We start from the raw sequence: 56,715 nt of genomic DNA on the forward strand, positions 1-56,715 counted from the left end.
CCTCGCGCCGGTCTTGCTCCCGGGAGGACGCGCTGCAGGCCCCATCCATGGGGCCTCAGCGCTTGACGGGCATCCATGCCCGTCACCTCCCTCCGCAAGCCCTCTGCTCGGCCTCCTGAAGTCGCGAAGATCAAGATCAAGATCAAGATCAAGATCAAGATCAAGATCAAGAGCAAGAGCAAGAGCAAGAGCAAGATCAAGATCAAGATCAAGATCAAGATCAAGAGCAAGATCAAGATCAAGATCAAGAGCAAGAGCAAGATCAAGATCAAGATCAAGATCAAGATCAAGATCAAGATCAAGATCAAGATCAAGAGCAAGAGCAAGAGCAAGAGCAAGAGCAAGAGCAAGAGCCGGGGACTTGTCTGGGTTTCAGGTTACTTCACTTTGCATGCACAGTAATCGCCACCAACCGCATAACCACCGGGCTGACCATCAATACACAAACGAACGCCACAGGCATCGCCAACTGGTAAGCCTTCAGTACGTTGCCAAGGTATTCAGGGTTAATCCCCCCATTCGCTGCCGTGATCACGAAACACATCAATAGCGCCATGATCGACGACATGTAGAAGGCAAAAACGTAGGGCGTGGCGCCCGGGTGCAATTTGCGTCGGCTGCGTGCCTGGGACAGGTTGCTCATGCGAACTCCTGAAAAGTAAGTAGAGGCGCAGGTTAGCAACGCATCCGGCAGCAGCTGTAGACCAGCCGTATTGAGTTCTTTATAAAGAGTTTCTTACGAATCCAGGGGCTCAGCATGGACCTGCTCAACGCCATTCGCAGCTTCATCAAGGTGGTCGAAGCCGGCAGCATCGCCGCCGGTGCCCGCAACCTGGGCCTGAGCCCGGCCGCGGTCAGCCAGAACCTGGCACGCCTGGAGGGCCACTTGCAGGTTCGCCTGCTCAGCCGCACCACTCGCAGTATGGCGCTGACACCCGCCGGCACCCAGTATTACGAACGCGTCAGGCACATCGAGCGCGATCTGGCCTTGGCCGAACAGGCCGTCACCACCCCCGACAGTGAGCCCCAAGGGCGGTTATGCATTGCCTCGACGTCCGCCTTCGGTCGCCACGTGCTGGCGCCATTGATACCCGCGTTCAGTGCCCGCTACCCACTGCTTTCGATAGAGTTGGTAACGACTGATCGCCGGGTCAACCACGCGCGGGAAGATGTGGACGTGAGCCTGCGCATTGCCCCGCAACTCGAAGACCAGTTGCTGGCCCGGCATATCGCCCGTATACCGTTCATTTGCTGTGCCTCGCCCGGTTACCTGCAAAGCGCCGGCGTGCCGGCCACGCCAGAGGCCTTGCGTGACCACCGCTGCCTGGTGTTCCGCTACCCGGTGGATGGGCGCTTCCTGCGTTGGGGGTTCATGCGCGACGGGCTGCGGTTCGAGGCAGAGTTCGGCAGTGTCCTGATCAGCGACGACATCGATGCCCTGACCCAGATGGCACTGCACGATGGCGGCATCACCCGCTTGGCCGAGTTCATCGTACGGCCGCATCTGGCCGCCGGGGCGCTGGTACCGTTGTTCGAATACAGTGATAACGGTCAGGCCTATGCCCAGACCGAACCGATGGATATCTACCTGTGCCTGGCCGACCGCTTCGCCATGACCGCAAAAGTGCGTGTGTTCATGGACTACTTGCGCGAATGCCTGGGTGACAGCTGGCAGGTGCAGGCCTGAAAAGATATTGGGGCTGCTTGCAGCTCATCGCGACACAAGGCCGCTCCTGCAGCGTCCGCATGAACCCGTAGAATCGGTTTTGTGCGGTCGTTGCAGGAGCGGCCTTGTGTCGCGATGGGCCGCAAAGCGGCCCCGACTTACTTGAAGCTATCAGAAGCGGTAGGTAAGGGACGCACCGATACCGTGAGCGCTGTTCTCGTACTTGGCCTGGTAGCTGCCTTTCAACAAGCCTTCTGTCTGCGAGCTCGGCAGATTGTTGACCTTGGTGTCCTCTTCCCACAGGTAGGAGTAGGCAACATCGATGGTCATGTCATCGTTCGGGCTCCAGCCGGCACCAAAGCTGACCGCTTTACGGTCGCCGGTAGGAATGCGCGGCGAGCGATCGTGGTTGTTGGTGGGCGACTGGTCGACGGAGAAGCCTGCACGCAGGGTCCACTCCTTGTTGACCTTGTAGGCAGCACCAATGGCGTGTGCCCAGGTGTCATGCCAGTTCTGCTCTTCGGTGATGGTCTGCAGTGGGTAGCCCGCCGGTGCTTCGTTCTTGACAACGATGCTCTCCAGGCGGCTCCAGCGAGTCCACGTGCTGCCCGCATACAGGGTCCAGTGGTCATCCAGTTCATGGGTGACCGAGAAGTCCACCGACTCTGGCGTCTTGATTTTCAGGCTGGCGTCGAACTTGCCGTTCAGGCCGAGGGCCGCAATCGGGTAGGAAACACGGGTATCGCCTTCAAGCTTGTAGTCGACCATCGAGTGATAGGTCAGGCCCAGACGGGTACGGTCTGTGGCTTGTACGAGAACGCCGATGTTGTAACCGATCGCGGTGTCGTCGCCCTTGATCTTGACTTCGCCATCCGGGCCGTTGAGGCCCAGCAGGGCCTTGCTGCCCAGGTTCGAGCCCAGCTCACCCTTGATACGGTTGATGGTCGGGCCAAAACCGATCGACACCTTGTCGTTGAAGGCATAGCTGATGGTTGGCTGGAAGGTGACAACCTCGACCTTGCTCTTCTTGCCCCAGTAGCGTGCCGCGTCATCGCTACCGTAGTCGGTGATCAGGCCGTATGGCACGTAAACACCGAAACCGACGCTCCAATGATCATCGATCGGCTTGACGTAGTAACCCATGGGCACGCCCACGACCGGGACCATGTCGCCATCGGTTTCCCCCCCGAAATTGCTACCACGACCCGAAATATCAGACTTGGCAATGACGGCTGCGCCACCCACGGTGACCTGTTCGCGCTTCAGGCGCGACATGCCTGCAGGGTTGCCATACACAGTGCTGGCATCTTCGGCAGAAGACGAACGTCCCGCAAAACCGGTTCCCATGCCGCTGATGCTTTGCTCGTTCAGCGCGAAACCTGCAGCAAGCAGTTGGCTGGAAGCAAGAGCAACGGCAATGCCGAGGGAGGTTTTGAGCATTACTTTTTTCATTATTAGAAAACTCCTTGGGATCTCCGGGGCGAAAAGCTACCAACAAATCACGCGCCGCGCTATAGCCTCAATCGCAGGAGATAGAGCGGTTTTGTAGGACAATCCGACCAAAATTCCCTTTTTTCCGGGTGCGTTGTAGGACGCGTCTTAAGATGCCTGCGGCAATCTCTGATCTATGCAGGTATGCCAGGCGTGGGTGAAGTCGCGCAGGCGACCTTGTGGGTTGAAAATCTGTCGCCAGATCCGCGCCAGCGCGAGAAGGTCATCGGCGGCAGGCAGTGGCGTGGCCTGCTCTTCGACGAGCATCCAGGCAATGGCGGTGGAATAGCGCAGGTTGACGGTGAGTTCCAGGTGCGGGCCACCGAGGAAGGCGTGCTGGCTGGCCAGGCCGCGGACCAGGCTGGCCAGGTCGGGGTCACGGGCAAGGTAGTCGTCCCAGATCGCCTGGTGACGGTGTTCGCCGATACGGTAAAGGCCATGCCCACGACGGTCGTGCAAGGCCGACCCCAGGGCCGACTGGCTGGCGGCGATGCCCAGCAACAAGGCTTCGGCGCTGGCGCAGTGACGGTTCAGGTAGACCAGGGTGGGTCGGATCACATACTGACACAATTCATTCGCCGCGATACCCATGATGCCCTCGAGCAGTTAAGGGCCGGACGGGCACTGGAGCTTGGCAGCTGGTGAGTGATCAGGCCCGCCGGAAGCGGCAAGCACCGCTCGAGTTGAAGTGTAGTGTGATAATCGTGGTGTAAAGGGCTGTTTTTAAATCGATTGCTGCCTGACGTACCGGGCTATATGCCTTAAGGCAATTACGCCGCGAACGTTCAGGCAGGCTTGCGATGGGGTGATTCAGCGCTTGAATACCGCAGTATTCGCCGCTCACGCGGTGAGCGACTGGCGGGTTCGGGCGATGACCGCCTGCAGCGGTTCACTGCGGCTGTACTGTTCGGGGTACAGGCGCTCGGTGTGGCAGGCGACGCCGTGTTCGTCTACCAGGGTAAAGCTGAAGCTGCCCTTGCGAGGGGCAACGATGAGGCACTTCAACGGCGAGAAGGCCTGGGAGAGGGTGCCAATGGCAGCCTGAATCTGATGATGAGTTTGCATATTGTTGGAGGTTCCTGCTTTAAACACGGGGTTATGATCCGTGCATGATAGAAACGTTCCAGTGACGCCTTTATTAAGGGACGAACGAACCTGACTGGAACAGGGCAGCCAGAGGGAGCGCAATCAAAGGTGGGCGCATGGGCTGACTGGTAGGTACTTCAGAAGGCAGGCAGCACGCCGGGGCCAAGGTTCTAGGCCGTCGGTGTGGAATCCTGATCAATCTGTCACGTGATTCGTGCTTGAACAGCGCGTGGCTGGCGAGTGAATCATCGAATGGGCCGGTCCTGGTTTCAGCAGCGCCACCCTTGGGAGGAGCGGGTCTGCAAGGACGCTAGAGGCCAGAATTGACTTTCAGCTTGGTACTAACGAGGCGCACCTTAGCGGAAATACAGGCGCTTGGCAAGCATTTCATGTTTGTTCAGGTGAGCCGCGCAGTATGGCGCGTATTTGCCCTGCTGGGAAGAGGGGGCAAAAGGCCCGCATCCGGGCTGATGTACCGATTTCGTGCACTCAAATGAAGGTTTATGGTGCACTTGTTCACATTCGGAGCAGCGCTTGCAACTGCCTGGCAACACGCCACGACAGCCTCGCCAATGCCTTGACTGGGCGGTTAAGTCAATGAAAAAAAACACTATTTTTAGCTGGTGAAAAAATCGTCAGTTTGAGCGAAAGCCCCAATTCATGGGGGTTTGCGGGGGATGGGAGGGGGTTGTCCACCGAGTTATCCACAGGAACTGTGGATTGTCCCTAGCGCTTGCTCTAGGACGGGCGTGCCAGCAATACATTGAACTGTCCGACAATCGACATGCTCCGGAAGACCTGTTGGTCATCCACTTGAAAACGTCAAGAAAAGATCATTGAAAATTTTTTTCAATCCTCCGGAAATCGAAAGGCCAAGGCGCAAGAAAAAGGGTAGAGTGGCGCGCCTTTCGAGTTGCCAAACCTGTTGCTCATGAAGTTTCGCGGTAAACCCCTCGCCAGCCCCGCTGCATCGACGCCTGCGCCTCCTCCCAAACGTTTCTCTCTCAAAGTGGCCTTGTGGCTGCTCGACAACCCGCGCCTGGGTGACAAGCCGCAGGTCAAGCACCTGGCCGGGCGCCTGTTGAAGCAGCCGGCGCGCCAAGGCGTGGTCGTGGCGCAAAGCCGCCTGGGGCAGATGTTGTGCCGCGATTGCGGCAATGCCCGTGACCGGCGTATTGGCCATGAACTGCTGCGCCAGGCAGCCCGCGCCGGTGATCGGCGGGCGCAGCTGGAATATGCGCGGCTGTGCCAGCACAGCGAGCCGGAGCAGGCGCGGTACTGGCTGGAGCTGGCGGCGGGGCAGGGGTCGCAGGAAGCGCTGCGGCTTTTGAGGCAGTGGTTCCATGCCTGAGGTGTGTTGCCAGCACTGGCCTCTTCGCGGGTAAACCCGCTCCCACAGGAATAGCTATACCTCGGATACTGTGCAATCCCTGTGGGAGCGGGTTTACCCGCGAAGAGGCCGGAACAGGCAACACACCGCTCAGGCTGATAAGCTGCGATGCATTCATCCAGGATCATTCGGGGTAAGCATGACAGTGGATCTGGCCAGCATTCTGCTGGGCTTGGTGGCAGGTGCATTACCTTGCCTGGGTTGGGTCATGCAGGTGCAGCGCCGCCAGGGTGCGCGGCAAGGCGAGCAGGCCTTGCTCGAAGAGCGCCTCAATGCTGCCCAGCTGGCCCTGGCCGGCCTGCAGGCGCAACTGGACGCCAGTCGCGACGAGGTCAGCGACCTCAGCGAAGCCAACACCGTCAAGCAGACCCAGCTGGCCGCCCAGGGCCGTGAGCTGGAACTGCTGCAGATCGACCGCGACAACGCCCGTGACGCCGCCCACGCCTGGAACCTCGAGCGTGCCAACCGAGAAGCCGAACTGCGCCGCCTGGAGGCACAGACCGCACGCCTGGACGCCGAACTGCGCGAGCAGCAGGAAAGCCACCAGCAGCGCCTGGAAGACCTGCAGGAAGCCCGCGACACCCTGCGCGCCCAGTTCGCCGACATGGCTACCAAGATCTTCGACGAGCGCGAGCAGCGCTTCGCCCAGACCAGCCAGCAGCATCTCGGCCAGTTGCTCGACCCGCTCAAGGAGCGCATCCAGGCTTTCGAAAAACGCGTGGAGGAGAGCTACCAGCAGGAAGCCCGCGAGCGCTTCTCGCTGGGCAAGGAGCTGGAGCGCCTGCAGCAACTGAACCTGCGCCTGTCCGACGAAGCCACCAACCTGACCCAGGCGCTGAAGGGCCAGAAAACCCAGGGCAACTGGGGTGAGCTGATCCTCGAACGGGTACTGGAGCATGCCGGCCTGGAAAAGGGCCGTGAATACCAGACCCAGGTTAGCCTCAAGAGCTCCGATGGCGAGCGCTTCCAGCCTGATGTGCTGATCATGCTGCCCGGCGACAAGCAGGTAGTGGTGGATGCCAAGGTCAGCCTCACCGCCTACCAGCAGTTCGTCGCCGGCAACGACGAGGCTGCGCTCAAGCAGCATGTGCAGTCGCTGCGCAGCCACATCAAAGGCCTGTCGAGCAAGGACTACAACCGCCTCGAAGGCCTGCACAGCCTGGATTTCGTGCTGCTGTTCGTGCCGATCGAGGCCGCCTTCTCGGCAGCCCTGCAGGCGGAGCCGAACCTGTTCCAGGAAGCCTTCGACCGGCAGATCGTGATCGTCAGCCCGACCACCTTGCTGGCCACCTTGCGGGTGATCGACAGCCTGTGGAAGCAGGAACGCCAGGGCCAGAACGCCCGCGAGATCGCCGAGCGCGCCGGCTGGCTGTACGACAAGTTCGTGCTGTTCATCCAGGACCTGGACGAGCTGGGCAGCCGCCTGCAGCAGGTGGACAAGGCCTATGCTGCCGCGCGCAACAAGCTGTGCGAAGGGCGCGGCAACCTGGTCAGCCGCAGCGAACAGCTGAAGCTGCTGGGCGCCCGCGCCAGCAAGAGCCTGCCGGCCGACCTGCTGGAGCGGGCGCTGTCCGACGAGGCGTTGCCGGACGAAGCGCTTACTGAACCAGGCTCAGATGGCGATTGAGCATGGCGCGCAGGGCCGCCGGCTTGACCGGCTTGGCCAGGTAGTCCAGGCCAGAGGCATGCACCATGGCGATGGTTTCCTTGCTGCCGTCGGCACTGATCACCACGCCCGGCACCGGCTCACCCAGGCGCGCACGTAGCCAGCCCATCAGCCCGGTACCAGTCTCGCCGTCGTCCAGGTGGTAGTCCACCAGTGCCAGGTGCGGGCGCATGCCCTTGGCCAGCAGGGCTTCGCATTCGGCGCGGTTGCGCGCGGTCCACACCTGGCAACCCCAGCGGCTGAGCAGGCTGTTCATGCCGATCAGGATGCTGTCTTCGTTGTCCACGCACAGTACCTGCAGCCCGGCCAGTGGCTGGCCGCCCTGTTCCACCGGGGCGGTGGGCGCCGGGGCGGCCTGGCGGGCAATCGGTACGCTGACGCGGAACACCGTGCCCTTGCCCGGCCACGAGCGCACCTCCAGCTTGTGCCCCAGCACCCGGCACAGGCCGTCGGCGATCGCCAGGCCCAGGCCCAGGCCCTTCTCGGCGCGGGTCTGGTGGCTGTCCAGGCGCTTGAACTCCTGGAAAATCACCTGCAGCTTGTCGTCGGCGATGCCCGGGCCGCGGTCCCACACCTCAAGCCACAACTGTTCACCCTGGCGCCGTGCGCCCAGCAGGATCGGGCTCTTGCCATAGCGCAGGGCATTGGTCAGGAAGTTCTGCAGCACCCGGCGCAGCAGCTTCATGTCGCTGTCCACCCGCAGGCGGCTGCCGCGCAGGCGGAACTCCAGGCCCTTCTCGGCGGCCAGCACCTTGAATTCGGCGCCCAGGGTGTCGAACAGCTCGTTGAGGGCAAAGGGCTTGGCATCCGGGGTGATCTTGCCGTTTTCCAGGCGCGAGATGTCCAGCAGGTCGCTGATCAGCTCTTCGGCCGAGCGCAGCGAGCTGTCCATATGCTGCACCAGTTGCCGGGCCTCTTCATTCATGCCCTCGGCCTGCTGCGACAAGGCGGCGGAGAACAGCCGGGCGGCGTTCAGCGGCTGCATCAGGTCATGGCTGACCGCAGCCAGGAAACGGGTCTTGGACTGGCTCACCGCTTCGGCACGGCTCTTGGCTTCGGACAACGCCTGGTTCAGTTGCGACAGCTCTTGGGTGCGTTCCGCCACCCGTTGCTCCAGGCCTTCGTTGGCATCGCGCAGGGCCTGCTCGGCCTCGCGGAACGGGGTGATGTCGGTGAAGCTCATGACGAAACCGCCACCCGGCATCGGGTTGCCGATCAGTTCGATCACCCGGCCATTGGGGAACAAGCGCTCGGAGGAGTGCGCACGGCCCTGGCGCATCCAGTGCAGGCGCCGCGCCACATGCACCTGCGCCTCGCCCGGGCCGCACAGGCCACGCTCGGCGTTGTAGCGGATGATGTCGGCAATCGGCCGGCCCACGCTGATCAACCCGTCGGGGTAGTTGAACAGTTCCAGGTAACGGCGGTTCCAGGCCACCAGGTGCAGGTTCTGGTCGACCACGCTGATGCCCTGGTTGATGTTCTCGATGGCCCCTTGCAGCAGGGCGCGGTTGAACTGCAGCACCTCGCTGGCTTCGTCGGCGATACGCACCACGTCTTCCAGCTGCATGTCGCGGCCTTCGATGGCGGCCTTGACCACGGCGCGGGTCGACGAGGTGCCGAGCACGCCGGCCAGCAGACGTTCGGTGTGTTCGATCCAGTCGCCGTCGGCGTTCTGGTTGGGGTTGAAGCCCTTGCCCTGGCGGTAGGCGAAGCGGATGAAGCTCTGCCGGGCGCGTTCTTCGCCGACAAAGCGCGAGGCCAGGGTCAGCAGGTCGTCGATCTGCACCGCCAGCAGCGGCTTGCTGCTGGGCCTGGCGCTGGTCTGCTGGCCGATGAAGCGGCCGGCCTGCCAATGCTCGGAAACCCGCGTGCGCGACAGCACCGAGACCCAGGCGAAGAGGGTGAAGTTGCCCGCCAGCGACAGCACCACGCCCTGGGTCAGCGGGCTGATCGGCAGGTTAAGCGGGTTGCCGTGCAGCCACGCCAACCCTGGGAACAGCTGCAGCGACCAGCCCACGCTGTGCGCGGCAATCGGCAGCACCAGGGTGTAGAACCACAGGAAAATACCTGCGGCCAGGCCAGCGAACACGCCGCGGCGGTTGGCCTGCTTCCAGTACAGCGCACCGAGCATGGCCGGGGTCAGCTGGGTCACGGCGGCGAAGGCGATCTGGCCGATGGTCGCCAGGCTGGCGGTGGAGCCCAGCAGGCGGTAGCTGACATACGCCAGCAGCAGGATCACCACGATGGTCACCCGGCGTACCGAGAGCATCCAGTGGCGGAACGCCTCGAACGGCCGCTCGGCGTTGGTACGGCGCAGCAGCCAGGGCAGCAGCATGTCGTTGGAGACCATGGTCGACAGCGCCACGGCCTCGACGATGACCATGCCGGTGGCCGCCGAGGCACCGCCGATGAATGCCAGCAGGGCCAGGCTCGGGTGTGCCTCGGCCAGCGGCAGGCTGATGACGAACGAATCGGAGATCACCGTGCCCGGCAGCAGCATCTGCCCGGCCAGGGCGATCGGCACCACGAACAGCGCGGCCAGCGCCAGGTACATCGGGAATACCCAGCGCGCCAGGCGCATGTCCTGGGGTTCGATGTTCTCCACCACGGTGACGTGGAACTGCCGTGGCAGGCAGATGATCGCCATCATCGCCACGGCGGTCTGCACCACCATCGACGGCCAGTTGATGGTTTCCTGCCAATAATCCTGCAGGTGGATCGACTGGCGGGCCTGGCTGAACAGGTCGTCGAAGCCGTCATACAGGTTGAAGACGATGAAGATGCCCACGGCGAGGAAGGCCAGCAGCTTGATCAGCGATTCGAAGGCAATCGCCAGGACCATGCCACGGTGGTGTTCGGTCACGTCCAGGCTGCGGGTACCGAAGACGATGGCGAACAATGCCAGTACCAGCGACACCACCAGTGCGGTGTCCTGCACGCGGGTGCCGGTGGCGTCGGCATTGGCGCCGATCAGCAGGTTCACGCCCAGCACGATACCTTTGAGCTGCAAGGCGATGTACGGCAGCACGCCGACCAGGCAGATCAGCGCCACGACCACCGCCAGGGACTGCGACTTGCCGTAGCGCGCGGCGATGAAGTCGGCGATCGAGGTGATGTTCTGTTGCTTGCTGATCAGCACCATCTTCTGCAGCACCCAGGGCGCGAAGATCAGCAGCAGCACCGGGCCCAGGTAGATCGGCAGGAATGCCCAGAGCTGTTCGGCGGCCTGGCCGACCGCGCCGAAAAAGGTCCAGCTGGTGCAGTACACGGCCAGCGACAGGCTGTACACCCAGGCACGCAGCTTCGGCGGCAACGGCGTGCTGCGGCGGTCGCCGTAGAAGGCGATGGCGAACATGATGGCCATATAGGCCAGGGCGACCACGGCGATCAGCCCGCTGGACAACGACATGAAGACTCCGAAGCAAAAAGATAACGCGGTCCCGATCAATCAGTCTGGCACGCAGGTGCCGCTTCGTCAGCGCAGACGATGGTCGCAGTGGCAGGTGGTCGCAGGGTTCTCTTTACCCTGTGCCGGCCCTTTCGCGGGTGAACCCGCTCCCACAGGTACTGCACAGGCTTCGAAAGCGGCGCTGTCCCTGTGGGAGCGGGTTCACCCGCGAAGAGGCCAGCAGAGCAGACATCATCCTTTGCGGGTACCCAGCCAATAAAACACCCCCGCCAGTATCACCGACAACACCAGCAGGTAGAAGATCGCCCCCGGCCACAGATGCACCAGGGCAAACCCCACCATCACCGGCCCCAGCGCCGCACCGAGGTTGGACAGGTTCTGCGCACCGTAATACACCCCACGCAAGTGCTCCGGCGCGATCAGGTCGATGAACATGTACTCGGCCGGGATCACGATGATCTCGCCCAGGGTGAACACCAGCATCGCCAGGCACCACGCCAGCGCCGAACCGGCCAGGGCAAAGCCCAGCAGCCCGGCGATGAACAGGCCCATGCCGGCCAGCAGCCAGGGCATCAAGCGCTGGCGGCTGATGCGGCGGCCGATCAGGTACTGCAGGGCAATCACCGTCACCGCGTTGGTGGTCACCAGGTAACCGATCAGGCGCGCCGCCTCGGCCGGGCTGCTGGTCACCACCAGGTACTGTGACAGGTAGGCGGTGAACTGGCCGAACACCACCGCGCTCAGCACCCCGCCCAAGGTGAAGCATACCAGCCGCCGGTCACGGGCCAGCCCCAGCGCCACCTGGCCAAAGCCGGCCCCGGGCTTGTCCGGCGCACTGGCCTGCAGGCTGCGGTCACCCAGGCGCCAGTAGGCCAGGCACATGGCCAGGCCGAGCAGGGCAGAGGCGATGAACGGCATATGGTCGTTCAGCTCCAGCATGGCCACGCCCAGCAGCGGGCCGGCGGCGTAGCCGACGTTGCTGAGGGTGTACTTGATGGCGAACACTTCGGCCCGTTCCTCCACCGGCAGCAAGGCGCAGAAGCCCGCCTTGGCGGCGATGTCGACCACTGCCAGGGCCAGGTTGATCATTACCAGGCAGAGAAAGAACAGCAGCGCCGAGTTGCTGGCGACCGCGCCGACGAAGGCCAGGGCAAACAGCAGGGTGCTGGCGCTGACCAGTGTGTGGTTGCGCAAGGTATCCACCAGGTGGCCGCCATACAGGCTCAGCAGCGAGGCGATGATCAGCGCGCCACCGATCAGCAGGCCGATCTGGCTGATCGGCAGCTGGAAGTTGTCGGCCAGGTACACCACCAGGTAGGGCAGGGTAAGGGCACGGGCGACGGTGAGGGTGAAGGTGGTGGTGAGCAGCAGGCGCACAGTGTGCGGGTAGCGTTTGATGGCGGCGAGCATTGCCACGTCCTTGTTGTGGAATAGCCGAATCGGAGCATATGACAAATGGGGGCTGCTCTGCAGCCCATCGCCGGCAAGCCGGCGATGAGGCCGGGACAGGCTTGCTACAGAATCACCGCGCTTGCCAGTCAGTGCATTTCCCATGCAGATTTGTGGCTTGTCGCGCCCGGCGCGCCTCCAATTGAAAAGCCCTCAGGACCAAGGACGATGAGTCACTCCTCGCAATTCACCTTGCTCGGCAAGCGGCGTTTCCTGCCGTTTTTCATCACCCAGTCGCTGGGTGCCTTCAACGACAACCTGTTCAAGCAGTCGCTGATCCTGGCGATCCTGTTCAAGCTCAGCCTGGGCGACGGTGACCGTTCGATCTGGGTCAACCTGTGCGCCCTGCTGTTCATCCTGCCGTTCTTCCTGTTCTCTGCGCTGGGCGGGCAGTTTGGCGAGAAGTTCGCCAAGGATGCGCTGATCCGGGCCATCAAGCTGGCCGAGATCGCGATCATGGCGGTAGGCGCGCTCGGCTTCATCACCAACCACCTGGCGCTGATGCTGGTGGCGCTGTTCGGCATGGGGACCCACTCGGCGCTGTTCGGCCCGGTGAAGTACTCGATCCTGCCGCAGGCCCTGCGCGAGGAAGAACTGGTCGGCGGCAACGGGCTGGTGGAAACCGGTACCTTCCTGGCCATCCTCGCCGGCACCATCGGCGCCGGGGTGATGATGTCGGCTGACAGCTATGCCACCGTGGTGGCTGGTGGCGTGGTCGGCACCGCCGTGCTTGGTTACCTGGCCAGCCGCTGGATCCCGCGGGCCGCTGCCGCTTCGCCGCAAATGCCGCTGGACTGGAACATCTTCAGGCAGTCGTGGGCGATCCTGCGCATGGGCCTGGGGCAGCCGCCGGCGGTGTCGCGCTCGATCGTCGGCAACTCGTGGTTCTGGTTCGTCGGTGCCATATACCTCACGCAGATCCCGGCCTACGCCAAGGACTGGCTGCACGGTGATGGCACGGTGGTGACACTGGTGCTGACCCTGTTCTCGGTGGGGATCGCCCTGGGTTCGCTGCTGTGCGAGCGGCTGAGCGGGCGCAAGGTGGAAATCGGCCTGGTGCCGTTCGGCTCGTTCGGGCTGAGCCTGTTCGGCCTGCTTTGGTGGTGGCACTCCGGCGATGTACCGGCTGCGGCGGCACCGCACGACTGGCTGGCGCTGTTGGGCATGGGCCAGGCCTGGTGGATCCTGCTGTCGATCGTCGGCCTTGGGGTGTTCGGCGGCTTCTACATCGTACCGCTGTATGCACTGATCCAGGCCCGCACCGCCGAAGACCAGCGCGCCCGGGTGATCGCTGCCAACAACATCCTCAATGCCCTGTTCATGGTGGTGTCGGCAGTGCTCACCATCATCCTGCTGGGCCTGGCCGAGCTGACCATCCCGCAGCTGTTCCTGGTGGTGTCGCTGCTCAACATCGCGGTCAACGCCTATATCTTCAGGATCGTGCCCGAGTTCACCATGCGCTTCCTGATCTGGCTGCTCAGCCATTCGATGTACCGCGTGCAGCACCGCGACCTCGAGCGCATCCCCGACGAAGGCGCAGCGCTGCTGGTGTGCAACCACGTGTCGTTCGTCGATGCGCTGCTGCTGGGCGGAGCAATCCGCCGGCCGATCCGCTTCGTCATGTACTACAAGATCTACAACCTGCCGGTACTCAACTTCGTGTTCCGCACCGCAGGCGCCATCCCGATTGCCGGGCGCAACGAAGACCTGGCCATCTACGAACGTGCTTTCGCGCGCATTGCCGAGTACCTGGCCGATGGCGAGCTGGTATGCATCTTCCCTGAAGGCAAGCTGACCGGGGATGGCGAAATCGATGTGTTCAAGGGTGGCGTCAACCGCATCCTCGAAGAAACCCCGGTGCCGGTCATTCCGTTGGCCTTGCAGGGGCTGTGGGGCAGCTTCTTCAGCCGTGACCCGGCCAAGGGCTTTTTCAAGCGCCTGTGGTCGCGGGTGACCATCGTGGCAGGCGCCGCCATCCCGGTGGAGGCGGCGCAGCCAGAAGCCTTGCGTGAGCAGGTCAGCCGCCTGCGCGGCAACCTGCGCTAGGGGAGGGCGTCAGCTGGCGCTGACTTTCAGGCCGACCAGGCCGGTAATGATCAGCGCCACGCTGACCAGGCGTACCAGGGCCATGGACTCGCCGAACAGGATGATGCCGGCGATCACCGTGCCGACGGCGCCGACGCCAGTCCAGATGGCATAGGCGGTACCCAGCGGCAGCTCTTTCATGGCCAGGCCCAGCAGGCCCAGGCTGATGGCCATGGCGGCGACGGTGAGGACGGTGGGCAGAGGCTTGCTGAAGCCGTCGGTGTATTTCAGGCCGACGGCCCAGCCGACCTCGAACAGGCCGGCGAAGAACAGGATGATCCAGGACATGGTGCGTCTCCATCGTTGTGAATGATGGGGCCGTCCCCGGAATGGTCACGCGGTGCGTCGTGAGGTCGTCCTCACAGTGGGTGCCATGGTGCACATATGCAGCCCTCTGGGCAAGCCTGTGCGGGCCTCTTCGCGGGTAAACCCGCTCCCACAGGGATCTCCACAACTTTCAGACTTGTGCAGTACCTGTGGGAGCGGGTTTACCCGCGAAAGGGCCAGTGCAGGCAGCATCAATGCCTGGCCGGCTCCCCACCTTCTGCTTCTGCCACAGGCTCCCCCATGCGCCGGAACCAGGTCGACAGCAGCGCCCCGGAAATATTGTGCCAAACGCTGAACAACGCACTCGGCACCGCAGCCAGCGGCGAAAAATGCGCCGCCGCCAGTGCCGCGCCCAGCCCGGAGTTCTGCATGCCCACCTCCAGCGCCAGCGACTTGCGCTGTGCCAGTGGCAGCTTGCACAGCCTGCCGGTCAGGTACCCCAGCAAGTAGCCGAAGCTGTTGTGCAATATCACCACCGCCATGATCAGCAGCCCCGACTCGGCGATCTTCGCCTGGCTGGCCGCCACCACCGCGCACACGATCATCACGATACTCACCACCGACACCAGCGGCAGCACCTGCACCGCCGCCTGCACCCGCGCGCCAAGCAGCCGCTGGGCCAGCACGCCGAGCACGATCGGCAGCATCACCAGCTGCAGGATCGACCAGAACATGTCCATGAAGGACACCGGCAGCCAGGCCGAGGCCAGGAACCAGATCAGCGCCGGGGTCAGCAGCGGGGCGAGCAGGGTGGTCACCGCAGCGATCGCCACCGCCAGCGCCAGGTCGCCGCGGGACAGCCAGACCATCACGTTCGACGCCGTGCCGCTCGGGCAGCAGCCAACCAGGATCACGCCCACGGCGATTTCCGGCGGCAGGTGGAACAGCTGGCACAGCAGCCAGGCCATGCCCGGCATGATCACGAAGTGCGCGACCACACCCAGCATCACCCGCCAGGGCTGGCGGGCGAGGGCGGCGAAGTCATCGAGCTTGAGAGTGAGGCCCATGCCGAACATCACCAAGCCCAGCAGCGGCACGATGGCCACCTTCAGGGCGATGAACCATTGCGGTTGCAGGAAGGCCAGCACGGCGAACACCAGCACCCACAGGGCGAAGGTATTGCCGACGAAGCGGCTGAGGGTGGCGAGGGCACGCATGGGGGCAATTCCTTTTCTGTTTTATGGCTTCAAGAATTTCACTGGCCCTTTCGCGGGCTTGCCCGCTCCCACAGGTACACCACAGAACTCAGAAACTGTGGTGTACCTGTGGGAGCGGGCAAGCCCGCGAAGAGGCCAGTACTGTCTGAGGATATCTCCCAGGCCAGCACCGGCATTTCAAAACCAGTCAGACCCCTTGCGGAATCTCTTCCCCACCCAGTGCCTCGAACAGCACCGGCAGGAATTCGGCAAAGGTCATCATCATCAGCTGGAAGCTGGCATCGAACTGCTGCGCAGCCTCATCGCCACCATCCTGTTCGGCCTGCTCCTGCAGCAGCTCTTCGAACTTCAGGCGCTTGATCACCATCTTGTCATCCAGAATGAACGACAGCTTGTCCTGCCAGGCCAGGGCCAGTTGGGTGACCACCTTGCCAGTGCTCAGGTGCAGCTGGATTTCCTCGCCGGTCAGGTCCTGGCGCTTGCAGCGCACGATACCGCCATCTTCGGCGGTGTCGCGCAGTTCGCACTCGTCCAGCACATAGAAGCCTTCGGCAGCTTCCTGCGACTTGACCCACTCGGTCATGGTGGCAACCGGTGCGATTTTCACGGTGGCCGGGCGTACCGGCAGCGAGCCCATCACTTCACGCAGGGTCGACAGCAGGTCTTCGGCACGCTTGGCGCTGGCCGAGTTGACCAGGATCACGCCCAGGCGTGGGGCAATGGCAGCGAAGATCATCGAGCGGCGGATGAACGCGCGCGGCAGGAAGGCCTGGATGATCTCGTCCTTGATCTGGTCGCGTTCCTTTTTATAGACCTTGCGCATCTGCTCGGTCTCGATCTCTTCGACCTTCTCCTTCACCGCGTCGTTGACCACGCTGCTGGGCAGGATGCGTTCTTCCTTGCGCGCGGCAATCAGCAGGTACTCGCCGCTGACATGCACCAGGGGAGCGTCTTCGCCCTTGCCGAATGGCGCGACGAAACCATAGGTGGTCAGCTCCTGGCTGGCGCAGGGGCGGGCCGGCTTGCTGGCCAGGGCCGCTTCCAGCGCTTCAGGCTCGAACGGGACTTCCTGGGTCAGGCGGTAGGTCAGCAGGTTCTTGAACCACATGAGGGGCAATCTCTCCTTAATGCATAAGGCGGGCATTATTCTCCGAGCGGTGCTCTCAGGCCAACCCTGTCGGAGTGCCAGTAGCTGTAGCTGAATGTAAAGATGCACGTGGCAACGCTAGGTCTTTGAAAGGCCTGAGGTTTTTTTTGAAAAAAGTTAAAAAAGTGCTTGCCAGGGTACGGGGCCGTCCGTAGAATGCGCGCCACACCGAGACGAAGGGTGATTAGCTCAGCCGGGAGAGCATCTGCCTTACAAGCAGAGGGTCGGCGGTTCGATCCCGTCATCACCCACCACTCGATGTTTAGCGCAGCGGTAGTTCAGTCGGTTAGAATACCGGCCTGTCACGCCGGGGGTCGCGGGTTCGAGTCCCGTCCGCTGCGCCATATTTCACTTCCAGGGCCTACTGAACACCCGGAAGTAACAGAGAAAGCGACCTCAGGGTCGCTTTTTTTGTGCCTGCGATTTGGTGTTTTCGCGAATTTTGCAAAAAGTTTGATAAGTGCTTGCCAGAGCGCCAAGTCGCCCGTAGAATGCGCGCCACACCGAGAGACATGGGTGATTAGCTCAGCCGGGAGAGCATCTGCCTTACAAGCAGAGGGTCGGCGGTTCGATCCCGTCATCACCCACCACTCGATGTTTAGCGCAGCGGTAGTTCAGTCGGTTAGAATACCGGCCTGTCACGCCGGGGGTCGCGGGTTCGAGTCCCGTCCGCTGCGCCATATTCCACTTCCAGGGCCTACTGAACACCCGGAAGTAACAGAGAAAGCGACCTTAGGGTCGCTTTTTTTGTTTCTGCATTGAGCAAAAAACCAACAGGCGCTGCCTGGCCCCTGTGGGAGCGGGTTTACCCGCGAAGAATGCGACACGGTGTATGGCACCGGCTTTGCCGGTGTTCGCGGGTGAACCCGCTCCCACAGAGGATCTGTAGCAATTTCAGCAGCGAAGCTCTTCTTCCCGCAACGTCAGCACTTCAAACCCATCCTCGGTCACCGCCACGGTATGCTCCCACTGCGCCGACAAGCTGTGGTCGCGGGTAATCACCGTCCAGCCATCCTTCAGCGTGCGCGTCCCGCGTCCGCCCTGGTTGATCATCGGTTCGATGGTAAACACCATCCCCGGCTTCAACTTCAGGCCCATCCCGCGCTGGCCGATGTGCAGCACCTCGGGCCCTTCATGCATCTGTTGGCCAATGCCATGCCCGCAATACTCACGTACGACGCTGTAGCCCGCCGCTTCGGCATGGGTCTGGATGGCATGGCCGATATCACCCAGCGTAGCCCCGGGGCGTACCTGTTCGATGCCTTTCCATAGCGCGTCATAGGTGGTGTCGACCAGGCGCTGCGCCTCATCGCTGATCGGCCCGATGCTGTACATCTTTGACGAGTCGGCGATATAGCCGCCTTGTTCCAGGGTGATGTCGACGTTGATGATCGAGCCTTCCTTCAGCACTTCATCGACCTTGGGCATGCCATGGCACACCACATGGTCCACCGAGGTGTTGAGCGAATAGGGGAATCCATACTGGCCCTTGCTCGCCGGGCGGGCCTTGAGCGTGCCGACGATGAACGCCTCGGCGCGGTCGTTGATCTGCATGGTGGTCACGCCGGGGCGGATGAAGCTGTCGAGGTCGGCGAACACCTGGGCAAGCAGTTGGCCGGCGCGGCGCATCAGGTCGAGTTGGGCGGGGGTCTTGATAATCACCTGGGACATGGGGGGAGGGCAGTGGCTCATGCTGGAATGTGCCCCAGCATAGCGCCATGGGGTGTGGGGTTGCCATCGCATGGTGCACTCCTGTGCCGGCCCCTTCGCGGGTGAACCCGCTCCCACAGGGATATCGCAAGGCCTGAGGGCAGTGATGTACCTGTGGGAGCGGGTTCACCCGCGAAGAGGCCGGCACAGCTGGCCCATTAATTGCTGATCTACCGCTACCCAGGGCTATCAACGTCGACAGCCCACAAAATTTCACGACAAAGGCGCCGTGTTGCCCCGCTTGCCCAGCAAGCAGGGGCAGCCGGCGCCTTTTTGCGTTCCCTACAGGAGCCCGCCCATGGCCAACAGCGAAGTGCGCAGCGTCTGCCCCTACTGCGGCGTCGGTTGCGGCATCGTCATGAGCGTCGCCGATGGCAAGGTCGGCAAGATCAGCGGCGACAAGCAGCACCCCAGCAACTTCGGCCGCCTGTGCACCAAAGGCCTCACCGCACACCTGCCGCTGACCGCCGCCGGGCGCATGGAGGATGCCTATGTGCGCCAGCAGCGCAGCCAGCAGCCAGCGCGTACCGGCATCGACCAGGCCATCGCCGCCGCCGCCGGGCGTTTGCGCGGCATCATCGACCAGCACGGCCCCGACGCCGTGGCGCTGTACGTGTCCGGGCAGATGTCGCTGGAGGCCCAGTACCTGGCCAACAAGCTGGCCAAGGGCTTTATCCGCACCCGCCACATCGAGTCCAACTCGCGCCTGTGCATGGCCAGTGCCGGCAGCGGCTACAAGCTGTCGCTCGGTGCCGATGGCCCGCCCGGCAGCTACCAGGACTTCGAGCACGCCGACGTATTCCTGGTGATCGGCGCCAACATGGCCGACTGTCACCCGATCCTGTTCCTGCGCCTGCTCGACCGGGTCAAGGCGGGGGCCAAGCTGATCGTCGTCGACCCGCGGCGCAGCGCCACCGCCGACAAGGCCGACCTGTTCCTGCAGGTGCGCCCCGGCAGCGACATGGCCTTGCTCAATGGCCTGCTGCACCTGCTGCTGCGTAACGGCCACACCGACCCCGGCTTCATCGCCCGCCACACCGAAGGCTGGGACGAACTGCCGGCCTTTCTCGATGACTACACCCCTGACCGGGTGGCCGCCATCACCGGGCTGGCCGAGGCCGACATCATCAAGGCCGCCGAATGGATCGGCAGCGCCAGCAACTGGATGAGCTGCTGGACCATGGGCCTGAACCAGAGCATCCACGGCACTTGGCACACCAATGCGATCTGCAACCTGCACCTGGCCACGGGCGCTATCTGCCGCCCCGGCAGTGGGCCGTTCTCGCTGACCGGCCAACCCAATGCCATGGGCGGCCGCGAGATGGGCTACATGGGCCCCGGCCTGCCAGGCCAGCGCTCGGCGCTGGTAGCGCAAGACCGCGCCTTCGTCGAGCAGCAGTGGCAACTGGCCCCGGGCAGCCTGCGCAGCGAAGGCGGCGAGGGCACGGTGGCGCTGTTCGAGCAGATGAAAAGCGGCGTGGTAAAGGCCTGCTGGGTCATCTGCAGCAACCCGGTGGCCAGTGTCGCCAACCGCCAGCAGGTGATCGACGGCCTGCGCCAGGCCGAACTGGTGATTACCCAGGATGCCTTCCTCGACACCGAGACCAACCGCTACGCCGACATCCTGCTACCGGCTGCGCTGTGGGCCGAAGGCGAGGGCGTGATGATCAACAGCGAGCGCAACCTCACCCTCATGCCACGTGCCGTCGAACCGCCCGGGCAGAGCCTGTCAGACTGGCAGATCATCGCCCGGGTCGCCTGCGCCATGGGCTATGCCGACGCCTTCGACTACCCCGATGCCGAGGCGGTGTACGAGGAGATCCGCCGCTTTCACAACCCAAGCACCGGCTACGACCTGCGGGGTATCGGCTATGCCGAACTACGCGAGCAGCCGCACCAGTGGCCCTGCGCCCCGGGCCGTGCCAACCCGCGCAGCCCGCTGCGCTATCGCAACGACGGCAGCAGCCAGACGCTGTTGCGCAATGCCCAGGGCGAGTGCCCGGGGTTGGCCTTCCCGACCGCCAGCGGCAAGGCCCGCTTCTTCGCCCGGCCCTGGTTGCCGGCGGCGGAGCTGCCGGATGCCGATTACCCCATGGTGCTGAATACCGGCCGCGTGCAGCACCAGTGGCACACCCTGACCAAGACCGGCAAGGTACCGGCGCTGAACAAGCTGGAGCCCGGACCCTTCGTGGAAATCCACCGCGACGATGCTGCCCGGCTGGGCATTGCCGAAAAGGACCAGGTGGCCATTCGCTCGCGCCGCGGGCAGGCCGTGCTGCCCGCGCGAATCAGCGACCGGGTCATGCCTGGCAACTGCTTTGCCCCGTTCCACTGGAATGACCTGATCGGCGAGCAACTGGCGATCAACGCCGTGACCTGCGATGCGGTCGACCCGCTGTCGCTGCAGCCGGCGTTCAAGCATTGTGCCGTGACCCTGGAGCGGGTTGCCGGTGAGCGCATCGAAGCCCTTGATCTGAACACTGCCAATCCGGAGCCTGCCCGCATGCCGACTGCCACCCTGTCCCGTCTGCTTGGCCTGGACACCCTGCCAGCTCCGGTGCTGGCCGAGGAAGAGCGCCATTACCTGCAAGGCTTCCTGCTGGGCCTGGACCAGGCCCGCGCCGAGGGCGTGCCCTGCCTGCCGGCCAGTGCGCCGCTGGCCGCCAACCGCCGGCTGTTCGTCGATGGCTTGCTGGCCGGGCTGTTCGCCCAGCCGGTGGTGCTGCCCGATGCGGCGTTGATAGCACCCCGGCATCAGGTGCTGTGGGCTTCGCAAACCGGCAACGGCGAGCTGTTGGCCGAACGCTGTGCCGAGCGCCTGCGCGGTGCTGGCCTCGACGTGCAGCTCAGTTGCATGGAAGCGGTCAGCCCGCGCCAGCTGCAGGGCGCCGCCAGCGTGGTGCTGATCGCCAGCACCTTTGGCGATGGCGACGCGCCCGACAGCGCAGCGGCATTCTGGCAAGCCTTGCAAGGCGAGGAGGGTGCCCACTGCGCCGAACTGCCTTTTGCCGTGCTGGCCCTGGGCGACTCCAGTTACGACCAGTTCTGCGGCTTTGGCCGCAAGCTCGACCAACGCCTGGCCGAGCTGGGTGGGCGGCGCCTGCTGCAGCGGGTGGACTGCGAGCCGGACTTCGACGACGCCTTCGCCGCCTGGCTGGATGCGCTGCTGCCCACGCTAGGCAACGCTGCTGCACCGCAACCGGTCACCGAGCCTGCGCCCGTGGCGGCCTATGGCAAGCAGCAACCCTGGGCTGCCACCTTGCTGGAAAACCGCCTGCTCAACGGCCCGGGTGGCAGCAAGGAAACCCGTCAACTGGTGTTCGACCTGAGTGGCAGCGGCTTCACCTATGCCGCCGGTGATGCCTTGGGCGTGTGGCCGCGCAACTGTCCGGCCCTGGTCGACGAGCTGCTGGTGCTGATGCAGCTCGATGGCCAGACCATGGTTCAGCTGAAAGGCCATCCCGCCATGCCGCTGACCGAAGCCCTGCAAGTGCACCTGGAGATCGCCAAGGTCACCACGCAGCAGCTGCAGGCCTTCGCCGGCAATGCCCCGGACCTGCAGCGCCTGCTGCAGCCCGAGTGCAAGGCCGAGCTGCAGGACTGGTTGTGGGGGCGGCAACTGGTCGATGTGTTGCGCGCCTTCCCCCAGCAGCTGCCGCTGGCCAGCTGGCTGGAGCTGCTCAAGCCGTTGCAGCCGCGCCTGTATTCGATCAGCTCCAGCCCGCTGGCGCACCCGCAGCAGGTGCACCTGACCGTTTCCACGGTGCGCTATGGCGCGCGCAAAGGGGTGTGTTCAAGCTTCCTTGCCGACCGTGCGCAGGCGCTGAAGGTAGCCATCTTCCCGCAAGTGTCGAAGCACTTTCGCCTGCCCGAGGACGACAGCGTGCCGGTGATCATGGTCGGCCCCGGCACCGGCATTGCGCCGTTCAGGGCCTTCCTCGAAGAGCGAGAGGCACGTGGGGCGAAAGGGGCCAACTGGCTGTTCTTCGGCGAGCAGTACGCGGCCACCGATTTCTATTACCAGGAGCAGCTGCAGGCCTGGCAGGCTGCAGGGCACTTGCGTCTGGACACGGCGTTTTCACGCGACCAGGCCGAGAAGGTCTACGTGCAGCAGCGCATGCTCGAACAAGGCGCGCAGTTATGGCAGTGGCTGGAGTCGGGGGCGTACTTCTATGTGTGTGGCGATGCGCAGCGCATGGCCAAGGATGTGGATGCGGCGTTGCGGGCGATCGTCGCCGAGCATGGCGGCATGGATGCAGCGGCGGCTGCGGTTTATGTCGAAGCGCTGGGCAGGGCCAAGCGGTATCGGCGGGATGTTTATTGATGTGCACCGGGATGGGGTGTTGTGCACTGTGAATGTGCATGACCTGTGCCGGCCTCTTCGCGGGTAAACCCGCTCCCACAGGTACTGCACAGGTCTGAAAAATGTGGAGATCCCTGTGGGAGCGGGTTCACCCGCGAAGAGGCCGGCACAGGCAACCCAGTTGGCACACTCCCTGCTTTACCCTGGATACAACAAAGCCCACTGATCAACGGCGATCAACCCGGGCCCCCTACCGTGATGAATACAGGCAAAGGCGCCTGGAGCTTCGGCTCCAGGCGTTTTTTTTTGATCGAGGATCGGCTTATGAAGGCAACAGCGAGCAGCGGGCAACGAGAGCGACTGGTCATCGTCGGCAACGGCATGGTCGGCCACCATTGCGTCGAACAACTGGTCAGCCGCGGCGCCCTGCAGCGCTTCGAGGTGCATGTGTTCGGCGAAGAGCGCCAACGCGCCTACGACCGCGTGCACCTGTCCGAGTACTTCGGCGGCAGCTGTGCTGAAACCCTGGCCCTGTGCGAGCAGGACTTCTACGGTACCAACGGTGTGCACCTGCACCTCGGCGAAGCGGTGCTGGAAATCGACCGTGAGCGCGGCGAAGTGGTCACCGCCGAGGGCCGCTATGGCTACGACCAGCTGGTGCTGGCCACAGGTTCCTACCCCTTCGTGCCGCCGATCGAAGGTTCCAGCGGCAATGCCCGCCTGGTCTACCGCACCCTGGACGACCTCGACGGCATCCGCGCTGCCGCAGCCAGTGCCCGCCGTGGCGTGGTAGTGGGCGGTGGCCTGCTTGGCCTGGAAGCAGCCAACGCCCTCAAGTCGCTGGGCCTGGAAGCCCACGTGGTGGAGTTCGCCCCACGGCTGATGCCGGTGCAGCTGGACGGCGAGGGCGGTGCCGCGCTCAAGGCACAGATCGAAGCGCTGGGCGTTGGCGTGCATCTGTCGCGCGCCACCCAGTCGATCAGTGCGGGTGAAGACTACCGCTACCGCATGAACTTCGATGGCGGCGAGCACCTGGAAACCGACCTGATCGTGTTCTCTGCGGGTATCCGCCCGCAGGATGCCCTGGGCCGTGCCTGTGGCCTGGACATCGCCGCGCGTGGCGGCGTGGTCATCGACAACCACTGCCGCAGCAGCGACCCACACATCTTTGCCATCGGCGAGTGCGCCTCGTGGAACGGCAGCGTGTTCGGCCTGGTCGCCCCGGGCTACAACATGGCGCGCAACCTGGCGGCATTGCTGATGGGTGAAGCCGCTGGCGAATTCACCGGTGCCGACATGTCGACCAAGCTCAAGTTGCTGGGCGTGGATGTCGGTTCCATCGGCGATGCCCATGGCGCCACCCCGGGCGCACGCAGCTACCGCTTCATCGACGAAGCCAACAGCGCCTATCGCCGGCTGGTGGTGGATGCCAGCGGCAAGCATGTGCTCGGTGCGGTGCTGGTGGGCGACAACAGCTACTACGACACCCTGCTGCAGTACGCCCAGAACGGCATCGCCCTGCCAGCCGACCCCGCGGCACTGATCCTGCCGCAAGGCGGCGGCGCGCCGGCCCTGGGTGCTGATGCGCTGCCCGACAGTGCGACCATCTGCTCGTGCCACAACGTCAGCAAGGGCGCGGTCTGCGCCGCCATCGACAGCGGCTGCGGCGACCTTGCCGCAGTCAAGGGCTGCACCAAGGCCGCCACCGGTTGTGGTGGTTGCGCGGCACTGCTCAAGCAGGTGTTCGAGCACGAGCTGACCGCCCGTGGCGTGGCGGTGGACAAGAGCCTGTGCGAGCACTTCGCCTACACCCGTCAGGAGCTGTACGGGCTGGTGCGGGTAGAGGGTATCCGCACCTTCAACGAACTGCTCGAACGCCACGGCAAGGGCCACGTTGGCTGCGACATCTGCAAGCCGGCGGTGGGCAGTATCCTCGCCTCGTGCTGGAACCAGCCGATCATGGACCCGGCGCTGGTGCCGCTGCAGGACACCAACGACACCTTCATGGCCAACATGCAGAAGAACGGCACCTACTCGGTGGTGCCGCGCATCCCCGGTGGTGAAATTACCCCCGACAAGCTCATCGTGATCGGCCAGGTGGCGAAAAAGTACGACCTGTACACCAAGATCACCGGCGGCCAGCGCATCGACCTGTTCGGCGCCCAGTTGCACGAGCTGCCGCTGATCTGGGGCGAGCTGATCGAGGCCGGCTTCGAAACCGGCCATGCCTACGGCAAGTCGACCCGCACGGTGAAATCGTGCGTTGGCAGCACCTGGTGCCGTTACGGCGTGCAGGACAGTGTCGGCATGGCCCTGCGCCTGGAAGACCGCTACAAAGGCCTGCGCAGCCCGCACAAGCTCAAGTTCGCGGTGTCCGGTTGCACTCGCGAATGCGCCGAGGCACAGAGCAAGGACATCGGCGTGATCGCCACCGACAAGGGCTGGAACCTGTACGTGTGCGGCAATGGCGGCATGCGCCCGCGGCATGCCGAACTGTTTGCCACCGACCTCGACGACGAAACCCTGGTGCGCCTGATCGACCGCGTGCTGATGTTCTACATCCGCACCGCCGACAAACTGCAGCGCACCTCGGTGTGGCGCGAGAACCTGGAAGGTGGGCTGGACTACCTGAAGCAGGTGATCATCGACGACAGCCTGGGCCTGGCCAGCGAGCTGGAGGCGCAGATGCAGCATGTGGTCGACCAGTATGAATGCGAATGGGCCAACGCCCTCAACGACCCCGAGAAGCTCAAGCGCTTCCGCACTTTCGTCAACGACCGCCGCGCCGACCCGGACGTGCACTTCGTGCGCGAACGCGAACAGCGCCGGCCTGCTGCGCCACTGCACCTGATCCCAACCGTCGAGGAGGCTGTCTGATGAACCTGTCCAATGCTGCTGTGAAGACCCACGAGAACTGGCAGGCGGTGTGCCAGGCGGATGACCTGGTGGCCGATTCCGGGGTGGTGGTCTGGCTCGACGGGGCCCAGGTGGCGCTGTTCTACCTGCCGGGGCAGGCGCAGCCGCTGTACGCGGTGGACAACCGCGACCCGCGGTCCGGCGCCAACATCATCGGCCGCGGGCTGGTTGGCAGTGTGCAGGGCGAGCTGGTGGTGGCGGCGCCGTTGTACAAGCAGCACTTCAGCCTGGAAAGTGGGGAATGCCTGGAAGATGGCGGGCAGCGCCTCCGGGTGTGGCCGGTGCGGTTGAATGGGGATGCGGTGGAGTTGGCTGTGGCCTGATGCTCATCAGTTGCCTGTACCGGCCCTTTCGCGGGTGAACCCGCTCCCACAGGTACTGCGCAGGTCTGGAGAGCTGTGGAGATCCCTGTGGGAGCGGGTTCACCCGCGAAAGGGCCGGTACAGGTTATTTGCATGCGGTAAGCTTGAGCCCATGAACCTCGACACCCGCATCAAGTACCGACACCTGCTGTGCTTCCTGGAGATTGCCCGGCAGGGCAGCCTGGCCAGGGCTGCCGACATCCTGGCAATCAGCCAGCCAGCCATCTCCAAGACCCTAAAGGAACTCGAAGACCTGCTGGAAACGCGCCTGTTCGCGCGCAGCCACCAGGGCGTCGAGCTGACCCCGGCCGGTACGCGTTTCATGCGCTATGCCGGGCCCAGCGTGCAGGCCCTGCGCGATGGCGTCAGCAGCCTGCGTGGCGAGGCGCGGGCGCCCTCGCAGGTGCGCATCGGCGTGTTGTCCACGGTCGAAGGTCTGCTCATGCCCGAAGTGCTGTGCCGCCTGCACCAGCGCCATGAGGCGCTGGTGATCAGTGTTGTCACCGGGGTCAGCGCGCAGCTGCTCGGCCAGTTGCGCCTGGGCGAACTGGAACTGGTGGTCGGGCGCATGACCGACAGCCCGCAGATCCAGGGCCTGTCGTTCGAGCACCTGTACAGCGAGTCGATGAGCCTGGTGGTGCGGCCCGGCCACCCGTTGCTGGCCGGCACGCCGGTGGAGCGGGCGCAGGTGGGCCGTTACCCGTTGGTATTGCCGCCCGCAGGCACCACCATCCGCCAGCATGCCGACAGCCTGTTCGTGCAATGTGGCATCCAGATGCCCGCCCAGCGCCTGGAAACCCTGTCGCTGGCGCTGAGCCGGCGCTACCTGCTGGGCAGCGATGCCGTGTGGGTGGCGCCGCGCGATGCGGTGCTGCTCGACCTGCGCCGGGGCGAGCTGGTCGAGCTCGACCTGGGTGTGCGCGAGCCAGGCGGCTCGGTCGGCATCTGTCGCAATGCCGCCTTGCCGCAGAGCCTGCCTGGGCAGTGGGTATGCGAGGTGTTGCGCGAGGTAGCGGGGCAGTACCGAGAGGGCAGCTACCCCTGAACGCAGGTTTGGCCCTATCGCCGGCAAGCCAGTTCCCACAGGGATAGCACCTGCTTCGTGGCCTGTGGTCAACCTGTGGGAGCTGGCTTGCCGGCGATAGGGCCAGTGCAGGCTTCTCAGCATTCAGCTAAATAAATCCCCCGCAAAACCGGGCAAAGGCGCCGCAACCGGTCAATACTGGCCAGTGGCTGCACATCCTTTGATGAATAAGCGTTTAACTACTGAACTTCCTTACCAAAACCCGCTCCTATGCCGGTAGCCATTGGTCATGGCCGCCTGCTAAGCTCGCGGCTTTACCCTGATTGCCCTTTTGGCGCATGAACAAGGAAATAGCATGAAACAGCATCGTTTGGCGGCTGCGGTTGCCCTGGTAGGCCTGGTACTGGCTGGCTGTGATCAACAGACCAGCAGCCCCGAGCTGAAGACTCCGGCACAGAAAGCCTCCTACGGTATCGGCCTGAACATGGGCAAGAGCCTGGCTCAGGAAGGCATGGAAGACCTTGATTCGAAAGCAGTCGCCCTCGGCATCGAAGACGCCGTTGGCAAGAAGGAACAGCGCATCAAGGACGAAGAGCTGGTAGAGGCCTTCACCGCGCTGCAGAAGCGTGCCGAAGAGCGCCTGGCCAAGGCCAGCGAAGAAGCCGCCTCCGCCGGCAAGAAGTTCCTCGAGGAAAACGCCAAGAAACCAGGCGTGGTCACCACTGCCTCGGGCCTGCAGTACGAAGTGGTCAAGAAGGCCGACGGCCCGCAGCCCAAGGCGACCGACGTGGTCACCGTCCACTACGAAGGCAAGCTGATCGATGGCAAGGTGTTCGACAGCTCCGTCGAGCGCGGCAGCCCGATCGACCTGCCGGTCAGCGGCGTGATCCCGGGTTGGGTCGAAGGCCTGCAGCTGATGCACGTCGGCGAGAAGTACAAGCTGTTCATCCCGGCTGAACTGGCCTATGGTGCGCAGAGCCCAAGCCCGCTGATCCCGGCCAACTCGGTACTGGTATTCGACCTGGAACTGATCGCCATCAAGGACCCGGCCCAGCTGCAAGGCGCCGAGCCGGAAGCGGAAGCTCCTGCCGAGGCCCCGGCCGAAGCGCCTGCCAAGTAACACTGGCTGGCCCACGCAAAACGCCCCGTCCTGACGGGGCGTTTTCGTTTGTGCCGGGTAGTTGGACGAACCTGCAACTGCTGATACTGTCCGAGGAAATGCAGCGTGAAGAAGCAGAATGCTTCTGACGCAAACCGTTTGCGGCGTACGCACCCAAGGTGTGAAACGACTGTGTAAAAAACGCCCGATCTGACCGGGGCCCTTGCCTGGCAGGCACCTGGGGTCGGAAACGTCGCCCTGTTCACAAGGTTATCCACAATAAATGTGGATAACCTTTTCCTCTTGGAGGCTCCATGAGCGCACCCTGGAATTTCGCCCGTTTCCTGCCCTTGGCCGAGCGCCTGCTCAGCCGTGGCCGGTTGCCGGCCTTGCTGTTTGCGGTAGCCCGCAAAGGCCCGCGCATCGGCCAGTTGCGTGAAGACGTGAAGCTGCTGCAGTCGCTGTGCCTGGCCTGGTGGCGCGGCGAGTACCGCGCCATCAGCCCCAAGGCGCTGGTCACCATCGTCGCCGGGCTGCTGTATTTCGTCAGCCCCATCGACGCCATCCCCGATTGGCTGCTGGGCGTGGGTTTCCTCGACGACATTGCGGTGCTGGGTTGGGTGCTGAAGACCGTGGCCGACGAACTGGCGCGCTTCAAGGCCTGGCGCGACAGCCAGGCGCCCGAACGGCTGCGCGTGGTCGAGCGCCTGCCGGCCACGCCCGAAGCGCTGCGGTTGGAACGCAACACGCAGTGAAACTGGCCGCAACCGCAGCGCAACTGCACAGACCCCAGAGTTGGTAATATAATTGGCATAAGGGTTATGCCTACGGATTACATGCTGTAATCCTTTTTAAAGGGGTTTGTAATGGGTATTCAGGTCATCAGCCGGGACGGTCAACCCGAGTACGCCGTCGTTCCCTGGGAACAGTACCAGGCACTGCTCAAGGCCGCAGGGCAGGCACCTGCCGAGGTGGTTGCCAGTGAAGCGCAGGGCGATGCAGCCAGTGCGCCATTGCCGGCCTTCAGCGAAGTGGCACAGATTCGCCAGGCCAAGGGCATTGCCCCTGAGCAACTGGCGCGCAATGTCGGGGTAAGCCCGGCTTACCTGGCCATGATCGAATCGGGCGAACGCCAGCCGGATGCTGCCATCCGCCGAGCCCTGGCCTGGCATCTGGGGGTGGCTGGCTGGAGCGAGCCATCATGAGCCAGGTCAGGATCAGCCGTCAGCACTGGGATAACCTGCTGGGCGAGCTTGACCTGGCCCGTCGTCAACGTCACTTGCTGACGTATCGAGCGCTCATCGAGCGCTTGCAGTTGCCCAGCCCGGCCATGCAGACGCTGACAGCCGCGCTGGAGTACCTGGCGGTGCTGGATGCCCGCGCCGAGCAGCCATTGCGCAGCTCGCTGGTGATCAGCCAGGGTGCCAGCCGTTTGCCGCGTACCGGTTTTTTTGAGTGCGTTGAACGGTTGGGCCGATTTTCCGGGCCGGTGGATGGCATGGAGGCGGCGTCGTGGCATGCCTCCGAGGTCGTTCGGGTGTTCGAGTACAGCTACCCCGAAACAGCCTGATTCGTTGCCTGTTCCGGCCTCTTCGCGGGTAAACCCGCTCCCACAGGTACAACACAAGGCTCAAGACCTGTGGTGAACCTGTGGGAGCGGGTTTACCCGCGAAGAGGCCGGAACAGGCAAAGCATCTCTGTGGATCAGCCCACAAGCCCGGCCATCGGCATCCACCACCTCCAATACCTCCAGGTGCCGGTGCCGGCCAAACAACTCCAGCAACTGCCCAATCGTGGCATTGAGCCGCACCGTCGGCTGTTCGGCCAGCGGAACGTTCATCAGCGCCGGTAGCGGCCGGCTTTCGCGCACCCCCAGCTCCTGCGGCCGCCCCAGCAGGTAGCCCTGCACCAGGTCCACGCCCATCTCCACCAGCACCGCCAGCTCTTCCGCCAGCTCGATGCCTTCGGCAATTACCTGCGCCTTCGACGCCCGGGCAATCTGCAATATCGAACCGACGAATTCACGCTTGAGCGGGTCGCGGTGGATGCCGTCGATGAAATGGCGGTCGATCTTCACGTATTCGGGGCGCAGCTCCGACCACAGGCGCAGGCTCGAATAACCCGCCCCCAGATCGTCGATGGCAATCGAGAAGCCCATGTCCCGGTAGTGGTGCAGGGCATTGGACAGCAGCTGGAAGTCGTCGGTCGGGGTATGTTCGGTCAGCTCGATCACCACCCGGCTGGGCGGCAGGCCAACCTGTTCGAGCAGTTTCAGGGTCTGCCCGGAGGGGTAGTGCGGCTCCAGCAGCGATTCCGGCGAGATGTTGAGAAACAGTTTGCCCTGCAGCTGCTGTTCGCTGAAACGCCGGCAGGCGCTTTCCCGGCAGGCAGCCTCCAGCTCGGTCAGGCGGCCGGCCTGGCGGGCAATGGTAAACAGGTTCAGTGGCGCGTGCAGCGGGCTGTTGGACGGCCCTCGGCTCAATGCTTCATGGCCGAAAACCCGTTGCTCGCTCAGGCACATGATCGGCTGGAACAGACTGTGGATGCTGCGTTGAGCCAGGATGGCACTCAAGGCACTGAGCTGTTCGGCGACGGTCATGACGTATTCCTGAAAATGAAAGGGCCGGGCGTTTCCACGCCCGGCCCCTCTATTTCACGACAGCGCGATGACTGTTTGATGACAAGTGAAACTAATTTGCCATCATCGCCGCAGTGCCTTACTTCTTGGCCACCTTGGTGCTCGCACTCAGGTAGTCGATCAGGATGCGACCAGTTTCCGACAGATAGGCATCGTCTTCCGGCTTGGTGTTTTCATCCTCGGTCGGCAGCGCGTCCTCGTCCTCTTTCTTCAGCTCCTTCAGCGGCTCTTCACCCTTGGCCTTGCGGCGGATGTTCTCCAGCGCCAGCTGCTTGGCTTCGATTTCGTCGTGGCGTGCACGGCGGTCCTGCTCGTTGAGGCTGACGGTCTTCTCGTTCATCAGCTTCTGGGTCAGGGCCAGGCGGTCGCGGATGTAGGTGAACTCCGCGTCCTTGTCGCTGCGCGCTTCATGCTGCGCCTTGAGCTGGGCCAGGAACGGCTTGAACGGGTCGGCCGCCGGCTTGACCACCGGGCGGATGGTGTCCCATGGCATGGCCTCGGGCAGGGCGCTCTCGCCGATTTCCTTGGTGTCGATGATCGACGGGTAGTCGATGTCCGGCAGCACGCCCTGGTGCTGGGTGCTCTGCCCGGAAACCCGGTAGAACTTGGCCAGGGTCAGCTTCAGCTCGCCGTGGTTGAGTGGCTGGATGGTCTGCACGGTGCCCTTGCCGAAGGTCTGGCCACCGATGATCAGCGCACGGTGGTAGTCCTGCATGGCACCGGCGAAGATCTCCGAAGCCGAGGCCGACAGGCGGTTGACCAGCAGCGCCAGCGGGCCCTTGTAGAAGGCACCGGGGTTTTCGTCTTCCAGCACGTCGACACGGCCGTCGCTGTTGCGCACCAGCACGGTCGGGCCTTTCTCGATGAACAGGCTGGTCAGCTCGGTGGCTTCCTGCAGCGAGCCGCCGCCGTTGTTGCGCAGGTCGATGACCACGCCGTCGACTTTTTCTTTCTGCAGTTCGGTGAGCAGCTTCTTCACGTCCCGCGTGGTGCTCTTGTACTCCGGGTCACCGGCGCGATAGGCCTTGAAATCGAGGTAGAAGGCCGGGATCTCGATGATGCCCAGCTTGTAGTCACGCCCGTCCTGCTTGAGCTTGAGCACCGACTTCTTCGCTGCCTGCTCTTCGAGCTTCACCGCCTCGCGGGTGATCGACACGATCTTGCTGGTCTGGTCGCTAGGCGCGTTGCTGGCCGGGATGATCTCCAGGCGCACCACCGAGCCTTTCGGGCCGCGGATCAGCTTGACCACTTCGTCCAGGCGCCAGCCGACCACGTCGACCATTTCCTTGTTGCCCTGGGCCACGCCGATGATCTTGTCGGCCGGTGCCACCTGCTTGGTCTTGGCCGCCGGGCCAGCCGGCACCAGGCGCACGATCTTGACCTGGTCGTTGTCGCTTTGCAGCACTGCGCCGATGCCTTCCAGCGACAGGCTCATGTTGATGTCGAAGTTTTCCGCGTTGTCCGGCGACAGGTAGTTGGTGTGTGGGTCGTAGGACTGGGCGAAGGTGTTGATGTAGGCCTGGAAGATGTCCTCGGCACGGGTCTGGTCCAGGCGCGACAGCTGGTTCTTGTAGCGCTTGGTCAGGGTTTCCTGGATTTGCTTGGGCTCCTTGCCGGCGATCTTCTGGCGCAGCACTTCGTCCTTGACGCGTTTGCGCCACAAGTCGTCGAGCTCGGCCTGGTCCTTCATCCACGGGGCATCCTTGCGGTCGATCAGCAAGGTTTCCTTGGCGTTGAAGTCGATCTTGTCCACGCCCTTGTTCAGCTCGGCCAGGGCGAAGTCCAGGCGTTGCTTGACGCGGTCCAGGTAGCGTTTGTAGATGGTGAAGCCCGGGTCCAGGTTACCGCTCTTGAGGAAATCGTCGAATTGCGTTTTCCATTTGTCGAATTCGGCGATGTCGGCAGCGGTGAAGTAGCTGCGCGCCGGGTCCAGCAGCTTGATGTAGCTGTCATAGATGATGACCGAACGGGCGTCGTCCAGCGGCGGCTTGCTGTAGTGGTGGCGCTTGAGCAATTCCACCACGTTGAGGCTGGCGACGATCTCGTCGCGGTCCGGCTGCAGGCTGTCCCACTTGTTGGCGGCCGCCGCATTGCCGCCGAGCGTGAGGCTGCCCAGGCCGATCATCAGGGCCAGGGCGGTGCTTGGGAGGAAATGCTTCATGCTGATTCGACGTGGAGGCAATTGATCACGCATAGTAGGCCGTCTTATCCGTTCGCCGGTTCCATGGGAGCCGGGCGCATACTGCAAAAAGCCTGGGACATGCTCACCCAGGCTCGGTCATATGATTCAACTATGGAGGCACTGTGAAGGCATTGCAAGGCGTTGACGGACATGTGGCTTGGGTCGAGGCGCAGCGCCCGACCTGTGACGCTGGCCAGGTGCGTATTCGCGTGGCCGCAGCGGGGCTGAACCGCGCCGATCTGCTGCAGATGAAAGGTTTGTATCCACCACCACCAGGCGCCAGCCCCTACATGGGCCTGGAGTGCGCCGGGGTGATCGAGGAAGTGGGTGCCGGTGCCGACTGGCGGGTGGGTGACCGGGTGTGCGCGCTGCTGGCAAGCGGCGCCATGGCCGAGGAAGTGGTGGTGGATGCCCGCCACGTGCTGCCTGTGCCCGAAGGCCTGAGCCTGCACGAGGCGGCGGCGTTGCCGGAGGTGTATGCCACTGCCTGGCTGAACATCTTCCAGCTGGGTGGCGTTAAAGCTGGCGAGAAAGTGCTGGTGCACGCTGGCGCCAGCGGCGTTGGCTCGGCCGCCATCCAGCTGTGCAAGGCATTCGGCAGCCCGGTGTGGGTCAGCGTCGGTTCGCAGGACCGCCTGGCCTACTGCGAGGCGCTGGGCGCCGCCGGCGGTGTGGTACGCAACGAGAACCTGGAGGCGCTGGAAGGTTTCGGCCCGTTCGATGTGATTCTCGACCCGGTGGGCGCCAGCTACGGCGAGCTCAACCTCAAGCTGCTGGCGCGTGACGGGCGCTGGGTGATCATCGGCCTGATGGGCGGGCGCAAGTTCGAGCTGGACCTGGCACAGGTACTGGGCAAGCGCCTGGAGATTACCGGCTCCACGCTGCGCAACCGCGATGACAGCTTCAAGGCCGAGTTGCTGCGCGATTTGCAGCAGCAGGTTTGGCCGCTGTTTGCCGAAGGGCGCCTGTCGCCGCAGCTGGTGGATACCTACCCGGTGGAGTTTGCCCAGGCGGCGTATGCCGAGCTTGAGACCAACCAGGTGTCGGGCAAGCTGGTGATGGTGATCGACCCTAGCCTGGCGTAGGCAGGCCTGGCCCCTTCGCGGGTGAACCCGCTCCCACAGGGATTACCACAGGCTTGAAAACTGTGTGGTCCCTGTGGGAGCGGGTTTACCCGCGAAAGGGCCGGTGCAGGCAATGCGATGACCTCAGGCCCAGCTCAGGATCGGCCACTTGTTGATCTCGGCATGCTCCCGCAACACCGCATCCGGGTTCACCACATGCGGATGATCCACCTTCAACAACAGCGGCAAATCGTTCCGCGAGTCGGAATAGAAACTCGCCCCCTCCAGGTTCTCCTGCTCCTGGTCCAGCCACTCCAGCAACCGCGTGATCTTCCCTTCGCGATAGGTCAGCACCCCATGGGTCTTGCCGGTATAAACCCCGTTCACCGCCTCCAGTTCGATCGCCAGGTACTCGTCCACCCCCAGCCGCGCCGCAATCGGCCCGACCAGGTGCGTACCCGACGCCGAAATGATCAGGATGCGATCACCGCGCTTGCGGTGCTCGGCAATGCAGCGGCAGGCGTCGCCGTAGATGATCGGCTCGATCACCTCTTCGACCCAAGGCGCCACCAGGTGCTCGACCTCTTCCAGGGTGCGCCCGGCAATCGGCTCCAGGCTGAAGGCCATGTAGTCCTCCATCTGCAGGTGGCCCTTGCCATAGGCCTCCATCAACTCATGGTCGCGGCGCAGGAAGTCCTTGCCGTCGACCCAGCCCAGCCGGGCCATCTGCTCGCTCCACAGCGACGCGCAGTCGCCGTGGATCAGGGTTTCGTCCAGATCGAAAATTGCCAGTGCCATGGTGTTGATTCTCCTTAGGCCACTTCTCGTAGCGCCGTGGGGTCGATCGACAAGCTTACCCGTTGCCCGTCCGCGTGCAGGTCGGACGGTGAGCGGTTGAGCACGTCGACCACCAGTTCCACCTCGCGCACCCGCACCCGGTAGCGGATCACATTGCCCAGCAGGCTGTGGCTGCGCACTTCGGCGTCCAGTTCGCCGTTGATGCCCAGGGTGATCGACTCGGGGCGGATCGCCAGGCGGCTGGCCACCGGGCGCTGCAGCAGGCGGCTGGCGCTGTCGGCGTCGAGCAGGTTGTAGTTGCCGATGAAGCCGGCGGCAAACAGGTCCACCGGCGCGGTGTAGAGGGTTTCGGCATCGCCGCTCTGGACGATGCGGCCCTGGTTCATCAGGAAGATGCGGTCGGACATGGTCAGCGCTTCTTCCTGGTCGTGGGTGACGAAGATGGTGGTCAGCCCCAGCTCGCGCTGGATGGCGCGGATCTGCTCGCGCAGGTGCTTGCGGATGCGCGCATCCAGCGCCGACAGCGGCTCGTCGAGCAGCAGCAGGCGCGGGCGGGTGACCAGCGAACGGGCCAGGGCCACGCGCTGGCACTGGCCGCCGGACAACTGGTGCGGGTAGCGCCCGGCGAAGTTGCCCAGCTCCACCAGCTCCAGCGCCTCGCGTACCCGGGCCTGGCTTTCTTCGGCCTTGACCTTCTGCATGCGCAGGCCGAAGGCGACGTTCTGCTCCACGGTCATGTTGGGGAACAGCGCATAGCTCTGGAACACCATGCCGATACCGCGCTTTTGCGGGCTCAGCGGTACGATGTCATGGCCGTCGAGCAGTATCTGACCGCTGTCCACCGGGGTCAGCCCGGCGATGCAGCGCAGCAGCGTGGACTTGCCGCAACCGGACGGGCCAAGCAGGGTAACGAACTCGCCGCGTTCGATACGGCAGTCGATGTTCTCGAACACCGGGCTGCCGGCGTAGCTTTTTTGCAGTTTCTGTACGCTGACGAAGCTCATGTCAGGTCTTGTCCTTGTTCAGGCGGTTGGCGACCCAAGTCAGTACCAGCACGAAGGCGAAGTACGAGATCACCAGCGCGCTGTTGAAGTGGCCGCTGCTGTTGCGCATGTTGTTCAGGTACACCTGGAGGGTCTCGTAGCGGGTGCCGACCAGGAGGTTGGCGAACACGAACTCGCCAAACAAGAACGAGAACGACAGCAGCAGAGCCACCATCAGGCCCTTGCGCAGGTTCGGCAGCACTACCAGCAGCGCCGCCTGCCAGGTGCTGGCGCCCAGCAGCTGGGCGGCGTCCATCAGGTCGCGCAGGTTGATCGCCTGCAGGTTGTTGGTGATGGCCCGGTACATGAACGGCAGGGCAATGGTGAAGTAGCAGCCGATCAGGATCCACGGCGTGCCGACCATGGCCATGGGCCCGCTGCCATACAGCTGCAGCAGCCCCACCGACGACACCACCGGCGGCACCGCGAACGGCAGCAGGATGAGGATGTTCATCAGCGCGTCGAGCCTGGGGAAGTGGTAGTGCACCACGAACAGCAGCGGCAGGATCAGCACCACCGACAGCAGCAGCGCGCCCAGGCACACCAGCAGCGACTGGCCGAAGGCAGCCAGGAAGCGCGGCTCGCTCCACAGCGCGATGTACCACTTGAAGGTCAGGCCGCTGGGCAGCAGGCTGGCCGACCAACTGGTGGCCAGCGAGTAGAGCAGGGTGCCGGCCAGCGGCAGCAGCAGGATGAGGAACAGCAGGTAGACCACGGCGCGGTGGTACCAGCCGCCGGAACGGGCGTCAGCGCGCATGGTAGCTCCTTTTCAGCAGCCATTGATGCACCACCGTGACCAGCGTCATCAGCCCCACCAAAACCATCGCCAGGGCGCTGGCCAGGTTGGGATCGAGGCTGATGTCACCGGCCACCAGGCCGGCGATGCGGATCGGCAGTACGTTGAAGTTGCCGGTGGTCAGCGCGTACACGGTGGCATAGGCACCGAGCGCGTTGGCCAACAGGATGACGAAGGTGCCCAGCAGTGCCGGGGTCAGCACCGGCAGGCCGATGTGCCGCCAGAATTGCCAGTGGTTGGCGCCCAGCAGCGCGGCCGACTCGCGCCAGTCTTCACGCAGGGCGTCGAACGCGGGGTACAGCAGCAACACGCCAAGCGGGATCTGGAAGTAGGTGTACACCAGGATCAGCCCGCTCTTGGAATAGATGCTGAAGTCCTCCAGCAGGCCGACCTGCTTCAGCAACAGGGTCAGCGCGCCGTTGAAACCGAGCAGGATGATGAAGGCGAAGGCCAGCGGCACCCCGGCGAAGTTGCTGGTCATGTTGGCGAAGGCGCTGACGAAGTCGCGCAGCTTCGAGTCCACCTGGCGCAGCGAATAGGCGCCGAGAGTGGCGATGACGATGCCGAAAAGGCTCGACCAGAAGCTGATCTCCAGGCTGCGTTGCAGGGCCTGCAGGTAGAACTTCGAGGCGAATACCTTGCTGAAGTTGTCCACGCCCCAACCCGCTTCCGATTGCAGGCTGTTGATCGCCACCCAGGCCAGCGGGGCGATCTGGAAGATGACGAAGAACACGGCGAACGGTAGCAGGCAGAGCAGGGCCAGGTAGCGGCCACGGGCGCTGCTGCTCTTGGGTGTGGTCACTTCAGCAGCTCCCGGCAGACGCTCTTGTCATGCGGTGCGCCGAGCAGCTCGCAGATGGTCCCGCACAGCTCGGTCTGCAGCGGTTTGGCCGCAGGGTCAAGGCTGAAGGCATCGCCGAAGACGAACAGTGGCACTTCGCGCTCCTCGGTCAGCAGGCCATTGTGCGAGCGGTCGTTGTTCATGCCGTGGTCGGCGGTGACCAGTACCTGGTAGCCCTCTTCGAGCCAGCCTGGCAGGTAGTCGGCCAGCAGGATGTCGGCGCTGCGCGCGGCGTTGCGGTACTGGCTGCTGTCCAGGCCGTGATGGTGGCCGACATCGTCGATGCTCATCGGGTGCACCAGCAGGAAGTTGGGGGCGTGGCGGCGGCGCAGGTATTCGCCATCGGCCAGCAGGTGCGAATCGGGGTAACGGTCGTCCCAGTAGAACAGCCCGTGCTGGATCGGCAGTTTCGGTGCGTGGGTATGGCGGTCGCGCTGCGGGTCGAAGGGCGAGCGGTTGTACAGCTCGCTCATCCAGTGATAGGCCGCCGCCGCAGTGCCCAGGTTGGCCTCGCGGGCGTAGTGGAACACGCTGCGCTGGTTGGACAGGCGGTTGACGTTGTTGTGCACGATGCCGCTGTCGATCGGCGGCACACCGGTGAGGATGCACTCGTACAGCGGCCGCGACAGCGACGGTAGTTCGCATTCCACGCGGTACAGCGCGGCACGGTCGGCCTCGACGTAGGCGTGCAGGTGGCCCATGGCGTGGTGGGCGACCTGATAGTTGAGGCCGTCGAGCAGGACCAGGATGACGTTGTGTTGCATGGTGGCTCCAGTCATAAACCGCGTTGCCTTCATCGCCGGCAAGCCAGCTCCCACAGGTCTACCACAGGATTCAGACCCAGTGGGGTACCTGTGGGAGCTGGCTTGCCGGCGATGAGGCCTGTTCAGGCGCTACAGAAGATAGCCCCTTACTCCATCTCGATGATCACCTGCTCCTGCCACATCTGCGGCAGTTTCTTCGAGCTCGCTTCCCAGGCCTCGGCGTTCTTGATCGGCTGTGCGGCCTTGTACTGTTCGTTGGGCAGCAGCTTGGCCTGTACATCGTCCGGCAGCTTCAGGTGCTCGGCACGGATCGGCCGCGCATGCCCCTTGGCCAGGTTGATCTGCCCGGCGTCGCTGAAGATGTATTCACGCGTCAGCTTGGCCGCGTTCGGGTGCTTGGCGTACTTGTTGATGACGGTGGTATAGCCGGAGATCACCGAGCCATCCGACGGGATCAGCACTTCGAAACGCTTGGGGTCGATCTGTTCACGGTAGCTCAGGCCGTTGAAGTCCCACACCACGCCCACTTCCACCTCGCCCTTCTCCAGGGTCTGGATGGTCGGGTTGGCCAGCGACAGGCGCTTCTGCTGGGCCAGCTTGGTGAACAGTTGCAGGCCCGGTGCCAGGTTGGTCTCGTCACCCTTGTAGGCGATCGCCGCAGCCAGCACGCCGTTGGCGGCCTGGGCAGCGGTGCCGACGTCACCGATGGCGACCTTGTACTTGCCTTTTTCCAGGTCATGCCAGGAGGTTGGCCGCTCGCCTTCCTTGACCAGGTCCTTGTTGATGATGAAGGCGATGGTGCCGGTATAGGCCAGCGCCCAGTGGCCGTCCTTGTCCTTGGCCCAGGTCGGCACCTGGTCCCAGGTGCTCGGCTTGTACGCCTGGCTCACGCCCTTGCTCACGGCGATCGGGCCGAAGGCGGCACCCACGTCGCCGATGTCGGCGCTGGCGTTGTCCTTCTCGGCTTCGAACTTGGCGATTTCCTGGGCCGAGCTCATGTCGGTGTCGCTGTGCTTGAGGCCGTACTTGCTGGCCAGGTCTTCCCAGGTGCCTTTCCAGTTGGCCCAGGCATCGGGCATGCCCACGCTGTTGACGTTGCCTTCCTTGCGGGCGGCGTCTTCCAGGGCCTTGAGGTCGGTATCGGCGGCCATGGCCGTGGTACACAGGGCGATGGCCGAACCGAGCAGTGACGCCATGAACAACTTTTTCATCCGAAGCTCCTTGGGTGGGTGCCTTTAGCGATGGTTGTTATGAGTGAAGCCGTTGTCTGGTGACCGTTGGTCTAGGTCAGCAAACCTTGAGCCAAGGTAGGCTGCTTGCGTGACAGTTTGATGTAGGGAAGGGCCGGTGAAGGCCCTGAAGCTACAGCGTAGACCACGCAGCCGCCCCGGTTCTGCTGGGTTGGCGCGTTTCTGGCAGTGTCTGGCCAAAGCCTTTGTCACAGGATGGTCATCAGCCCTGCCTAGGCTTGCACTATTCTCCAAGTGCCCTGTTCTGGGGCTGGACTAGTCCAGATAGGTAACCTTTGATGCAGTCGATGCCACCGCGTGCGGTAACAGCCATCTGTCACGCTCTGCAGGAGCAGATCGAGCACGGCCTGCTGGCGCCGGGCGGCAAGCTGCCGGCCGAGCGCAAGCTCAGCGAGGTGTTCGATACCACGCGCATTACCCTGCGTGAGGCGCTGGTGCAGCTCGAAGCCCAGGGGCTGATCTACCGCGAAGAGCGTCGCGGCTGGTTCGTCGCGCCCGAACGGCTGACCTACGACCTGATCGAGCGCAGCCACTTCCATGCCATGGTCCGCGACCAGGGGCGGGTACCCAGTACCGAACTGTTGTCGGCGCGGCTGCAGCCGGCCTCGGCGGCCATCTGTGCGCGCTTGCAGCTGCCGGCGTTGTCCAGTGTGGTGCGTATCTGCCGGTTACGGCGGATCGATGGGCGGGCAGTGCTGTATGCCGAGCACTACCTCAACCCCCGGTACTTCCCGGAGATTCTCGAACAGGACCTGGCCCAGTCGCTGACCGAGATTTATGGGCGGGTGTATGGCATCCAGTATGGGCAGGTGTGCTTCGAGATCTTGCCGACGGCGTTGCCGGTGGAGGCGGCCAGTGCCTTGAAGGTGTCGGCGGGAAGCCCAGGGCTGCATATCACCCGGGTCAACAGTGACCAGCATGGACACCTGATCGACTGTGACCTGGAGTATTGGCGGCATGATGCCATCCGCATTCGCGCCCAGGCGGGTTGATCATGGTTTTTGGGGCTGCTTTGCAGCCCATCGCGACACAAGGCCGCTCCTACAGGGGAGCGCGTACTTCCTGTAGGAGCGGCCTTGTGTCGCGATGGGGCGCGAAGCGGCCCTAGTTCGATACGGCGTTGCCATCTGCCATCGTGCCACCAGCCGCCGTCACCACCTGCACCGACAACCGTGGCGTAGCCAAATCCAGCCCGGCCTCATCCAGCTGCCGCTTCAACGCCAGGTTGAACGCCCGCGACACTTCCCACTGCTTGATCGGCGCAGTCTTGAACCGCGCCCGCAAGATCGCCGACCCCGACTCGAAGCTCTCCACCCCCTGCAGCTCCAGCGGCGACCAGATGTTGCGGCGCATCAGCGGGTCGTTGCGCAGCTTCTGCCCCACTTCGCGAATCAGCGTGATCGCTTGGTCGATGTTCATGCTGTGCGGGATCGCCACGCGGAAGATCGCGTAGCCGAACTCGCGCGAGTAGTTCTTGATGCTCTTGATCTCGCTGAACGGGATGGTATGCACGATGCCGTCGATGTCACGCAGGCGCACGGTACGGATGGTCAGCCCCTCCACCGTGCCCAGGTGCCCACCCACATCCACGTAGTCGTCGATGGCCAGCGAGTCCTCGATGATGATGAACAGCCCGGTGATCAGGTCGGCCACCAGCGACTGCGCACCAAAGCCGATGGCCAGGCCGATCACACCGGCACCCGCCAGCAGCGGGGTGACGTTCATGCCCATGTTGGCCAGGGCGACGATCACCGCGATGATGAAGATGACCACGAACATCACGTTGCGGATCAACGGCATCATGGTTTGCGCGCGGGCGTTGGCCAGGCCTCGGCGCGAGCGCACCAGGGCGTGGTGCACGGCGGTGTCGGCAAGGATCCACACCAGCCACGCGACGATCAGCGTGCCGGCCAGGCCCAGCAGGCGCACGCTTATGTCGTGGCCGTCGCCCTCGGCGAAGCTGATCATCGACAGGCCCCACACGCGCAGCCCCAACTCGATGAACACCAGCCAGATGAACAGGTGCACCAGCAGGTAACCGAAGTTGCGCAGGCGCTCGGCGTACACCGCCTGGCGCTTGTTGGCGCGCTTGGGGTTGGCTGCGTGGCGGCGCACCAGGCCGTTGAGCACCATGCACACCACCACCAGCACCGTGCACATCAGCGACTGGCGCAGGGCGGTGCTGGTGTCGCCGGCCGAGATGAAGGTAGCGAACAGCGAAATCGCCACCAGGATCAGTGCCGGCACGAACCAGAAGCTGCCGAGGATCTCGATGGTGTCGCTGAGGGTGCGTCGGGTCAGGCGCCGTGACAGTGGCTGGTTGCGGATCAGGTGGGCGATCGGGCGGCGGAAGCGCAGGATGAACAGCCCGGTGCACAGCGCCGCAATCACGTTGGCCAGGGTGGCCAGGGCGTGGGCCAGGTGGGTGCCGAGGGCGACCATCAGGCGCGGGTCGCTCATCGCTTCGCCAAACGCGGCGAAGCTGCCGATCAGCCACAGTGGGCGGAACGCCTGGTGGCGCAGGATGTGCAGGGCGCGGTGGCGGTGGGGGCCGTCGAGCAGCGAGAAGGCGATCACGCAGATGGCCGAGAAGCAGGTGCCGACCACCAGTGCGTAGGCCAGCACCATGGCCAGCGACTTGCCCAGCGACGGCGGCAGCACGAAGCTCAGGTACACGGTGAACAACAGCGCAACCAGCCACGGGCCAAGCTTGCGCAGGGCGAAGCGCACCAGGTCCCAGGTGCGCGGGTGCTGTGGCAGTTCCTCGCTCAGGCCAAAACGCAGGCGTACCCGATGCCCGACCCAGTTGAAGGCGTAGGCCAGCACGCTCCAGACGGCAATGACGGCGGCAAAGCCGAACAGGATGGCCGGCCACTGGTGCACCGGCACCATCAACTCGGTCAGTTCGGCCTGGGCCTGTTCGATTTCCGCGGCCCAGCGATGGAACGGGCTGGCATCACCGCTGAACTGCTTTTCGAAGTCATGCAGGGCGCCGCCGATCAGGCCGAGCACGCCCTGTTCGACGGTGGGTTGCGATTGCCTGGTGGCGTCGCGCAGCTTTTTCAGGTCGGCCAGCAACTTGGCCCGCTGCTGGTCGTTTTCCAGGTTCTTGATCACCTCGTCCAGCGACTTGCCCAGCGGTTCGCTGGCCTCTGGCTGCGCGGGCGCGCTGCCACCCAGCAGGCCTGGCAGGCCCGCAGCCTGTAGCGGGGTGACAAACAGGAACAGCAGCAGGAACAGGCAACGCAGGAGGGCAGGCACTGGCAAAACTACCTCAGGTCAAACGATTGGCCGAGTGTAGAGGTTTATGACGGCAGTTTCTCGAGGATCTTCCAGCAGGTGAGGCCGAAGATGCCCAAGGTACCGATCCACATCATCAGTACGCCGATGTTGCGCTCGCGCAGGCTGAAACCGATGGTCAGCAGCATCAGGAACAGAAACACCGGCACGAACAGGGACAGGAACGGGGACATGGACAGCAATCCTTTTGCAGTGGGGCCATGTAACAAGCATAGCGGGTAGCGGGCGAAGCGGGATTGACCTTGAGCAGGTGCAAGCAGGCCCGGCCTCTTCGCGGGTGAACCCGCTCCCACAGGAACTGTGCGGTACCTGTGGGAGCGGGTTTACCCGCGAAGAGGCCGGGCCTGCTTGCATCAAGGCATCAGGGCAACTCGCGGCAACGGTAGAAGGCGCTCAGCACCTTCACCAGGTGCGCCAGGTCATGGCTACCGCACAGCTCGCGAATCGAATGCATGGCAAAGGTCGGCAAGCCGATATCCACCGTACGCACGCCCAGGTGGCTGGCTGCAATTGGCCCAATGGTCGAGCCACAGCCCATGTCGCTGCGTACCACGAAGCTTTGCACCGGCACTTCCTCGGCCATGCACAGGTGGCGGAAGAACCCGGCGGTTTCGCTGTTGGTAGCGTAGCGCTGGTTGTTGTTCACCTTGATTACCGGCCCGGCGTTGAGCTTGGGCCCGTGGTTGCCGTCGTGCTTGTCGGCGTAGTTGGGGTGCACGCCGTGGGCGTTGTCGGCCGACACCATCAGCGAGCGCTGGATGGTGCGCACGTAGGCGTCGCCATCCGGCAGCAGGCGTTGCAGGGTCTGCTCCAGCATCGGGCCGTCGGCGCCACAGGCCGAGCAGCTGCCGACTTCTTCATGGTCGTTGCACACCAGTACGCAGGTTTCGTCGCTGTCGGCGGCCAGCAGGGCCTGCAGGCCGGCGTAGCACGACAACAGGTTGTCCAGGCGCGCACCGGCGATGAAGTCGCCGTTCAGGCCGACCAGCGCGGCGTCCTGGGTGTCGTAGAAGCTCAGCTCGTAATCCAGCACCACATCGGCGATCAGTTCGTGCTCGCGAGCCAGTTGCTCGGTGAGCAGGGCGCGGAAGTCGATGCGTTCGTCACCCGCTACCTGGGCCAGAATCGGCGGCAGCTCGTTCTGCGGGTTGATCGCCCAGCCTTCGTTGGCGGTGCGGTTGAGATGGATCGCCAGGTTGGGGATGACCGCGATCGGCAGCTTGAAGTCGATCAGCTGGCTTTCGACCTTGCCGTCACGGCGGTAGGTGACCCGGCCGGCCAGCGACAGGTCGCGGTCGAACCATGGCGCCAGCAGGGCGCCGCCATACACTTCGACGCCCAGCTGCAGGAAGCCCTGGCGCTGCAGCTCGGGCTGCGGCTTGACCCGCAGGCACGGGCTGTCGGTGTGGGCGCCGACCATGCGGATACCGTTCAGCAACGGTGCCTGCTTGCCCAGCTTGATGGCGATGATCGACGAGTCGTTGCGGGTGACGTAGTAGCGGCCGCCAGGCACTGTGGCCCAGCTGTCGCGCTCGTCCAGGCGCTGGTAGCCGGCAGCTTCCAGGCGCTGGGCCAGGCTGGCGGTGGCGTGGAAGGGCGTGGGGGAGGCCTTGAGGAAGTCGATAAGGCCAGAATTCAGTACGTCGCGCATAGCTCACTCCAGACAGCAGTGGCGCGAGTTTAGCGTATTAGGTCGACAAATTGTGTCTGCCTCTTCGCGGCTGAAGCCGCTCCCACAGGTACTGCACAACCGTCGAAAGCGGTGCGGTCCCTGTGGGAGCGGCTTTAGCCGCGAAGAGGCCGGCACAGGCTGTACAAATTCAGAAAGGCGCAGGGCACTCGAACTTCAACCGCTCCCCGGAAACCGGGTGGGTAAAGCTCAGCATCGAGGCATGCAGGCACAGCCGCTCGTGGGCAGCCAGTGCCTCGGGGTTGGCATACAGCCGGTCGCCCAGCAGCGGGTGCCCGATCGACAGCATGTGCACGCGCAACTGGTGCGAACGCCCGGTAATCGGTGTCAGCTCTACCCGGCAGTAATCACCGCAGCGCTCGACGATGCGCCAGAAGGTCAGCGCATGCTTGCCCTGTTCGTGGTCCACCACATGCCGTGGCTTGGTCGGCGGGTCATAGCGCAACGGCAGGTCGATGCTGCCGCTGTCCAGCGCCGGCTGGCCCCAGCACAGCGCGGTGTAGGCCTTTTCGGTTTCGCGGTCGTGGAACTGGCGCGACAGCTCACGGTGGCTGTCGGCATCCCGGGCCAGCAGGATGATGCCGGAAGTTTCCCAGTCCAGGCGGTGCACGATCAACGCGTCGGGGTAGCCGTTTTCCTGCAGGCGAGTGATCAGGCAATCCTTGTTGTCCTCGGCGCGGCCGGGTACCGACAGCAACAGGGTCGGTTTGTTGATCACCAGGATGGCGGCGTCTTCGTGCAGGATCTGGATGTTGGACAGCGGCATTGCTTGGTCTCGGTTATATCGGGGAAAACACTGGGGCCGCTTTGCGGCCCATCGCGACACAAGGCCGCTCCTACAGGGGTTATGCATTTCCCCTGTAGGAGCGGCCTTGTGTCGCGATGGGCTGCAAAGCAGCCCCAATGCTCAAAGCCTGGTCGCGAAATCAGCGATCCGGCAAGGTGATGTTCAGTTCCAGAATCGAGCAGCTACCCTGGTTTTCCAGCTCGATATGCACATCATCGTTGCCGATGTTCACATATTTGCGGATCACTTCCAGCAGTTCTTTCTGCAGCGCTGGCAGGTAGTCCGGTTCGCTGCGTTGGCCGCGCTCGTGCGCCACGATGATCTGTAGACGCTCTTTCGCTACCGACGCGCTGGTAGTTTTCTGTCTGCCACGAAAGAAGTCAAAAAGGTTCATGGTTTACTTGCCTCCAAACAGGCGCGCGAAGAATCCTTGCTTCGGCACTTCGATGAACCGCAGGGGCTTTTCTTTGCCCAGCAGACGGTCGACGGTATCGCTATAGGCCTGGCCGGCATCGCTCTGGTCGTCGAGGATGACCGGGATACCCTGGTTGGAAGCCTTGAGCACTGCCTGGCTCTCGGGGATCACACCCTTGAGCTTGATCGCCAGGATCTCTTCGACGTCGGCGATGCTCAGCATTTCGCCCTTTTCCACGCGCTCCGGGTGGTAGCGGGTGATCAGCAGGTGTTCCTTGATCGGCTCTTCGCCGTTCTCGGAGCGGCGCGACTTGCTCGACAGGATGCCCAGCATGCGGTCGGAGTCACGTACCGAGGACACCTCGGGGTTGGTGACCACGACGGCTTCGTCGGCAAAGTACATGGCCAGGTGTGCGCCTTTCTCGATACCGGCCGGCGAGTCGCAGATGACGAAGTCGAAGTCTTTCTTCAGCTCCATCAGGACCTTTTCCACGCCTTCCTGGGTCAGCGCGTCCTTGTCACGGGTCTGGCTGGCGGCCAGCACGTACAGGTTCTCGAGGCGCTTGTCCTTGATCAGGGCCTGTTGCAGGTTGGCTTCGCCGTTGACCACGTTGACGAAGTCGTACACCACGCGGCGTTCGCAGCCCATGATCAGGTCGAGGTTACGCAGGCCCACGTCGAAGTCGACGATGACGGTCTTGTGGCCACGCAGTGCGAGGCCGGTACCAATGGCGGCGCTGGTGGTGGTCTTGCCCACACCCCCCTTGCCGGAAGTAACCACGATAATCTTGGCCAAGGTGTTTCACCCCTAAAATAATCGGGACACAAGTCCCTGCAAAAATACAAATAAACGGCAACGGTAAGAAAAGTTGCACTAAAAATGCTGGCAAGTATCCGTTAAAGACGGGTGATGTTCAACACGTCGCCAGACAGGCTGACTTGCACGCCAGTGCCCCACAGCGGGTCGCGGCGCAGGTCTTCGCATACCTTGTACTGGCCGGCGATGGAAACCATTTCGGCGGTCATCTGCTGGCAGAAGATACGTGCCTTGGTATTGCCTTTGATGCCGGCCAGGGCGCGGCCGCGCATGGCGCCGTACACATGGATGTTGCCATCGGCCAGAAGTTCCGCCCCCGGGCTGACCGAACCGGTCACCACCAAGTCGCCGCCCTGGGCGTAGATCTGCTGGCCGCCACGTACTGGCGAAGTGATGATGCGGGTCGGGCGCACCTCGGGTTCGAGGATTGGCGGCGGGACAGGGGCCGGCTCGGGCTTCTTCACCTCGGGTTCGGGCTCCAGCGGCCGCTCGCGCGCGCCGGATGGCGGCAGCACCGGCAGGTCGATGGCGATGGCGGCGGCGATGTCCTCGATGCGGTTGGCGCGGATGGCCAGGGTACGCAGGCCGTGGTGGCGGCAGATCCGCATCAAGCCGGGCAGGTCGATTGCCCCCTCGTCGGCCGGCAGCTTGTCCAGCGCCAGCACCAGCGGCGTGTTGCTGAAGAAGTTCGGTGCCTGGGCGACTTTGGCCGCCAGTTGGCGGTCGAGGGCTTCAAGGTCATTGCGCGCCAGTTCCAGCACTGTAATGGCGAGCATGCTGCCCTTGAGCTGGAACACGGAGGCGGTGTCGGGTGTGTGGTTTGGGCTCATGGTCTGCATAGACGGCTTGTTGCGAAAAAAGTGCCCTGACTTATAACGATAAGACCGGTTGCCCGCAACATGCGCTGATCCGTTGTAGAATGCGCGGCCTTTGTCTTTCCGGAAGCTTCAATGGAACGCCCGCGTTTTCGTCCCTATTTCCTTCACCCACGTTTCTGGGGCCTGTGGCTGGGCCTGGGCCTGCTGTGGCTGGTGGTCCAGTTGCCGTACCGGGTCCTGTTGAAAGTCGGTGCCGCGCTGGGCGCGGTGATGTACCGCTTTGCCGGTGAGCGGCGGCGCATTGCCGCGCGCAACCTGGAGCTGTGCTTCCCTGAGCTGTCGGTCGACGAACGGCAGCGCCTGCTCAAGGCCAACTTCGCCTCCACCGGTATCGCCTTCTTCGAAATGGCCATGAGCTGGTGGTGGCCCAAGGCCCGGCTGGCGCGCCTGGCCCATGTCGAGGGGCTGGAGCACCTGCAGGCCGCCCAGCAGGCGGGGCAGGGGGCCATCCTGATGGCGGTGCACTTCACCACCTTGGAAATCGGCGCCGCGCTGCTGGGCCAGCAGCACACCATCGACGGCATGTACCGCGAGCACGGCAACCCGCTGTTCGACTTCATCCAGCGCAGCGGCCGCGAGCGGCATAACCTCGACTCGCTGGCGGTGGAGCGCGAGGACGTGCGCGGCATGCTCAAGCTGCTGCGTTCGGGCCGAGCGATCTGGTACGCACCCGACCAGGACTACGGCGCCAAGCAGAGCCTGTTCGTGCCGCTGTTCGGCATCCCGGCGGCGACGGTGACCGCCACCACCAAGTTTGCCCGGTTGGGCAAGGCGCAGGTGATTCCGTTCACCCAGAAGCGCCTGGAGGATGGCAGCGGCTATCGCCTGGTGATCCACCCGCCGCTGGCGGATTTCCCCGGGGAGAGCGAAGAGGCTGACTGCCTGCGCATCAACCAGTGGGTGGAAAGCGTGTTGCGCGAATGCCCCGAGCAGTACCTGTGGGCGCACCGCCGGTTCAAGTCGCGGCCCGAAGGGGAGCCGCGGCTGTATGACAAGAAGAAGCGCTGAATTTTCTTTTGCCTGTGCCGGCCTATTCGCGGGTGAACCCGCTCCCACAGGTTCTCCACAGGCCTTGAAGGCTGTGCAATACCTGTGGGAGCGGGTTTACCCGCGAAAGGGCCGGCACTGACAGCACACCAACCCCAGGAAGGACTCCTATGGCCCCACCCCCGGTAACCGGTCTTATCCTTTCTGGCGGCGGCGCCCGCGCTGCCTACCAGGTCGGCGTGCTGGCCGGCATCGCCGAACTGCTGCCCGCTGGCGCGCACAACCCGTTCCCGGTCATCGTCGGCACCTCCGCCGGCGCCATCAACGCCGTCACCCTGGCCAGCGGCGCTACCCATTTCAGCGACGCCGTACAACGGCTCACCGCCTTCTGGCAGAACTTCCGCAGCCACCTGGTCATCCGCAGCGACTGGCCCGGTGTGGTCCGCCAGGCCAGCCGCTTCGTCGCCCACAACCTGCTGGGCGTGGGCGGCCCGGCGCCAGTGGCGCTACTGGACAGCAGCCCATTGCGTGGGTTGCTGCAGGCGCACCTGAACCTGGACGGTATCGCCCACTCCCTGGCCGCCGAGCAACTGCGCGCCGTCGCGGTGACCGCCTTTGGCTACGAGTCCGGCCAGGCGGTGACCTTCTACCAGGGCCGCGGCACCATCGAAGCCTGGTTGCGCCACCGCCGCATCGGCATGCCCACGCCGTTGACCATCGACCACCTGCTGGCCAGCGCGGCCATCCCGCTACTGTTCGCCCCGGTGCGCCTGGGCGACGAATATTTCGGTGATGGCGCGGTACGCCAGTCGGCACCGATCAGCCCGGCCCTGCACCTGGGTGCCAGCCGGGTACTGGTAGTCGGGGTCAGCGGCAACCCGCAGCGGCCGGCGCCACCATTACCGACCCAGCGCGTGTTCAGCGGCCAGCAGCCGAGCCTGGCGCAGATCGGCGGGCACATGCTCAACAGCACGTTCATTGACAGCCTGGAAGACGACATCGAGCTGCTGCAGCGCCTCAACCACCTGAGCCACCTGTTGCCGGCGCACCTTGACGCCCGGCGCCTGGGCCTGGCGCCAATCGACGTGCTGGTGGTGGCGCCCAGTCAGCCGCTGGACGAAATTGCCGCGCGGCATCGGCGCGAGTTGCCGGCGGCGTTGCGCATGTTCCTGCGCGGGCCGGGGGCGACACGTACCAGCGGGGCGGGGGTGTTGAGCTATTTGCTGTTCGAGGCCAGTTACTGCAGCGAGCTGATAGAGCTGGGGCGAAAGGATGCCTTGGCCAAGAAGCGGGAGCTTTGCCAGTTCCTGGGGATTTGAGGTTGCCTGTCATGGCCCTATCGCCGGCAAGCCAGCTCCCACAGGACCACCGAAGGCCCGGGCATTGTGAGGACCTGTGGGAGCTGGCTTGCCGGCGATAGGGCCGGATCGGCTTACTCGGCTATCTGCAACTTGCGCGCCTGGGTATACACATACCGCACCTTCTCGTACTCGAACGGCGAGTTGAGCTGGCCATAGCGGAATTTGGTGCTGTAGCGCTTGTCCACCACGCGCAGCACGGAGATTTCCGGGTGGTCGCTGCTGGCTTCGGCCACGTTCAGGTAGTTGATCGCCTGTTCGCCTGCATAGTCCACCACCAGCCCAGTGGTATCGCGCAGGTTCGACGGCCCCAGCACCGGCAGCATCAGGTACGGCCCGTCCGGTACGCCATAGAAGCCCAAGGTCTGGCCAAAGTCTTCACTTTGTCGCGGCAGGCCCATCTTGGTCGCCGGGTCCCACAGCCCACCCACGCCGATGATGGTGTTGAACATCAGCCGCGCGGTGATCTCCGCCGAGCGCTTGGCCTTCAACTGCAACACGCTGTTGAACAGGTTCGGCACGTCGCCCAGGTTGTTGAAGAAGTTGGTCACCCCGGTGCGCACGAAGCGTGGGGTGACGTACTGGTAGCCGCTCACCATCGGCAGCAGCACCCATTGGTCCAGGCGGTAGTTGAAGTGATAGACGCGCCGGTTGATCGACTCCAGCGGGTCGTACACGTTCAGCGCTTGCAGGGTGGAGCGCTCGAACTCGCGCTGGTCCAGCCCCGGGTTGAATTTCAGCTCGCGCAGCGGGTCGACGAAACCATCGGCCTCGGGCGCCAGTGGTGCTTCGGTGACTTGCGGGTCGGCCTCGATCACGCTGGCCCGGGGGGCGGTTTCGGCTGCCAGGGCCTGGCCGGCGGCGAACAGGGCAGTGGCGAAGAGGAGTTTGTTAACCACGGAAGAACTCCAGCATGGCGTCACTGTTGACGCGGTAATTTAGGTTGCCGCAATGGCCGCCATGGGGGTAAAGGGTCAGGCGCTCACCGAACACCTTGCGCAGGAAGCCGATGTCGCCAGGGCCGAGGATGACGTCGTCGGCGTTGTGCATCACGGCGATCTTGTCGCTGCTGCTCAGGTAGTCTTCCAGCGCATACAGGCTGACCTGGTTGACCAGTTGCAGGATGCTGTTGCCGTCGGTGCGGGCGCGCCACATGGGGATGACCTGCTCGGTCATGTAGCAGTCGAAGTCGCACTGCAGGGCACGCTTGAAGAACGGCGTGAGGCTGCTGCCCTCGGTGATCGGGAATTTCGGCGGAATGATCAGGCCGCGGCGGTTGATCAGGTCGGAGGTGAAGGCAATGTCGGCCGCCGAGAAGCGGAACGAGGTGCCGATCAGCATGGCCATCTGCTCGTTGGACAGGTGCTGGCGTGACTGCTGGAAGTCGTACAGCAGGGCTTCATTGAGGTCGATGTAGCCCTTTTCCTGGAAGTAGCGGGTCAGTTTGGCCAGCATCAGCTCGTAGAAGGTGGTGCTGCGGTCGATGCCCTTGACCTGGGTCTGCACCAGCTTGTCCAGGTTGTTGATCGAGGTGTACAGGTTGACCGGCGGGTTCAGCAGCAGCACGCGCTTGAAGTTGAAGCTGCGGCGGGTTTCGTCCAGGTGGCTGACGAAGGCAGCGTCGAGTGCGCCCAGGCTGTAGCCGGTGAGGTAGAACTCGCTGATCGGCAGGCGCGGGTGCTGGGCGCGCACGGCCTGCATCACCCGGTACATGTCTTCGGCATCATCCTGGCTGACGCCTGGGGTGGCGAAGCGCGAGGCTGCGCTCATGAAGTCGTAGCTGGTGGGCGAGGACAGCTGCACCACGTGGAAGCCGGCCTGGTAGAACAGCTTTTTCAGGTATTCGTTGATGCTGCTGGTGTAGGGCGCACCGGTGCCGGCGATGATGAAGATCAGCGGCGCCTCGTGGTCCTGGCGGGCCAGGCGGTACTTGAGCTTCTTCACTGCCCAGAAGTTGTCGGGCAGGGTGAACTCACGGTCCGGGCGCAGGTTGAGGCTGTAGTCGGACTGGCTGATTTCGTCGTCGCCGGGCAGGGTGGGGCGCTGGTCCGGCGGCGTGGTGGCGATGGTTGCCTCGAACGGGTTGGTCAAGGGGTAGCCATAGCTTGCGGCGTCGATATCCCGCGCCGAAGCGGCCACAGCCATGAGCAGGCCGCCGAGCAAGGCAGCGAGGCGCAAAGATCGAAGCATGTAATCCCCCAAAAGAACGCAAGGTCGAGCAGTGTGCAGGCTAGGACCACAACGGGGCGGGCAAAGTTGCCAGGCGCGGTGGTCTTTGGTGTGCTTGTTATCTGCAACATAGCTGCAGGGAAGTGATTTTGCCTTACAACTGGGCATAAGCGATCATGGATGCTTTCGATTTCCGCTATTGGAGAACTGGATGTCTCGTTCGCTGCCGGCTGCGCTGCTTGTGCTGTTTCTGGGGCTTTGGCTTGCTGCCAGTTATGGCGTGCGCTACGGGCTGATGGAGGACGGGCAGTGGGTGGGTCTGTGCACGGCGCCGGCGGCGTACTGGCAGTGTGAGGTACGGTCGTTGCTGGGGCTGGGCATTCATCTTCAGGTGATGGCCTGGGGTGGGCTGGGGCTGGCGCTGCTGGCGCAGTTGGTTGCAGGGCGTGGCGGCTGGTGGCTGGCAGTGGTGGCGTTGGTGTTCGCGGTGCCGGCACTGGTGCTGTATACCGCCAGCATTGCCGTGTTCGCGCTGGTGCTGGCAGGGTTGCGGTTGGTCAGGTCGCCGGAGTAAGGCTGAAAGGGGCCGCTTTGCGGCCCATCGCAGGCAAGCCAGCTCCCACAGGGACCGCGCCGATTTCATAGGCAGCATAACTCCTGTGGGAGCTGGCTTGCCTGCGATGGAGCGCGAAGCGGTCCCAAGGACATCAGGCCGGGCGCAGGCGCAAGCTCCGCCACAAGGCTGCGGTCATCAGCACACTGACCACTGCCCACCCCCAGGCCTGTTGGTTCCCCAACCCTTCCACAAACAACTGCGGCGCCACCCCGGCACCGACGATGAACGCCAGCAACGCCACCTCCGCCCGCCGCGCCGGCACCGGCCACAGTGCAAACACCAGCGCTGGCAACGCCAATGCTGCGCTGGGGAAGCTGCGATAGCGTGGGTCGAACACCATCGCCAGCATGCTCACCGCCGCGGCAAAACCCGCTGCCAGCAACAGCCAGCCGGCCCGCGCCTGCAGCCAGGCGTACAGGCGCTCGCGCCCGCCCGTGCGCCGCGCCAGGGCCAGCACGGCATGGGCCAGCACCAGCAGGTTCAGCCCCGCCAGCAGCACCGCCCACAGCCACTCCCCGGCAAAGCGCGCATGGGTGCGCATCAGCTCGCCCCAAAGCCCCAGGCAGCCTGCCCCAAACGCCGCCAGCAACGGCAGCAGCATGGCCGCCGCCGGGGTGGCGGGGCGCCCGGCAAGCATCAGCATCAGCACCATCAGCAGGGCACTGGCCAGCAACCACTGCGGCCAGTAAGGCAGGTTGCTCACTGGCCCTTCGAGTACGCCCTTGTCCTGCCGGTCGGCATCGTAAAGCCCCCAGTAGCCGCCGACCGCCCCCTCATTGGCGCGCTTCCATGGCTGGTCGAACGCCTCGATCAGGTTGTAGTGCCAGCCGTTGCTTTCGGCCATGGCCACGAACCCGCGAATGAAGCGCGCCTCGTTGACCCGGCTGGGCTCCGCGGTTTCGCGCTGGCGGCCTTCGCTGGGCCAGCCGGTTTCGCCTATCAGGACGTCCTTCGGCGCGAAGCGTGTGCCGAACACCCGGCGTACATCGGCGACATGGGCCAGGGCTTCGTCGATGCCACGCGGGTCGTCTTCCCAGTAAGGCAGCAGGTGGATAGTCAGGAAGTCCACCGCAGGCGCCACCTGCGGGTGCTGCAACCAGAACTCCCACACATCGGCGTAGGTCACCGGCACCTTGACCTGGCTTTTCACCCGGGCGATCAGCGTGGCCAGGTGCGCGCCGGTCACTTCCTTGCGCAGCAGCGTCTCGTTGCCGACGATCACCGCGCTGACCACGTCGGGGTTGGCATTGGCGGCGGCAATCAGCAGCTCGATTTCTTTCTCGGTGTCGGCCGGGTGGGCGTTGACCCAGGCACCCAGCATCACCTTCAGGCCATGCTTGCGTGCCAGCGCCGGGATTGCCTCAAGACCGGTCTGGGAATAGGTACGGATGCACTGAAAACGCTCGGCCAGCAACGCCAGGTCGGCATCCATGCGCGCCGGGCGCAGGCGCAACGGCCGGTCGTAGGGTGACTGGTCCTTGTCGAACGGGGTGTACGAGGCGCATTGCAGCTTGTGCGTCGGGCTGGCCGCGTCGGGCAGTTGCACCGGCTTGCCAAGCCCGTACCAGAGCCCTCCGAGCCCGAGCAGGGCGAGCAGGCAGGCAAGCAGGTACAACGGCAGCAGCAGGCGGGTAGAACTGGGCATCGGGCGGTCCATCGTCAGGCGCAAAAGGGTAGATAGTAGCCCGGCGCCAAACCTTTGGCATGCAAGGATCGCGCAGGTCGGCGCAGGCCGATGGCGCTAATGGCATAGTGCTGTCGCATATGGGGCGGCTACAGGTCGTAGCTGGAGCAGGTCGACTATTGTTGCAGGACGATGATGCAAATTCCGAGACCTGACGAGGGGATGCTTTGATGGCTGCTATTACAAGAATGCGACGTTTCCTGGGTGTGGGCACCGCCATGGTACTGGCCATGAGTGCGGCACAGGCAATGGCCAAAGAAGTCAGCATTGGTTACGTGGATGGTTGGGCTGACAGCGTGGCGACCACCAACGTGGCCGCCGAAGTGATCAAGCAGAAACTCGGCTACGACGTGAAGTTGCAGGCCGTGGCCACCGGGATCATGTGGCAGGGCGTGGCAACCGGCAAGCTCGATGCCATGTTGTCGGCCTGGTTGCCGGTGACCCATGGCGAGTACTGGGCCAAGAACAAGGACAACGTGGTCGACTACGGCCCGAACTTCAAGGACGCCAAGATCGGCCTGATCGTCCCTGAATACGTCAAGGCGGTGAGCATCGCCGACCTCAAGACCGACGACACCTTCAAGCAGAAGATCGTCGGCATCGACGCCGGCTCCGGCGTAATGCTCAAGACCGACCAGGCCATCAAGGACTACGACCTGACCGGTTACAAGCTGCAGGCCAGCTCTGGCGCGGCGATGACTGCGGAACTGGGCCGTGCCTATGCCAAGCAGCAGTCGATTGCGGTGACCGGCTGGGTACCGCACTGGATGTTCGCCAAGTGGAAACTGAAGTTCCTCGAAGACCCGAAAGGCGTGTATGGCGCCGCGGAAACCGTGAACAGCATCGGCAGCAAGGAACTGGCCACCAAGGCCCCGGAAGTGGCGGAGTTCCTGAAGAAGTTCAACTGGCAGTCGAAGGACGAGATTGGCGAAGTGATGCTGGCTATCCAGGAAGGCGCCAAGCCTGAAGCGGCGGCCAAGGACTGGGTGGCCAAGCACCCTGAGCGTGTGAAGGAGTGGACTGGCAAGTAACAACCTGTCAGGGCCAGTTTTGCTGTTTCGCGGGTACGCCCGCTCCCACAGGATTTTCGCTGCCCTTTAAGCTGGTGCAGTTCCTGTGGGAGCGGGCGTGCCCGCGAATAGGCCATCACTTTGTTACGCAACCGGTAAAACACCGTTGCATCTAAGACTAAGGTCGTCTGGTTGGCGTCCGATAGCCGCATAAAGTAAGGGTCGTGGGTTCCACCCCTATCTGTGCTGCTAGGACAAAAACAATGAACGACAGCATTTACCTCTCGATACAAAACAGCCCCCGCTTCAAGGAGCTGGTCACCAAACGCGAACGGTTCGCCTGGATTCTCTCGGCGATCATGCTCGGCCTGTACTGCGCCTTCATCCTCCTGATCGCCTACGGTCCTCAGATCCTGGGCACCAAGCTCAGCCCTGAGTCGTCGATTACCTGGGGTATTCCCCTGGGCGTCGGCCTGATCGTCTCGGCATTCGTCCTGACCGCCATCTACGTACGCCGCGCCAACGGCGAATTCGATGAGCTGAACAAGGCCATCCTGAAGGAGGCGCAACAATGATTCGCCACGCCAAAGCCCTGGCCGTACTGGCCTGCGGAGCCTTCGCACCCGCCGTGTGGGCCGCCGATGCCCTGACCGGCGAGGTGCAGAAGCAACCGCTGAACGTCTCCGCGATCGCCATGTTCGTGGCCTTCGTCGCCTTCACCCTCGGCATCACCTACTGGGCCTCCAAGCGCAACAAGTCGGCGTCGGACTACTACGCCGCCGGTGGCAAGATCACCGGCTTCCAGAACGGCCTGGCGATTGCCGGCGACTACATGTCGGCCGCCTCGTTCCTGGGTATTTCCGCACTCGTGTTCACCTCTGGCTACGATGGCCTGATCTACTCGATCGGCTTCCTGGTCGGCTGGCCGATCATCCTCTTCCTGATCGCCGAACGCCTGCGCAACCTGGGCAAGTACACCTTCGCCGACGTGGCCTCGTACCGCCTCGGGCAGAAGGAGATCCGCACCCTGTCGGCCTCCGGTTCGCTGGTGGTGGTGGCGTTCTACCTGATCGCGCAGATGGTCGGTGCCGGCAAGCTGATCGAGCTGCTGTTCGGCCTGGACTACCACGTGGCGGTGATCCTGGTGGGTATCCTGATGTGCCTGTACGTCCTGTTCGGCGGCATGCTGGCCACCACCTGGGTACAGATCATCAAGGCCGTGCTGCTGCTGTCCGGTGCCAGCTTCATGGCGCTGATGGTGATGAAGCACGTGGGCTTCGACTTCAACACCCTGTTCTCCGAAGCGATCAAGGTGCACGCCAAGGGCGAGGCGATCATGAGC

Annotated in this window: 49 protein-coding genes and 4 tRNA genes (1 of these 53 only partly in view); 25 read left to right on the forward strand and 28 right to left on the reverse strand. The window is 63.8% G+C overall.

The genetic code is table 11. The annotated features are described in order from the left end of the window. Positions 1-75 precede the first annotated feature (75 nt). Positions 76-402 (forward strand): hypothetical protein, encoded by a 327-nt coding sequence (locus CAG46_RS28750; protein ID WP_158090801.1) that lies wholly within the window; start codon positions 76-78, stop codon positions 400-402. Here CAG46_RS28750 and CAG46_RS11745 read toward each other — a convergent pair. After that, positions 383-643 (reverse strand): DUF2798 domain-containing protein, encoded by a 261-nt coding sequence (locus tag CAG46_RS11745; protein WP_085617627.1) that lies wholly within the window; start codon positions 641-643, stop codon positions 383-385. The two genes, CAG46_RS28750 and CAG46_RS11745, sit on opposite strands and share 20 nt — an antisense overlap. Before the next feature lie 114 nt (positions 644-757). Between CAG46_RS11745 and CAG46_RS11750 the strand changes: the two genes are divergently transcribed. Beyond that, on the forward strand, positions 758-1,687 hold the full coding sequence (locus CAG46_RS11750; RefSeq protein ID WP_085617629.1) for a LysR family transcriptional regulator: 930 nt from the start codon (positions 758-760) through the stop codon (positions 1,685-1,687). 150 nt (positions 1,688-1,837) lie between these two features. Here the strand turns inward: CAG46_RS11750 and CAG46_RS11755 are convergent, their stop codons facing one another. The 3 genes from CAG46_RS11755 to CAG46_RS11765 form a co-directional block, all read right to left on the reverse strand. After that, complete coding sequence (locus tag CAG46_RS11755) at positions 1,838-3,118, reverse strand: OmpP1/FadL family transporter (RefSeq protein WP_085617632.1); 1,281 nt, start codon at positions 3,116-3,118, stop codon at positions 1,838-1,840. A gap of 147 nt (positions 3,119-3,265) precedes the next feature. Then, on the reverse strand, positions 3,266-3,748 hold the full coding sequence (locus CAG46_RS11760) for a hypothetical protein (RefSeq protein WP_025338041.1): 483 nt from the start codon (positions 3,746-3,748) through the stop codon (positions 3,266-3,268). Between the two features lie 249 nt (positions 3,749-3,997). Beyond that, the gene (locus CAG46_RS11765) at positions 3,998-4,222 is read right to left on the reverse strand and encodes a hypothetical protein (protein WP_003257337.1); all 225 of its coding nucleotides are present in this window, start codon (positions 4,220-4,222) and stop codon (positions 3,998-4,000) included. A gap of 952 nt (positions 4,223-5,174) precedes the next feature. Between CAG46_RS11765 and CAG46_RS11770 the strand changes: the two genes are divergently transcribed. Continuing rightward, positions 5,175-5,594: a tetratricopeptide repeat protein gene (locus tag CAG46_RS11770; RefSeq protein ID WP_085617750.1), complete on the forward strand. Its 420-nt coding sequence runs from the start codon at positions 5,175-5,177 to the stop codon at positions 5,592-5,594. Positions 5,595-5,886: 292 nt separating this feature from the next. Beyond that, positions 5,887-7,260 carry a DNA recombination protein RmuC gene (gene rmuC, locus CAG46_RS11775; RefSeq protein ID WP_178080703.1) on the forward strand — a complete coding sequence of 458 codons (1,374 nt, stop codon included), beginning with the start codon at positions 5,887-5,889 and terminating at the stop codon, positions 7,258-7,260. Here the strand turns inward: rmuC and CAG46_RS11780 are convergent. Continuing rightward, the gene (locus CAG46_RS11780; protein ID WP_025338044.1) at positions 7,232-10,708 is read right to left on the reverse strand and encodes a hybrid sensor histidine kinase/response regulator; all 3,477 of its coding nucleotides are present in this window, start codon (positions 10,706-10,708) and stop codon (positions 7,232-7,234) included. The two genes, rmuC and CAG46_RS11780, sit on opposite strands and share 29 nt — an antisense overlap. Positions 10,709-10,939: 231 nt before the next feature. Further along, the gene (locus tag CAG46_RS11785) at positions 10,940-12,118 is read right to left on the reverse strand and encodes an MFS transporter (RefSeq protein ID WP_085617636.1); all 1,179 of its coding nucleotides are present in this window, start codon (positions 12,116-12,118) and stop codon (positions 10,940-10,942) included. A 207-nt stretch (positions 12,119-12,325) separates the two neighbouring features. On the opposite strand from CAG46_RS11785, the gene CAG46_RS11790 reads away from it, so the two are divergent. Further along, complete coding sequence (locus CAG46_RS11790) at positions 12,326-14,203, forward strand: MFS transporter (protein ID WP_015269262.1); 1,878 nt, start codon at positions 12,326-12,328, stop codon at positions 14,201-14,203. Between the two features lie 9 nt (positions 14,204-14,212). Here the strand turns inward: CAG46_RS11790 and sugE are convergent, their stop codons facing one another. From sugE to rdgC, 3 genes are all read right to left on the reverse strand, one after another. Further along, a complete protein-coding gene (gene sugE / locus CAG46_RS11795) occupies positions 14,213-14,530 on the reverse strand; it encodes a quaternary ammonium compound efflux SMR transporter SugE (protein WP_009686221.1) in 318 nt (105 codons plus the stop codon). Positions 14,531-14,760: 230 nt separating this feature from the next. After that, positions 14,761-15,726, reverse strand: a complete 966-nt coding sequence (locus CAG46_RS11800) for a bile acid:sodium symporter family protein (RefSeq protein ID WP_013971400.1) — start codon at positions 15,724-15,726, stop codon at positions 14,761-14,763. 187 nt (positions 15,727-15,913) lie between these two features. Continuing rightward, entirely contained in the window at positions 15,914-16,834 is a 921-nt protein-coding gene (gene rdgC / locus CAG46_RS11805; RefSeq protein ID WP_013971401.1) for a recombination-associated protein RdgC, read from the reverse strand. A 217-nt stretch (positions 16,835-17,051) separates the two neighbouring features. Between rdgC and CAG46_RS11810 the strand changes: the two genes are divergently transcribed. The 4 genes from CAG46_RS11810 to CAG46_RS11825 all read left to right on the forward strand — a co-directional run bounded on the left by CAG46_RS11810 (position 17,052) and on the right by CAG46_RS11825 (position 17,553). Beyond that, positions 17,052-17,127 (forward strand) — tRNA-Val (locus tag CAG46_RS11810). 13 nt (positions 17,128-17,140) lie between these two features. Then, positions 17,141-17,217, forward strand: a tRNA-Asp gene (locus CAG46_RS11815). 170 nt (positions 17,218-17,387) lie between these two features. After that, positions 17,388-17,463: transfer RNA gene (locus CAG46_RS11820), tRNA-Val, on the forward strand. A 13-nt stretch (positions 17,464-17,476) separates the two neighbouring features. Next, positions 17,477-17,553 (forward strand) — tRNA-Asp (locus tag CAG46_RS11825). A gap of 214 nt (positions 17,554-17,767) precedes the next feature. On the opposite strand, the gene map is transcribed toward CAG46_RS11825, so the two are convergent. Beyond that, positions 17,768-18,616 carry a type I methionyl aminopeptidase gene (gene map, locus CAG46_RS11830; protein ID WP_085617638.1) on the reverse strand — a complete coding sequence of 283 codons (849 nt, stop codon included), beginning with the start codon at positions 18,614-18,616 and terminating at the stop codon, positions 17,768-17,770. Positions 18,617-18,881: 265 nt separating this feature from the next. On the opposite strand from map, the gene CAG46_RS11835 reads away from it, so the two are divergent. From CAG46_RS11835 to CAG46_RS11870, 8 genes are all read left to right on the forward strand, one after another. After that, on the forward strand, positions 18,882-22,907 hold the full coding sequence (locus CAG46_RS11835; RefSeq protein ID WP_085617640.1) for a bifunctional nitrate reductase/sulfite reductase flavoprotein subunit alpha: 4,026 nt from the start codon (positions 18,882-18,884) through the stop codon (positions 22,905-22,907). A 303-nt stretch (positions 22,908-23,210) separates the two neighbouring features. After that, entirely contained in the window at positions 23,211-25,763 is a 2,553-nt protein-coding gene (gene nirB / locus CAG46_RS11840; RefSeq protein ID WP_085617642.1) for a nitrite reductase large subunit NirB, read from the forward strand. After that, positions 25,763-26,125 (forward strand): nitrite reductase small subunit NirD, encoded by a 363-nt coding sequence (gene nirD / locus CAG46_RS11845; RefSeq protein ID WP_085617644.1) that lies wholly within the window; start codon positions 25,763-25,765, stop codon positions 26,123-26,125. Before nirB ends, nirD begins: the two co-directional genes overlap by 1 nt. A 151-nt stretch (positions 26,126-26,276) precedes the next feature. Further along, positions 26,277-27,209, forward strand: a complete 933-nt coding sequence (gene pcaQ / locus CAG46_RS11850; protein WP_085617646.1) for a pca operon transcription factor PcaQ — start codon at positions 26,277-26,279, stop codon at positions 27,207-27,209. A 334-nt stretch (positions 27,210-27,543) separates the two neighbouring features. Further along, positions 27,544-28,308, forward strand: a complete 765-nt coding sequence (locus CAG46_RS11855) for an FKBP-type peptidyl-prolyl cis-trans isomerase (RefSeq protein ID WP_003257347.1) — start codon at positions 27,544-27,546, stop codon at positions 28,306-28,308. Between the two features lie 293 nt (positions 28,309-28,601). Next, positions 28,602-29,042, forward strand: a complete 441-nt coding sequence (locus tag CAG46_RS11860; RefSeq protein WP_015269270.1) for a YkvA family protein — start codon at positions 28,602-28,604, stop codon at positions 29,040-29,042. 111 nt (positions 29,043-29,153) lie between these two features. Then, positions 29,154-29,492: a helix-turn-helix transcriptional regulator gene (locus CAG46_RS11865; RefSeq protein ID WP_039614580.1), complete on the forward strand. Its 339-nt coding sequence runs from the start codon at positions 29,154-29,156 to the stop codon at positions 29,490-29,492. Then, on the forward strand, positions 29,489-29,857 hold the full coding sequence (locus tag CAG46_RS11870) for a hypothetical protein (protein ID WP_013971408.1): 369 nt from the start codon (positions 29,489-29,491) through the stop codon (positions 29,855-29,857). The genes CAG46_RS11865 and CAG46_RS11870 overlap by 4 nt, the downstream gene beginning before the upstream one ends. Before the next feature lie 60 nt (positions 29,858-29,917). On the opposite strand, the gene CAG46_RS11875 is transcribed toward CAG46_RS11870, so the two are convergent. Both CAG46_RS11875 and CAG46_RS11880 read right to left on the reverse strand, forming a co-directional pair. Continuing rightward, complete coding sequence (locus CAG46_RS11875; RefSeq protein ID WP_085617648.1) at positions 29,918-30,886, reverse strand: EAL domain-containing protein; 969 nt, start codon at positions 30,884-30,886, stop codon at positions 29,918-29,920. Positions 30,887-31,004: 118 nt separating this feature from the next. Then, the gene (locus CAG46_RS11880) at positions 31,005-33,086 is read right to left on the reverse strand and encodes a carboxy terminal-processing peptidase (protein WP_162276774.1); all 2,082 of its coding nucleotides are present in this window, start codon (positions 33,084-33,086) and stop codon (positions 31,005-31,007) included. A gap of 143 nt (positions 33,087-33,229) precedes the next feature. Here CAG46_RS11880 and CAG46_RS11885 point away from each other — a divergent pair, with 143 nt between their 5' ends. Beyond that, entirely contained in the window at positions 33,230-34,192 is a 963-nt protein-coding gene (locus CAG46_RS11885) for an NAD(P)H-quinone oxidoreductase (RefSeq protein WP_085617652.1), read from the forward strand. Between the two features lie 123 nt (positions 34,193-34,315). Here CAG46_RS11885 and CAG46_RS11890 read toward each other — a convergent pair whose 3' ends face one another. The 6 genes from CAG46_RS11890 to CAG46_RS11915 all read right to left on the reverse strand — a co-directional run bounded on the left by CAG46_RS11890 (position 34,316) and on the right by CAG46_RS11915 (position 39,624). Next, complete coding sequence (locus CAG46_RS11890) at positions 34,316-34,969, reverse strand: HAD family phosphatase (protein ID WP_085617654.1); 654 nt, start codon at positions 34,967-34,969, stop codon at positions 34,316-34,318. A 14-nt stretch (positions 34,970-34,983) separates the two neighbouring features. Further along, positions 34,984-35,973 carry an ABC transporter ATP-binding protein gene (locus CAG46_RS11895; protein ID WP_025338060.1) on the reverse strand — a complete coding sequence of 330 codons (990 nt, stop codon included), beginning with the start codon at positions 35,971-35,973 and terminating at the stop codon, positions 34,984-34,986. 1 nt (position 35,974) lies between these two features. Beyond that, positions 35,975-36,769 carry an ABC transporter permease gene (locus CAG46_RS11900; RefSeq protein ID WP_085617656.1) on the reverse strand — a complete coding sequence of 265 codons (795 nt, stop codon included), beginning with the start codon at positions 36,767-36,769 and terminating at the stop codon, positions 35,975-35,977. Next, entirely contained in the window at positions 36,759-37,610 is an 852-nt protein-coding gene (locus CAG46_RS11905; protein WP_046616725.1) for an ABC transporter permease subunit, read from the reverse strand. The genes CAG46_RS11900 and CAG46_RS11905 overlap by 11 nt, the downstream gene beginning before the upstream one ends. Further along, a complete protein-coding gene (locus CAG46_RS11910) occupies positions 37,607-38,413 on the reverse strand; it encodes an alkaline phosphatase family protein (protein WP_025338062.1) in 807 nt (268 codons plus the stop codon). Before CAG46_RS11910 ends, CAG46_RS11905 begins: the two co-directional genes overlap by 4 nt. Positions 38,414-38,559: 146 nt before the next feature. Further along, the gene (locus CAG46_RS11915; RefSeq protein WP_085617658.1) at positions 38,560-39,624 is read right to left on the reverse strand and encodes an ABC transporter substrate-binding protein; all 1,065 of its coding nucleotides are present in this window, start codon (positions 39,622-39,624) and stop codon (positions 38,560-38,562) included. A gap of 317 nt (positions 39,625-39,941) precedes the next feature. Here CAG46_RS11915 and phnR point away from each other — a divergent pair, with 317 nt between their 5' ends. Then, positions 39,942-40,655: a phosphonate utilization transcriptional regulator PhnR gene (gene phnR / locus CAG46_RS11920; RefSeq protein WP_025338064.1), complete on the forward strand. Its 714-nt coding sequence runs from the start codon at positions 39,942-39,944 to the stop codon at positions 40,653-40,655. A gap of 112 nt (positions 40,656-40,767) precedes the next feature. On the opposite strand, the gene CAG46_RS11925 is transcribed toward phnR, so the two are convergent. From CAG46_RS11925 to minC, 7 genes are all read right to left on the reverse strand, one after another. After that, positions 40,768-42,924 carry a mechanosensitive ion channel family protein gene (locus CAG46_RS11925; protein ID WP_025338065.1) on the reverse strand — a complete coding sequence of 719 codons (2,157 nt, stop codon included), beginning with the start codon at positions 42,922-42,924 and terminating at the stop codon, positions 40,768-40,770. A gap of 44 nt (positions 42,925-42,968) precedes the next feature. Beyond that, complete coding sequence (locus CAG46_RS28905) at positions 42,969-43,136, reverse strand: hypothetical protein (RefSeq protein ID WP_170929313.1); 168 nt, start codon at positions 43,134-43,136, stop codon at positions 42,969-42,971. Positions 43,137-43,324: 188 nt separating this feature from the next. Continuing rightward, a complete protein-coding gene (locus CAG46_RS11930) occupies positions 43,325-44,614 on the reverse strand; it encodes a M18 family aminopeptidase (protein ID WP_025338066.1) in 1,290 nt (429 codons plus the stop codon). 169 nt (positions 44,615-44,783) lie between these two features. Beyond that, a complete protein-coding gene (locus CAG46_RS11935) occupies positions 44,784-45,419 on the reverse strand; it encodes an RluA family pseudouridine synthase (protein WP_011532730.1) in 636 nt (211 codons plus the stop codon). A 160-nt stretch (positions 45,420-45,579) separates the two neighbouring features. After that, complete coding sequence (gene minE / locus CAG46_RS11940) at positions 45,580-45,834, reverse strand: cell division topological specificity factor MinE (protein WP_025338068.1); 255 nt, start codon at positions 45,832-45,834, stop codon at positions 45,580-45,582. 3 nt (positions 45,835-45,837) lie between these two features. Beyond that, the gene (gene minD, locus CAG46_RS11945) at positions 45,838-46,650 is read right to left on the reverse strand and encodes a septum site-determining protein MinD (RefSeq protein ID WP_013971423.1); all 813 of its coding nucleotides are present in this window, start codon (positions 46,648-46,650) and stop codon (positions 45,838-45,840) included. A 101-nt stretch (positions 46,651-46,751) separates the two neighbouring features. After that, complete coding sequence (minC, locus tag CAG46_RS11950; protein ID WP_025338069.1) at positions 46,752-47,510, reverse strand: septum site-determining protein MinC; 759 nt, start codon at positions 47,508-47,510, stop codon at positions 46,752-46,754. Between the two features lie 111 nt (positions 47,511-47,621). Between minC and CAG46_RS11955 the strand changes: the two genes are divergently transcribed. Both CAG46_RS11955 and CAG46_RS11960 read left to right on the forward strand, forming a co-directional pair. After that, a complete protein-coding gene (locus CAG46_RS11955; protein ID WP_024086430.1) occupies positions 47,622-48,557 on the forward strand; it encodes a lipid A biosynthesis lauroyl acyltransferase in 936 nt (311 codons plus the stop codon). Positions 48,558-48,706: 149 nt separating this feature from the next. After that, positions 48,707-49,855: a patatin-like phospholipase family protein gene (locus CAG46_RS11960; protein ID WP_013971426.1), complete on the forward strand. Its 1,149-nt coding sequence runs from the start codon at positions 48,707-48,709 to the stop codon at positions 49,853-49,855. 113 nt (positions 49,856-49,968) lie between these two features. Here the strand turns inward: CAG46_RS11960 and CAG46_RS11965 are convergent, their stop codons facing one another. Together CAG46_RS11965 and CAG46_RS11970 are read right to left on the reverse strand one after the other, a co-directional pair. Further along, on the reverse strand, positions 49,969-50,793 hold the full coding sequence (locus CAG46_RS11965; RefSeq protein ID WP_080958529.1) for a VacJ family lipoprotein: 825 nt from the start codon (positions 50,791-50,793) through the stop codon (positions 49,969-49,971). Continuing rightward, entirely contained in the window at positions 50,786-52,084 is a 1,299-nt protein-coding gene (locus CAG46_RS11970; RefSeq protein WP_025338072.1) for a serine/threonine protein kinase, read from the reverse strand. Before CAG46_RS11970 ends, CAG46_RS11965 begins: the two co-directional genes overlap by 8 nt. Positions 52,085-52,274: 190 nt before the next feature. Here CAG46_RS11970 and CAG46_RS11975 point away from each other — a divergent pair, with 190 nt between their 5' ends. Further along, complete coding sequence (locus CAG46_RS11975) at positions 52,275-52,637, forward strand: hypothetical protein (protein WP_084785071.1); 363 nt, start codon at positions 52,275-52,277, stop codon at positions 52,635-52,637. 133 nt (positions 52,638-52,770) lie between these two features. Here CAG46_RS11975 and CAG46_RS11980 read toward each other — a convergent pair whose 3' ends face one another. Then, positions 52,771-54,336, reverse strand: a complete 1,566-nt coding sequence (locus tag CAG46_RS11980; protein ID WP_085617660.1) for a beta (1-6) glucans synthase — start codon at positions 54,334-54,336, stop codon at positions 52,771-52,773. Between the two features lie 197 nt (positions 54,337-54,533). Here CAG46_RS11980 and CAG46_RS11985 point away from each other — a divergent pair, with 197 nt between their 5' ends. The 3 genes from CAG46_RS11985 to CAG46_RS11995 form a co-directional block, all read left to right on the forward strand. After that, on the forward strand, positions 54,534-55,394 hold the full coding sequence (locus CAG46_RS11985; protein WP_025338075.1) for a glycine betaine ABC transporter substrate-binding protein: 861 nt from the start codon (positions 54,534-54,536) through the stop codon (positions 55,392-55,394). A gap of 242 nt (positions 55,395-55,636) precedes the next feature. Continuing rightward, positions 55,637-55,948 carry a DUF485 domain-containing protein gene (locus tag CAG46_RS11990; protein ID WP_003260090.1) on the forward strand — a complete coding sequence of 104 codons (312 nt, stop codon included), beginning with the start codon at positions 55,637-55,639 and terminating at the stop codon, positions 55,946-55,948. Further along, positions 55,945-56,715, forward strand: the start of a protein-coding gene (locus CAG46_RS11995; protein ID WP_013971432.1) for a cation acetate symporter. The gene runs 894 nt beyond the window's last position; the window shows 771 of its 1,665 coding nt (coding positions 1-771); its start codon is at positions 55,945-55,947; the stop codon falls past the right edge of the window. The genes CAG46_RS11990 and CAG46_RS11995 overlap by 4 nt, the downstream gene beginning before the upstream one ends.

It is taken from the genome of Pseudomonas sp. B23(2017), from assembly GCF_002113725.1.
Lineage (GTDB): Bacteria > Pseudomonadota > Gammaproteobacteria > Pseudomonadales > Pseudomonadaceae > Aquipseudomonas > Aquipseudomonas putida_Z.

Excerpts from the sequence above, each read along its gene's own strand:
- CAG46_RS28750 (WP_158090801.1), top strand. The coding sequence starts at position 76 with ATGCCCGTCACCTCCCTCCGCAAGCCCTCTGCTCGGCCTCCTGAAGTC.
- CAG46_RS11745 (WP_085617627.1), bottom strand. The coding sequence starts at position 643 with ATGAGCAACCTGTCCCAGGCACGCAGCCGACGCAAATTGCACCCGGGC.
- CAG46_RS11750 (WP_085617629.1), top strand. The coding sequence starts at position 758 with ATGGACCTGCTCAACGCCATTCGCAGCTTCATCAAGGTGGTCGAAGCC.
- CAG46_RS11755 (WP_085617632.1), bottom strand. The coding sequence starts at position 3,118 with ATGAAAAAAGTAATGCTCAAAACCTCCCTCGGCATTGCCGTTGCTCTT.
- CAG46_RS11760 (WP_025338041.1), bottom strand. The coding sequence starts at position 3,748 with ATGGGTATCGCGGCGAATGAATTGTGTCAGTATGTGATCCGACCCACC.
- CAG46_RS11765 (WP_003257337.1), bottom strand. The coding sequence starts at position 4,222 with ATGCAAACTCATCATCAGATTCAGGCTGCCATTGGCACCCTCTCCCAG.
- CAG46_RS11770 (WP_085617750.1), top strand. The coding sequence starts at position 5,175 with ATGAAGTTTCGCGGTAAACCCCTCGCCAGCCCCGCTGCATCGACGCCT.
- CAG46_RS11780 (WP_025338044.1), bottom strand. The coding sequence starts at position 10,708 with ATGTCGTTGTCCAGCGGGCTGATCGCCGTGGTCGCCCTGGCCTATATG.
- CAG46_RS11785 (WP_085617636.1), bottom strand. The coding sequence starts at position 12,118 with ATGCTCGCCGCCATCAAACGCTACCCGCACACTGTGCGCCTGCTGCTC.
- CAG46_RS11790 (WP_015269262.1), top strand. The coding sequence starts at position 12,326 with ATGAGTCACTCCTCGCAATTCACCTTGCTCGGCAAGCGGCGTTTCCTG.
- sugE (WP_009686221.1), bottom strand. The coding sequence starts at position 14,530 with ATGTCCTGGATCATCCTGTTCTTCGCCGGCCTGTTCGAGGTCGGCTGG.
- CAG46_RS11800 (WP_013971400.1), bottom strand. The coding sequence starts at position 15,726 with ATGCGTGCCCTCGCCACCCTCAGCCGCTTCGTCGGCAATACCTTCGCC.
- rdgC (WP_013971401.1), bottom strand. The coding sequence starts at position 16,834 with ATGTGGTTCAAGAACCTGCTGACCTACCGCCTGACCCAGGAAGTCCCG.
- map (WP_085617638.1), bottom strand. The coding sequence starts at position 18,616 with ATGCGATGGCAACCCCACACCCCATGGCGCTATGCTGGGGCACATTCC.
- CAG46_RS11835 (WP_085617640.1), top strand. The coding sequence starts at position 18,882 with ATGGCCAACAGCGAAGTGCGCAGCGTCTGCCCCTACTGCGGCGTCGGT.
- nirB (WP_085617642.1), top strand. The coding sequence starts at position 23,211 with ATGAAGGCAACAGCGAGCAGCGGGCAACGAGAGCGACTGGTCATCGTC.
- nirD (WP_085617644.1), top strand. The coding sequence starts at position 25,763 with ATGAACCTGTCCAATGCTGCTGTGAAGACCCACGAGAACTGGCAGGCG.
- pcaQ (WP_085617646.1), top strand. The coding sequence starts at position 26,277 with ATGAACCTCGACACCCGCATCAAGTACCGACACCTGCTGTGCTTCCTG.
- CAG46_RS11855 (WP_003257347.1), top strand. The coding sequence starts at position 27,544 with ATGAAACAGCATCGTTTGGCGGCTGCGGTTGCCCTGGTAGGCCTGGTA.
- CAG46_RS11860 (WP_015269270.1), top strand. The coding sequence starts at position 28,602 with ATGAGCGCACCCTGGAATTTCGCCCGTTTCCTGCCCTTGGCCGAGCGC.
- CAG46_RS11865 (WP_039614580.1), top strand. The coding sequence starts at position 29,154 with ATGGGTATTCAGGTCATCAGCCGGGACGGTCAACCCGAGTACGCCGTC.
- CAG46_RS11870 (WP_013971408.1), top strand. The coding sequence starts at position 29,489 with ATGAGCCAGGTCAGGATCAGCCGTCAGCACTGGGATAACCTGCTGGGC.
- CAG46_RS11875 (WP_085617648.1), bottom strand. The coding sequence starts at position 30,886 with ATGACCGTCGCCGAACAGCTCAGTGCCTTGAGTGCCATCCTGGCTCAA.
- CAG46_RS11880 (WP_162276774.1), bottom strand. The coding sequence starts at position 33,086 with ATGAAGCATTTCCTCCCAAGCACCGCCCTGGCCCTGATGATCGGCCTG.
- CAG46_RS11890 (WP_085617654.1), bottom strand. The coding sequence starts at position 34,969 with ATGGCACTGGCAATTTTCGATCTGGACGAAACCCTGATCCACGGCGAC.
- CAG46_RS11895 (WP_025338060.1), bottom strand. The coding sequence starts at position 35,973 with ATGAGCTTCGTCAGCGTACAGAAACTGCAAAAAAGCTACGCCGGCAGC.
- CAG46_RS11900 (WP_085617656.1), bottom strand. The coding sequence starts at position 36,769 with ATGCGCGCTGACGCCCGTTCCGGCGGCTGGTACCACCGCGCCGTGGTC.
- CAG46_RS11910 (WP_025338062.1), bottom strand. The coding sequence starts at position 38,413 with ATGCAACACAACGTCATCCTGGTCCTGCTCGACGGCCTCAACTATCAG.
- CAG46_RS11915 (WP_085617658.1), bottom strand. The coding sequence starts at position 39,624 with ATGAAAAAGTTGTTCATGGCGTCACTGCTCGGTTCGGCCATCGCCCTG.
- phnR (WP_025338064.1), top strand. The coding sequence starts at position 39,942 with ATGCAGTCGATGCCACCGCGTGCGGTAACAGCCATCTGTCACGCTCTG.
- CAG46_RS28905 (WP_170929313.1), bottom strand. The coding sequence starts at position 43,136 with ATGTCCCCGTTCCTGTCCCTGTTCGTGCCGGTGTTTCTGTTCCTGATG.
- CAG46_RS11930 (WP_025338066.1), bottom strand. The coding sequence starts at position 44,614 with ATGCGCGACGTACTGAATTCTGGCCTTATCGACTTCCTCAAGGCCTCC.
- CAG46_RS11935 (WP_011532730.1), bottom strand. The coding sequence starts at position 45,419 with ATGCCGCTGTCCAACATCCAGATCCTGCACGAAGACGCCGCCATCCTG.
- minE (WP_025338068.1), bottom strand. The coding sequence starts at position 45,834 with ATGAACCTTTTTGACTTCTTTCGTGGCAGACAGAAAACTACCAGCGCG.
- minC (WP_025338069.1), bottom strand. The coding sequence starts at position 47,510 with ATGCAGACCATGAGCCCAAACCACACACCCGACACCGCCTCCGTGTTC.
- CAG46_RS11955 (WP_024086430.1), top strand. The coding sequence starts at position 47,622 with ATGGAACGCCCGCGTTTTCGTCCCTATTTCCTTCACCCACGTTTCTGG.
- CAG46_RS11960 (WP_013971426.1), top strand. The coding sequence starts at position 48,707 with ATGGCCCCACCCCCGGTAACCGGTCTTATCCTTTCTGGCGGCGGCGCC.
- CAG46_RS11970 (WP_025338072.1), bottom strand. The coding sequence starts at position 52,084 with ATGCTTCGATCTTTGCGCCTCGCTGCCTTGCTCGGCGGCCTGCTCATG.
- CAG46_RS11975 (WP_084785071.1), top strand. The coding sequence starts at position 52,275 with ATGTCTCGTTCGCTGCCGGCTGCGCTGCTTGTGCTGTTTCTGGGGCTT.
- CAG46_RS11980 (WP_085617660.1), bottom strand. The coding sequence starts at position 54,336 with ATGGACCGCCCGATGCCCAGTTCTACCCGCCTGCTGCTGCCGTTGTAC.
- CAG46_RS11985 (WP_025338075.1), top strand. The coding sequence starts at position 54,534 with ATGGCTGCTATTACAAGAATGCGACGTTTCCTGGGTGTGGGCACCGCC.
- CAG46_RS11990 (WP_003260090.1), top strand. The coding sequence starts at position 55,637 with ATGAACGACAGCATTTACCTCTCGATACAAAACAGCCCCCGCTTCAAG.